This is a genomic window from Kushneria sinocarnis, assembly GCF_003633775.1.
Taxonomy (GTDB): domain Bacteria; phylum Pseudomonadota; class Gammaproteobacteria; order Pseudomonadales; family Halomonadaceae; genus Kushneria; species Kushneria sinocarnis.
Map to the genome: position 1 here is coordinate 222,751 of NZ_RBIN01000007.1, position 55,771 is coordinate 278,521.

Genomic DNA, 55,771 nt, shown 5'->3' on the forward strand with positions numbered 1-55,771 from the left:
CACGGCACCGAGATCGTGCTGCATCTGAAGGAGGATGCCCTCGAGTTTGCCGACGAGAGCCGGCTGAAGCATCTGGTCCGCAAGTACTCCGATCACATTGATGTGCCGGTGCGCATGCCGACCGTACAGCAGGGTGAGGACGAGACCGAAACGACCGTGACCTGGGAGACGGTCAACGAGGCCCAGGCGCTCTGGACCCGGCCGAAGTCGGAGATCAGTGACGACGAGTACAAGGCCTTCTACAAGCACATCGCGCATGACTTCAGCGATCCGCTGACCTGGAGTCACAACAAGGTCGAGGGCAAGCTGGAGTACACCAGTCTGCTTTACGTGCCCGAGCGTGCGCCCTTCGATCTCTATCAGCGTGAAGGGGCTCGCGGCCTCAAGCTCTATGTGCAGCGTGTCTTCATCCTGGACGATGCCGAGCAGTTCCTGCCGCTCTATCTGCGTTTCGTCAAGGGCGTGCTGGACTCCAACGATCTGTCGCTGAACGTGTCCCGCGAGCTGCTGCAGCAGGACCCGCAGGTCGAGAAGATGAAGAATGCGCTGACCAAGCGCTCGCTCGACATGCTGGGCAAGCTGGCGAAGGATCCGGAAAGCTATCAGGGCTTCTGGAACCAGTTCGGTACGGTGCTCAAGGAAGGGCCGGCCGAGGATCATGCCAACAGCGAGAAGATCGCCGGGCTGCTGCGCTTCTCCACCACGCATACCGACAGCACCACCCAGGATCAGTCGCTCCAGGACTACATCGGCCGCATGCAGGAGCAGCAGCAGTCGATCTACTATATCGTGGCCGACAGCTTCAATGCTGCCTGCCACAGCCCGCATCTGGAGATCTTCCGCAAGAAGGGCATCGAGGTACTGCTGCTGTCCGATCGGATCGACGAGTGGCTGATGACCCATCTGACCGAGTTCGATGGCAAGTCTTTCGTGGACGTGGCCAAGGGCAACCTCGATCTGGGCGAAATCGACAGCGAAGAGGAGAAGAAGGCCCAGGAAGAGACGGCGAAGGCCAAGGAGTCGCTGGTGGCTCGTCTCCAGGAAGTGCTGGGCGAGGACGTGCAGGAAGTGCGCGTGACGCACCGCCTGACCGACTCGCCGGCCTGCGTGGTGCTGCCCGAGCACGAGATGGGCTATCAGATGCGTCGTCTGATGGAAGCCGCCGGCCAGCCGCTGCCCGAGGTCAAGCCGATCCTCGAGCTCAATCCCGAGCATGCGCTGGTTTCCCGGCTGGAAGGGACCGAAGGGGATGCCTTCAGTGATCTGGCGCACGTGCTGCTGGATCAGGCGATCATTGCCGAAGGCGGGCAGCTTGATGATCCGGCTGCCTACATCAAGCGACTCAATACCATGCTGGCCGGCTGATCCCGTCGGCAGTGCTCCAATGGCGGCCCGCTTCTGCGGGCCGCTTTTTTTGTGACCGCGGATGCCACAGGGTCAGCGTCGGTCATGAAAATTAGCCGACACTGGCCGATTTTCGCGAAAAATGAGCTGTCTTTTCTGCAGGCGGCTGGTAGCCTTGTCCGGTCCAGTTGATACGAGTCCGACCCGATGAGCAAAGCGTCGTGTGTCAGGGCACTCGTGTTGGCGCTGATCGCCACTGCCATTTGCCTGTCCGCGGGAGTCGGGCAGAGCCGGGCGAGCGACGCCGACATGCAGATGCCCGACCTGCGTGAGCACCAGGCGGGGCCTGCACGCAAGATCGCGTTTTTCAGTCTGATGATCCCGCTGATCGAGCAGCAGAATGCCGAGATCGAACAAAATCGTCAGTGGCTGCAGACCATGCGCCGGCAGGGGCGCTGGTCGGCTGGTGAAAGGCGTCGCCTTGCCGCCCTCTGCAGCCGTTACCGGATGGGAGGTGCAGTGCCTGCGGCCATCGACTGGCCGCAGCTGCTCGAACGCGTGGATACCATTCCCATCCAGCTGGTACTGATTCAGGCCGTCGAGGAATCCGGCTGGGGCACATCGCGCTTTGCCCGTGAGGGCAACAACCTGTTCGGGCTGCGCTGTTTCGGTACGGCCTGCGGCATGGCCCAGCGGGGGTCGGACCGCCGTTATCAGAGCTTCGATTCGGTGGGAGAGGCCGTACGCGCCTATCTCGATAATCTCAACACCCATCGCAGCTATGCCCGGCTTCGCCACAAGCGTGCCGAGCTGCGACGCCAGCACCGCAGTGTGACGGCGCTGGCACTGATCCCCGAACTGAAGGGGTATTCGATTCGTGGCGAGGCCTATCTGGCGGCGCTGGAATCGCTGCTGCACAGCAATGCATCACTGATCGAGCGGCTGCGCAGCGACGCCGTGGCATCGCTCTCCTGAAGGGCCTTACGCCGCTACCGGCCAGACAATGCTGACCTCCAGACCGTGCGGCACCCGATTGCGCAGCTGCATCGACGCATGCTGACGCTGCACCAGTTCCTTGACGATCGATAGCCCCAGGCCGCTGCCGGAGGTGCGCTGGTCATTGTTGCGATGAAAGCGCTCGGTGACCTTTGCCAGAGCCTCGGGGGCAATGCCCGGGCCATCATCGAGCACTCGGATGACCGGCCGCTGCTGACTGTCCTGCTCCAGACTCAGGATGACGCTGCCGCCTTCGGGCGTATAGCGCAGGGCGTTGTCGATCAGATTGCGCAGCAGTACCCCGAGTTCGGTCGGGTCGGCCCTGACCGGCAGCGTATCCAGTCCATCGATGGCCAGTTGCTGACCCCGGTCACTGGCCAGCGGCCAGAGCTCACTGGAAAGCTGGGCCGCGATGGGATAAAGATCGATGATCTCGGGGGGGCGCTGGGGCGTGCGTTCGAGCCGGGCCAGGGTCAGCAGCTGATCGACCACCCGCTGGAGCCGCTCGATACCGCAACGTGCCTTGTGCAGGGAGTTCAGCTGCAGCACCTGCTGGCCCTGCTCACCACCATCGGTTCGGCTGAGCCGTGCGGCTTCTTCATCGGCCTGGGCGTTATCGAGATGAATGCGGACTCCGGCCAGTGGAGTGCGCAGCTCATGAGCGGCATCGGCGGTAAAGCGACGCTCCCGGTCCAGCGCCAGCCGCAGCCGGTCGATGAAGGCATTGATGGCTTCGATCAGGCCCTCGAGTTCGCGAGGCGTGGCATGCTCGATGGTGGTCAGGTCCTGGTGATGACGCTGGGCCACCTGACGGGTCAGGGCGTCGATCGGTTTCAGGCCGCGGCGGATGATCCACCAGATGGCCAGGCCGATGAGCGGCAGGATCAGCAGATAGGGCAGGGTGTTGCCATAGACGATCTTGCGGGCCAGCTCCTGCTGGAAGTCCTCGCGCAGCCCGATCGAGATCCAGATACCGCTGTCGCGATCATCGAGACTGAACACCCGCCAACGCTCATCGTCATAGGTCACCCAGCGGTAACCGGCTTCATGCGGCGCCGGGAAACGCCCGGCATCGTTCCAGTAGGCACTGAGCAGCAGTGGTGAGCCATCGTCATGCCAGAAGCCCATGGAGAGCAGCCGCTCCTCGTGCATGAATCGCCTGGGCGGGCCATTCTCGCTCCGGGTGGCAGGGGGCCGCTGGCTGTCCGAGTCGCCATAGTACTGTGCCAGGTGACCGGGCTGATTGAGGTGGTCGAGCAGATCGCGATAGTCGCGCGTATTCATGTCACTACCCAGCATGCCGGCGACCACCCGGGTCATCTGGGCGAGCTGGGCGTCGAAGATCTCGTCCATCTCGTGATCGGTGGTGAACCACGCCGACAGTGCTGACAGGCCGGCGCCGGCGAAGACCACGATCATCAGGGTGCGGGTCAGGTAGCGGCGGATCGATTTCATGACAGCCGATCGTCGAGGCGATAGCCGATGCCGCGCAGGGTCACGATCAGACGGTTGTCGAGCTTCTTGCGCAGATGGTGGATATGCACCTCGAGGGCGTTGGATTCCACTTCATCCTGCCAGCCGTAGAGCAGCTGTTCGAGATGGGGCCGGGTCATGACCTGGCCGGGATGGCTGGCCATTTCCAGCAGCAGGGCATATTCGCGGCGACTGAGCGTGACCGGATTGCCACGCCAGGTGACCTCGCGACGGGAGTCGTCGATGGTCAGCTCGCCCACCTCGATGCACTGGTTGGCCCGCCCGGCGGCACGCCGGCAGATGGCGCGCATGCGCGCAACCAGTTCTTCCAGCTCGAAGGGCTTGAGAACATAGTCATCGGCACCGGCATCCAGCCCGGCGACCCGATCCTCGACCCCGTCGCGCGCGGTCAGGATCAGCACCGGGACACTGTGCTGGCGGCGCAGTCGACGCAGGACTTCCATGCCGTCCATGCTGGGCAGGCCGAGATCCAGAATCACCACGGAGAAATCATCCGTTTCCAGCGCCGTCAGAGCCTGTTGGCCATCGGTCAGCCACTCCACGGTATAACCTTCACGCCGGAGTGCCGTTTCCACACCATCGCCGAGCAATGGGTCGTCTTCAATGAATAGCACTCGCATGGTGCGACTCCACTCTGCTCATGAGTAAGGATCCGTTCGCTGTGGGACGGCAATGTTAGGCGTGCGTTCCCGGCCCTTGCTAGAGTATGAGTCATGGCCATGCCGACGGATACGGAATACTGATGACGCTGGAACGACTCGAGTTCGATAACGCCTATGCGCGGCTGCCGGAGTATTTCTATACCCGCGTGCAGCCGACACCGCGGCGCGGTACGCGCGTGCTGGACACCAGTCCGGACTGCGCCGAACTGCTGGGCCTGGAGGCGGCAGGACTCGACGATGAGCCGCTGCGGGCCCTGATGGCCGGAGAACAACTGCTGCCGGGGATGGATCCGCTGGCGCAGAAGTATACCGGTCACCAGTTCGGCGTCTACAACCCGGCGCTGGGTGATGGTCGGGGGCTGCTGCTCGGCGAGGTACGTACCCCGCACGGGCCGCTGGATCTGCATCTCAAGGGCTCGGGACAGACACCTTACTCGCGCTTCGCCGACGGACAGGCGGTACTGCGCAGCTCGATCCGGGAGTACCTGGTCAGCGAGCACCTGGCGGCGCTGGGTATCCCCACGACCCGGGCACTGGCGGTGGCCGTCAATGATGAGCGGGTGCAGCGCGAAACCGTGGAGCCCGGTGCGACCCTCTTGCGCGTGGCGGAGAGTCATGTGCGTTTCGGTCACTTCGAATGGCTGGCCTACAAGGGCGACGAGGATGGTCTGCAACGGCTGGCCGACCATGTCATCGAACGCCACCGGCCCTGGCTGCGCGAACATGAAACCCCTTATGCAGCGCTGTTCGAGGACGTGGTGGCGCGTACCGCGGAGCTGATCGCCCGCTGGCAGGCCTACGGCTTCGTGCACGCCGTGATGAATACCGACAACATGTCGATTCTGGGGCTGACCATCGATTACGGGCCCTACGCCTTCCTGGATACCTACATTCCCGATCGGGTGCCCAACCATACCGATACCGAAGGGCGCTACGCCTTCGATCAGCAGGCCGGAGTGGCGCTGTGGAACCTCAATCGGCTGGGCAATGCGCTGATGCCGCTGGTCGAGCGCGAGGCGCTGGTCAGCGCGCTGGAAAGCTTCAGTGGTCAGCTGCAGCAGGCATTCGGCGCGGTCATGCGCCAGCGGCTCGGGCTAACAACACCGCAGGACGATGATGCCGAGCTCTGCCGGGAGTGGCTGACCCTGCTCTATCAGAGCGGTGCGGACTATCATCGCGCTTTCCGGATGCTGTCGTATTACGATGGCAGCGAGATGCAGCGTGCCCGGCTGGCGCGTGAGGTGCCGGATCCCTCGGCACTGGCGCAGTGGCTCGAGCGCTACGACGCTCGGCTGGCCACCGAGCAGCGCACCACCGAGGAACGCCTCGAGGCCATGCAGGCGGTCAATCCCGTCTATGTACTGCGTACTCATATTGCCCAGCGGGCCATCGAGGCCGCCGAACGGGGCGATCGAGACGAACTGGGGCTGATCCGTGAGTGCCTGTGCCGGCCCTTTACGCCACGCCCGGGGTGCGAGGCCTATGAGCAGGCGCCGCCGGCGGATGAAGCGGCCGTCTGTCTGTCGTGTTCATCATGAGCCGGCCATTGACCCGCCGTCGGCCTTTCGCCAGGTTGGGCGCCCTGCGCCGTGTGACTTCTACAGGATGATTCAATGACTGTGCATTCGGCCTTTGCCGATCACTCCACCGCCTCCCGTCCGTCGGGTGAGCGCTCGCTGCAGGTGGCTGTACTGGGCGGCGGCAGCTTCGGCACCGCACTGGCGAGCATCGCGGCCACCCGGGGGGCGCACGTACGCCAGTGGCTGCGTGACGAGCAGCTGGTGGCCCACATCAATGAGCAGCACGTCAACGTCCGTTATCTGCCGAACTTCGCCATCGATCCCTCGGTACACGCCTCCAGTGACATGGCGTTTGTGCTCGAGCAGGCCGAGCTGGTGCTGGTGGCCATTCCCTCGGGTGCCTTTCGGGCCGTGGTGCGTCAGGCAGCGCCACTGATCGGTACCGAGACCCTGCTGGTCAGTACCACCAAGGGCATCGAGGCAGGCGACGATTTCCATCTGATGAGCCAGATCCTCGAGGAGGAAACCGTCAGTCGGCATATCGGGGTGCTCTCCGGCCCCAATCTGGCGGCCGAGATTGCCGAGGGCCATCTCAGCGCCAGCGTCATCGCCAGCGATGATGACATGACCCGGGCCCGTATCCAGCAGGCCCTGAGCTGCGATCATTTCCGGGTCTATGCCAGCAATGACCGCTTCGGCGTGGAGCTGGGCGGTGCGCTCAAGAACATCTATGCCATTGCCGTGGGGATGGCAGCGGCGCTGGGCATGGGGGAAAACACCCGCAGCATGCTGATGACCCGAGCCCTGGCCGAAATGAGCCGGTTTGCCGTGGCGCGGGGCGCCAGTCCGATGACCTTTCTCGGGCTGGCCGGCATCGGTGATCTGATCGTGACCTGTTCCTCGCCGCTGTCGCGCAACTATCGGGTGGGCTATGCCATCGGAGAGGGGCGTTCGCTCGAGGAGGCGGTTGAAGCGCTCGGGCAGGTGGCCGAAGGGGTCAATACGGTGCATCTGATCGTGGATCGGGCACAGCGCGACGGTGTTTACATGCCGCTGGCCCAGGCCCTGTACCAGGTGCTGTTCGAAGGGGTTGATCCGCGTGACATGGCGCTGTCGCTGATGCGCAGCGAACAGGGCAGCGATGTCGAATTCACCCTCCCGCGGGAAGCCGCACTCGACGCCCAGCGGCGGGCGGCCCGCACCCATCCAAACGACTCACGGGATACGCTGACATGAAACTCTACATCATGCGCCATGGCGAGGCCGTCTCGGGTACGCCGGACGTCAGTCGGGCACTCGATGTCACCGGCCAGCAGGAAGTGGCCCGCATGGCCGAATGGCTGTTCTCGGCCATGGATGATGAGACGCGGCCACGGCTGCATATCGTCGCCAGCCCCTATGACCGCGCCCAGCAGACGGCGCGGATCATGTCACGTCAGCTGCAGGTCGACGATGTCATGGCGCTGCCGCTGATCACGCCCGATGCGCCGGTCGAGTCGGTTATCGAGTGGCTGGCGGACAATGTCGGGGTCGGCGCCGATGATGCGCCCTGGATGCTGGTCAGTCACATGCCGCTGGTGGCCGAGCTGACGGGGCGACTCGTCGATGGCGGCCCTCAGGCCCGCCTGCCGATGGGGACCGCGGATATCGTGGAGCTTGAAGCCGAGGTCTGGGCGGATGGCTGTGCCCGCCTGGTGCGGCATGTCACGCCGGACAGTGCCACCATCAGCTGAAGCCGGGAATCGCTCATGAGCTACATCGTGAACAATCGGGTCTTCGTGACCGAGGACTACCGGGAGATGTTCGAGACCCGCTTTCGCCAGCGCGCCGGCGAGATCGAACAGCAGCCCGGCTTCGTTGCCATGCGCATCCTGCGCCCGCAGGGCAGCCAGGCTCCCTATGTGGTCGAGACCGAATGGGAGAGCCAGCAGGCCTTTCGTGACTGGGTCAACAGTGACGATTTCCAGCAGGCCCATGCCAACCCGATGCCGAAGGAAGCCTTTCTCGAAGGAGGTGGCCTCGAGCAGTTCGAGGTCATCATCGAAGCCCGGCGCTAGGGCTTTTCCGACGCTTTGGCCGCCGTGGCAGGCATGGTCTCGGCGGTACGCTGCGATGGCGCCCGGCCTGCCACCATGGTCGAACTTGTTCGCTGCGCCGCAAGCCAGCAGAATCCTGCCTGTATGATGTATGACATCCTTTGCTGCAGGAATATGCCATGCTTCCGACCGTTACCCGCATGACCGTCGTTCCGGTGGCCGGTTACGACAGCTTTCTGCTCAATCTCAGTGGCGGCCATGCGCCCTGGTTCATCCGCTGTGTGGTGATTCTCGAGGATAGCGCCGGCCACCGCGGGGTTGGCGAAATTCCCTGCAGTGACGGCATCCTGCAGGGGCTTGATCAGTGCGAAGCCCTGGTGGTGGGGAGCTCGGTAGCTGCGCTGAAGGGCACCCTCGAACGCGTACGCCGGCGCCTGGCCGCCAACGGCCGCGAGGAGCGGGGGCGCCAGACCTTCGATCTGCGCGTGGCCGTCCATGTCATCACCGCGATCGAATCGGCGCTGTTTGATCTGATGGGGCAGGCCGTGGCGCTGCCGGTGGCCGATCTGCTGGGGCGCTATGGCCGCCAGCGTGATGAGGTCGAGGCGCTCGGCTATCTGTTCCTGCTCGGCGATCCGGCCCGGACCGATCTGCCCTATCCGCAGCCGGAGGCGCCGCGGGATCGCTGGGATGAGGTGCGCCGCCGGGAGGCCCTGACGCCGGAGGCCGTGGTCGAACTGGCCCGGGCAGCGCATGAGCGCTACGGCTTTCGCGACTTCAAGCTCAAGGGCGGCGTGCTCGAACCCGAGCGGGAGGCCGACTGTATCCGGGCGCTCCACGAGGCCTTTCCCGAGGCGCGGCTGACCCTGGATCCCAATGGGGCCTGGTCACTGGAAGAGGCCGTGCGGGTGCTGACGCCGATCCGGCACATGCTCAGCTATGCCGAGGACCCCTGCGGTCAGGAGCAGAGCTGGTCGGGCCGTGAAACGATGGCGGAATTCCGCCGTCGCACCGGCCTGCCCACCGCCACCAACATGATTGCCACCGACTTCAAGCAGCTGCAGTACGCCCTGCAGGTTGGCGCAGTGGATATCCCGCTGGCGGACTGTCACTTCTGGACCATGCAGGGGGCCGTCACCGTGGGCGAATTGTGCCATGAGTGGGGGCTGACCTGGGGGTCGCACAGCAATAATCATTTCGATATCTCGCTGGCGATGATGACCCATGTAGCGGCTGCCTGTCCCGGCGAGATTACCGCCATTGATACGCACTGGATCTGGCAGGATGGTCAGCGCATCACCCGCGAGCCGCTGCCGATCCGCGACGGTCGGCTCCGGGTACCGGAGGTGCCGGGCCTGGGGGTTGAGCTCGATGACAGCAAACTCGAGCAGGCCCATCGGCTCTATCGCTCGCTTGATGTGCGCCAGCGCGATGACGCCCTGGCGATGCAGTATCTGATCGAAGGCTGGCAGTTCGATCCCAAGCGTCCGGCGCTGGTGCGCTGAAGCCGGCGAGGGCGCGCCGGCGGCCGGCGGTCAGATCAGCCCGGTCAGCTGCATCGCAAAGATGCCCAGCGTAATGGTGAGCCCGGTACCCAGCGTGGTAATGGCAATGATGTTGGCGGCCAGCTCGGCATTGCCGCCCATGGCCTTGGCCATCACGAAGCTGGTCGCGGCCGAGGGGCTGCCCAGATAGAGCATGATCAGCGCCAGCTGACGCCCCTCGAAGCCGAAGGGCAGGGCGAGCAGCACCCCGGCCAGCGGCAGCCAGACCATCTTGATCAGGCTGGCGCCGATGGCCGTGCGACTGGCGTTGCGAATGGCGGTGACCGACATGGTGCCGCCGATGCTGATCAGGGCCAGCGGCAGGGTGAGATTGGCAAAGTACTCTCCCGAGGTGTGCAGCCACGCGGGCAGGTGCAGTCCGCTGACGGCGAACAGCAGCCCGGCCACCACCCCCAGGATCAGCGGATTCTTCACGATCTTGAGCGCGATGGAAGACCAGTCGGTGCGCCCCCGGGCTGATAGGCGGCCAGTACGATCACTGACAGTACGTTGTAGAGCGGAATGATCACGGCGATCATCAGACTCCCGGCGGAGAGCCCGAAATCCCCGTAGAGACTGGCGGCCAGCGCCAGCCCCACGATCCCGCCATTGCCCCGGAAGGCGGCCTGCACGTAGGCCCCGCGATCGCTGACGGTGACGCGCTGTCGCGCCCACAGCCAGATGATCACGAAGCTGGCCAGGGTAATCACCGCCATGTAGGCCAGCAGTCCCGGCATCACGGCCTGGGACATGTCGGCGTCGATCAGCGACAGGAAGATCAGCGTCGGCATGGCACCGCGAAACACCAGCCGCGAGGCGGTGTCGATGAAGGCGTGATCGATCCATTTCAGCTGCTTGAGCGCGATGCCCAGCAGTACCATGGCAAAGACGGGCGCGGTGACATTGAAGGTTTCGGCGAACAGACCGAGAGGATTCATGCGCTGTACTATCCGGGCAGGGTTGCGAAGGCGTAGAGCAGGGCAAGGCCTGCTGTCACGAAGAAGACGGCATTGCGCGTTCCGGTAGAGCGTTCGCGGCGTGGACGTGACATGCGGTTCCCCCCTGATCGACCATGGTGGCAGAGATGATAACCGTGATGCAGTAACACGCCCAGCATTCAACGGGGTATCGCCCATGCATATGCCTGACGGTCGGCGTATGCTTGTTGCATTTTCTGCATATTCGGAGAGATGGCATGGCGCACTCGCCATTCGAGACTCGTCTGGCCGATAATCGTCTCGGCGCACTGATCTGGGGGCGCGAAGACGCCCCGCAAACCTGGCTTGCACTGCACGGCTGGCTGGATAACGCGGCGAGCTTCAGCTGGCTGGCACCCCGGCTGGCAGAGGCGCTGGATATCAGGATCGTGGCCATCGACTTTGCCGGCCACGGCCACTCCGAGTGGCTGCCGCAGGGCACCGATTATCCGCTCTGGGGCTATGTCCATGATGTACTGGACGCCCTGGATGCCCTGTCGATCGAGCGCGCCACGCTGCTGGCGCATTCGCTGGGCGCCTGTGTGACCTGTCTGCTGGCGGCTGCCATGCCCGAACGGCTGGAGCGGGCCTATCTGATCGATGGTATCGGCATGCTGACGACGCCGGTGGCGAACACGGCGCACCAGTTGCGCCACGGTATTCTGGGCGTCCGGCGTGCGGGGTCGATGCCGCCGAGCTATGCAACCCTCGAGGCCGCGGCCCGGGCCCGCGTTGCCGGGGCCGTGACACCGCTGTCGCTCGAGGGCGCCGAGGTGCTGGTTCGTCGCAACCTGCATGATGAGGGAGGAAGCTACAGCTTTCGTACCGATCCCCGCCTGCTGAGGCCGTCGCAGGTCCGGCTGACCCCCGAACAGGACGCCGCGCTGCTGGAGTCGATCGAGACACCGCTGGAGCTGTTTCAGGCCGAGGAGGGCATCATCGGCGGTCAGCTCGACCCCAAGAATGTGCGCGCCCGCATGCCGACGCTGCGCACCCATCCGGTGCCCGGCGGACACCATCTCCATCTCGAGAAGGCGTATGTCGACGGGCTGGCGCAGTCGATCATTGCGGTGGCCGGTGATCCGCAGCGCGCACCGGGCCGCGGCTGAGCCTCATGCCCGGTCGCGCTGGCGCCTGAGCAGCACATAGACGGCGCCGGTGCCGCCATCGGCATCCCGTGCCGAACAGAAGGCCAGCACCTCGGGCAGCTCGCGCAGCCAGGCATTGAGATGGCTCTTGATGACCGGGTAGCGCGAGACGCCCGACCAGGCCTTGCCATGCACGATCAGTACGCAGCGCGCCTGCTCGTGGCGCATGTCCTGCATGAAGTGCTCGAACTCCAGCCGGGCCTGATCCAGATCGTAACCGTGCAGATCAAGTCCGGCCTGCCAGGCAATTTCACCGCGCCGGAGTCTGGCAAGCGTGCGCTCGGGCAGATCGGCCAGCGCAAAGCTCAAGGACTGGGAGGGCGCGACCGGTTCGACCCGGCCATCCGAGGTACGACTGGTCAGGGACGCGCTGTCGGACTGGGTGGCCGCTTCCCGGCGTGCCCTGACCGTGCTGCGATCGGGGCCGCTGCGGCGGCCGGTGTCGGCGCGATCATGCTGCATCCGCTGAACCCGGCTGTTGCGCAGGGCTTCGCGGAACTGGGCAAGTTCCTCCCGGTCGATCGAGCGACGTGTCATGGGTCTCTCCGTGGGTGGTCGCCAGGGAATGGTGCCTGCACCTGCATGGGTGATGAACCGCTGGACGGCGCAGCAGGCCGGACGGCCGCTCGGATGCCGTGATCGACACCGGCCGGGGCATGCGGGGTATCACTGAAGGTGCATTATAATGATCACGATACCGTCATGCAGGCCCCGATTGGCAGCGTGACTGTCATCACCGCGCACGGGCGGGTACACTGCCGCCACCAACCCTGACCTGCCATCGTCCGATCGGAGCCTTCGTGTCTGACTCTGCCCGTTCAACGCCGGATATTCTCGAACTGCCCGACGCTACCCTGACCGGGGAGCTGATCACGCTGCGCGACTGGCTGCGCTGGTGCCAGAGCACCTTCCTGGCGCACCGGCTGCATTTCGGCCACGGCACCGACAGTGCCTGGGATGAGGCGGTAGCGCTGGTGCTGGGCGCGCTGGGGCTGCCGCGGGATGTTGATCCGGTCGTGCTGGACGCTCGCCTCCTGAGCGTCGAGCGTCAGCGCATCATCGAGCTGACCCGCGAGCGGATCAACACTCGGCGCCCGCTGCCCTATCTGCTGGGCGAGGCCTTCTTTGCCGGCATCCCCTTCGATGTTGATGACAGTGTACTGATTCCGCGCTCACCGCTGGCCGAACTGGTCGAAACCGGCTTCGCCCAGTGGTTCCCCGAGCGCGATCCCGCGCATGTGCTCGATCTGTGTGCCGGTTCGGGCTGTATCGGTATCGCGGCGGCGCTGATGATGCCGAGCAGTGAAGTGCTGCTCGGGGAAGTGAGCCCCGAAGCGCTGAAGGTCGCCAAGCGCAACATTGCCCGTCACGAGGTCGGCGCCCGGGTGCGTGCGGTGCACTCCGACCTGTTCGAGGGAGTCAGCGGGCAGCGGTTCGACCTGATCGTTTCCAATCCGCCCTACGTCGATCGGCGTGATCTGGCCGGCATGCCGGCGGAGTTTCAGCACGAGCCGACCCTGGCGCTGGAAGCGGGCGAAGACGGTCTGGCCATTGTGCGGCGGATACTGCGCGAGGCGCGCAGCTGTCTGACCGACGACGGTGTGCTGATCGTCGAGGTAGGCAATTCCGAGCGTCATGTCATCGAGGCCTGGCCGGAGGTGCCGTTTGTCTGGCTCGAGTTCGAGCGCGGCGGTCATGGCGTGTTTGCCCTGACCGCGGCCGATCTGCAAGCCTTCGCCGAGCACTTTGCGGCGGCCTGAGCATCCGTTCGTTTACATCATGATCCATCGTTCCGGGCAGGTAATCGGCTGCCCGGACGCTGTTTGCAGGAAGCGCCCTCATGTCCGGAAATACCTTCGGCAAACTGTTCACGGTGACCACCTTCGGCGAGAGCCATGGTCCGGCGCTGGGTGCCATCATCGATGGCTGCCCGCCCGGTCTGGCACTCGACGAGACGGATCTGCAGCATGATCTCGACCGGCGTCGTCCCGGCAGTTCGCGCCATACCACCCAGCGGCGTGAAGCCGACGAGGTACGCATTCTCTCCGGGGTGTTCGAGGGCGTGACCACCGGAACGCCGATCGGGCTGATGATCGAGAATACCGATCAGCGTTCGAAGGACTATTCGAAGATCAAGGACCAGTTCCGTCCGGCCCATGCCGATTACACCTACCATCACAAGTATGGGCGTCGGGATTACCGCGGCGGGGGCCGTTCCAGTGCGCGGGAAACCGCCATGCGGGTGGCGGCCGGGGCCATCGCCCGCAAGTGGCTGGCAGCACAAGGCGTGACGGTCCGGGGATACATGAGCCAGCTCGGGCCGATCGAGCTGGAGTTTCGCAGCTGGGACGCGGTCGAACAGAATCCCTTCTTCTGCGCCGATCCCGGCCGGGTCCCCGAGCTCGAGACCTTCATGGATCAGCTGCGACGCGATCAGGATAGTGTCGGCGCCCGTATCAGCGTCGTGGCTGAAGGGTTGCCGCCGGGGCTGGGGGAGCCGGTATTCGATCGTCTTGATGCCGAGCTGGCCGGCGCCTTGATGGGGATCAATGCCGTCAAGGGAGTGGAAATCGGCGCCGGCTTCAAGAGCATCGCCCAGCGCGGCAGCGAACATCGCGATGAAATGACCCCGGAAGGCTTTCTCTCCAACAATGCCGGTGGGGTGCTGGGCGGAATCTCCACCGGTCAGCCGCTGGTCGCCCATCTGGCGCTCAAGCCGACATCGAGCATCACCACGCCCGGACAGTCGATCGACATCCACGGCGAGCCGGTGGAGGTGGTGACCCGGGGGCGTCATGACCCCTGCGTGGGCATTCGCGCCACGCCGATCGCCGAGGCGATGATGGCGCTGACGCTGATGGATCACTGGCTGCGCCATCGTGGTCAGAATGGCGATGTCAGCGTGGAGGCTCCGCGGCTGGGCCAGCGCGACGGCGGCTGAGTCAGCGGCAAACCGGGGCGGCCGAAAGTAATGCGCCGGCCCGGCGGCCGGCGGGCAGCTTCGGCTTTCACTGCTCACTCTCCTGATTCTGCTCGGTCAGTGCCGAGTGACTCAGTTCGTGTCGCCGGCGCTGGCGATAGCCGTAGGTAGCGCGCCGGACCGTTTCATCGCTCTCCAGCCCGGCTCCCAGCGCGCCGGCCACGGTGGCCACCGAAGTCACCAGCCAGGCCAGGGTGGCATACTGCATGGGGCCGATCGGATGACCCAGGGTGGTGTGCAGCAGGTCGGTCGGTACGAACAGGGTCACGGCCAGGGCAAACAGCAGCAGCAGCACGGCGTAATAGAGCAGCACGGCAGTGCCCAGCGTGATCACGGTGGTGGCGTTATAGAGCTGTACCAGCAGCGGTCGCGCCTTGTTGCGTGAGCCTTCCCACAGTCCGTGCGCCAGGATGATCCAGACAATCATGGCGATCATGGCGGCCAGCATTACCAGCACATGCCGCCAGATGCCGTAGGCATCGGCCAGTCGCCACATGGTGGGAAATATCAGGCCGTAGGCGCCGGTGGCAAAGGCGACGGCAACGATGTTGCGAAATGCCGGAAAGATGGTCCAGGGGCGATTGGCTCGGACCATCCCGGAGAGCAGGCGCAGATGGCCGAACAGGTTGCGTTTGCTGACGAAGCGCACATCGATCTCGTTGCGTTCATCGGTCGGCCGGGTGCGGTGAATGGGGGAGAGGCATTCGGAGAGGCGCCTGCCCATCAGCTGACGCGCGCCGCTGCCGCGCAGCCGGGACGGGGCGTCGGTTTCCTGCACCTGTTCGTTCTGCTGCTCGCGCTCCCGGTCGGAACTGCCGTGATGCATTTCGCTGACCAGCTGCAGGATCGCTTCACGCAGCCGGCGCAGCATGGGCACACTGCCCAGCGCCGGCAGGGAGATCAGCGCAACACCGTCGGTCACGCTGACATCGGCGACCACCACGTGCCGGCGGGTAACAATGGGCAGATCCGTCAGGCAGATGGCGTAGTCCCACTGCTGACAGCCATGATAGTGGCGCACCTCGCCGAGGATGGCCGAGGTGTCGTCGGCGGAGCCGGTCAGCGGGTCGGTGACCATCTGCAGCTCCCACTGATAGTGATCATCGAGATGGCGGGTGAGCAGATCGGGCAGCTCATGACAGAGCTGTTCGGCGATGACCTGGGGCAGTTCCGGCGCGGCCACCAGTCCTACCACCCGCCTGTCGCGGTCGGTAGCGTCGGTGCTGGCAGGGGAAATCTCCTGCGAATGGTCTGCGGCGGGTTCGTCGCAGCTCGTCATGAGCGGCTCTCCTGTGCTTCGCTGGCTATTGAAGGTGGGACACCTGGCGATGTCCGTCCACGGTGCTCCATGATGGTAGCAGGCGTTCGCCGGGTCAGCTGTTCGTTGCCGCCGGGCGTGCACTGGATGACGGTATCAACCAGACTATCGACAATGATTGCGGACCGGGAACGGTCTGCCGGAATGATGCAGCCCTCACCGGGAGAACAGGGATGACGCAACGCATGGATCATGTCTTCACGCGGCTGCGCAGCGAGGCGCGTACCACCATGAGTGCGGAGCCGCTGCTGAGAGCCTTCATTACCGCGCGAATCAGCGCCCACGAGGATCTGGCCGGCTGCCTGACGGCCATCCTGTCGCGCCGCCTGGCGGATGACGACCTGCCCCGGGAGGCGCTGGAGAGCCTGTTTGCCCAGTGTTTCGAGCAGGATGAGCGGCTGGCCGATCATGCCGCCAGCGATGTGCTGGCCGTGCTCGAGCGTGACGCTGCCGCCGAGGATGCCCTGAGCGTGGTGCTTTATCAGAAGGGCTTTCAGGCCCTGGAGAGTCACCGGCTGGCGCACCATCTGCATGAGCGGGGCCGAACCGGCATGGCACTGATGCTGCAGAGTCGCAGTGCCGAGGTGTTCGGGGTCGACATCCATCCGGCCTGTCCGATCGGCGAGAGCGTGATGTTCGATCACGCCACCGGCATCGTGATCGGTGAGACGGCCACCATCGGCGATAACGTCTCCATCCTGCAGGGGGTGACCCTGGGCGGGACCGGCAAGGAGAGCGGCCAGCGGCATCCGCAGGTGCGCAGCGGCGTGCTGATCGGCGCCGGGGCCATCGTGCTCGGCAACATCGAGATCGGCTGGGGGGCGCAGATCGGCGCCGGCAGTGTCGTGCTCGATGCCGTGGAGCCGCACACCACCGTGGTTGGCGTGCCGGCGCGGCCGGCGGGCCGCCCCTGCTGCCCGAGTCCCTCGGTCACCATGGAGCACGGCGCCTTCGAGCGCGAGCAGTATGGTGCCACCCCGTCGAATGCGCCGGCGCGTCATACCGGTGACTGACGATGCCGGGCCCCGCGAGCAGGGGCCTGGCCCGCTGGCCGACCGGCCAGCGCTAGAACTGCCAGCCCACGCCGAAATAGTACCCCCAGCCGGTGCTGCGCACGGTAAAGGGGCCCTCGCCGAAGTTCAGTTCGCTGCCGTCATTCCACTGTCCGCCGTTGTGGAAATAGCGCGCCACGGCAAGAAAGCGCAGGTGGGTAAAGGAGTAGACGAAAGCGTTGGTGGCCACGATCTCCTCGTTGGTCCGGGTCGGATCGTCGTCGCCCAGATCCGAGCCGAAGTCGTAGTTGGTAAAGCCGGAATAGAAGAGACTGGCTCCGTTGTCGAAGTCGGCAATCGGATAGCTGTATTCGAGCTGGGCGCGGTAGCCGTCCCAGCTGTGCTCGTTCTCGGCGCCGTAGTTTTCCCACTGGCGCGCGCCGTAGAAGTTGAACGAGACATCCACCGGCGTGCCGGTATCGATATCGGTACCGAGTCCGGCATAGAGCGTATTCTGGCGATTTTCGGTGTTGTGCCCCCAGTCGAAGATCCAGTTGAAGGCGAGATACCACTCGCTGATCGGCCCCAGCCCCAGATCCCGGCCGGTGAGTTTATTGAAGGAGAGACGCGGCTTGATTTCGGCGAATACCGGTGAGCCGTTGTCGAAGATGCCGCTGTCGGCGCGATTGCCGATGTCGAAGAACTTCGGCAGATCGATATAGCCGTAGAGATCCAGCGGCCCCTTGCGGCCGAAGAACTCGTACTCCAGATAGACATCATCGATCTGCTGCGGTCCGAAGCGTATGTTCTTGCTGCCGATGACGGTCAGGTTCTGGTTGTACCAGTCGGACAGATAGGCGCTCTGCGGCTCCTCACTGGTGATTTCATAGCTGGCGGTTTCACCCTGGGCGGCATCATCGGAGGCGCGCTGCTCGGCGGCCTGGGCGCTCACGCTGGTCAGGATCAGCAGGGTGGACAGGAGGTCACGGCAGTGGCCATGACACGGGGAGGACGGGACGCCGGCTTCGCAAAGCGCGGCGTGACGGGATACAGCCATTGAAGGGATTCCTTGCGGTCTCTTGTGCTTGTTGTGTCGGGTCCGTGGTGTTGTTGGATGGACCCAGTCATCAGCTTCCCACTGTCATTTGATGACATCCCCGGCACAGACTTGCAACCCGTGCCAGCCGCCTGCCGCGTTCAGTCGGCCTGTTCGCGACGCGTCTGCTCCAGCACTTCCAGCATGGCGCGGGCAGCATTCGAAAGCGTCCGGCCGCGGTGATAGAGATAGCCCAGCGGACGTTCGATGGGGCGATGCCGAATCGGCAGGCAGTACAGCTCGTCATCGATCAGCGTCTCCGGCAGCACACTCCAGCCCAGCCCGATGCCGACCATCATCTTCAGTGTCTCCAGATAGTTGGTCGAGATGGAGACGTGAACGCGCAGCCCCTCCTGGGCGAAGGTTTCGGTCACGATGCCGCGGGTAAAGGTCAGCTCGCCGGGCAGCACTGCATTGAAATCGGAGAGCGCCGACAGCGGCAGCTCCTCGCAGGCGGCCAGCGGATGCTCACGGCTGCAGACAAAATAAAGCTGATCGACCCAGACCGGCACCGTGACCAGTTCCTGGCTGGGGGAGGGCGCCAGGGTCACCACGGCCAGTTCCAGTCCGCCATCGAGGACCTCCTGATAGGCCTGCTCGGAGTCGAGAAAGCGCAGATCCAGCCGTACCGCCGGATGATCGCGGGTAAAGGCCTTGAGCAGGGGCGGCAGCCGGTGCAGGCCGACATGATGGCTGGTGGCCAGCGACAGGCTACCGCCGATCTCGCCATGAAGGTTGGCCAGCGCCCGCTGGGTATCGTCGAACATCACCAGAATCTGGCGTGCCCGGGGCAGCAGGGTATGCCCGGCCTCGGTCAGGCCGATATGGCGGCCGATGCGGTCAAACAGACGGGCGCCGATCTGGCTCTCCAGGACCGCGACCCGCTTGCTGACGGCCGGCTGGGTGAGATGCAGCTGTTCGGCGGCCAGCGAGAAGGAGCCCTGTTCGGCGACGGCAAGAAAGGCGCGCAGACTCTGGGTGTCCAATCGTATTCCTTTCTGGAATGGAATGAATAAAAAACATGAATTGCTTTTATGCCAGTGCACGACGTAGGGTGCAAGCAAGGAGGCCGGGCCTGACCCCCGGCAGGACCACAGTGCATGCGCGCCGAAATCACTGGCCAAGCGATTGCGGGCGCGCAGAGGAGAGATTTCATGGCAGCCCAGACCCTCTATGACAAGCTCTGGAACGCGCATCTCGTCTCCACGCGGGAGGATGGCACGGCACTGATCTATATCGATCGTCACCTGCTGCACGAGGTGACCTCGCCACAGGCGTTCGAGGGACTGCGGCTGGCCGGTCGGCAGCCGTGGCGGATCGATGCCAACATCGCCACCGTCGATCACAACGTCTCGACCCTGAGCGAGGAGCGCAGTGCCGGCATCTCGGGGATTGCCGATGATGTCTCGCGCATTCAGGTCCAGGCGCTGGATGACAATACCCTTGGGCTGGGGATCGAGACCTTCGGCATCAACGACATCCGTCAGGGCATCGTGCACGTCATCGGTCCCGAGCAGGGCGCGACCCTGCCCGGCATGACGGTGGTCTGCGGCGATTCCCATACCGCGACCCACGGTGCCTTCGGGGCGCTTGCCCACGGCATCGGCACCTCCGAGGTCGAGCACGTGCTGGCGACCCAGTGCCTGATCCAGCGCAAGATGAAGAACATGCAGATTCGGGTGGAAGGTGAGCTCGGCCCGCATGTCACCGCCAAGGACATCATTCTGGCGATTATCGGCCGGATCGGCACCGCCGGCGGTACCGGCTACGCGGTGGAGTTCGCCGGCAGCGCGATCGAATCGCTGTCGATGGAAGGCCGCATGACCATCTGCAACATGGCGATCGAGGGCGGGGCCCGGGTCGGTCTGGTGGCGGTCGATCAGACCACCATCGACTACATCGGCAACCGTCCCTTTGCGCCCACCGGCGAGCAGTGGGAGGCCGCCGTCGAAAGCTGGCGCCAGCTGGTTTCCGACCAGGAGGCCCAATTTGATCAGGTCATTACGCTGGATGCCGCGGCCATCGAGCCGCAGGTGAGCTGGGGCACCAGCCCGGAGATGGTCACCGGAGTAAGCGGCCGGGTGCCCGATCCGCAGTCGTTCACCGATGAGACGGCGCAGCGTGGTGCGGTTCGGGCCCTCGAATACATGGGGCTGAGCGCCGGCCAGCGGATGACCGATATCCGGCTCGATCGGATCTTCATCGGCTCCTGCACCAATGCCCGCATCGAGGATCTGCGGGCGGCCGCGAAGATCGTCGATGGCCGCCGGGTGGCCGCGACTATCAAGCAGGCGATGGTGGTGCCGGGCTCCGGGCTGGTGAAGCGCCAGGCCGAGGAAGAGGGGCTGGATGCGATCTTCAAGCGCGCCGGCTTCGAGTGGCGCGAGGCCGGCTGCTCGATGTGCCTGGCCATGAACGCCGACAAGCTCGGGGCCGGTGAGCACTGCGCCTCGACCTCCAATCGCAACTTCGAGGGGCGCCAGGGGTATGGCGGCCGCACCCATCTGGTCAGCCCGGCGATGGCGGCCGCTGCCGCCGTGGCCGGTCACTTCGTGGATGTGCGGGAATTCGTCGAGACCCCGGTGCAGGCCGCGCAGGCCTGAGGAGAGAGATCATGCAACGCTTCATTCGTCATCAGGGCGTGGCAGCCCCGCTTGATCGGGCCAATGTCGATACCGACCTGATCATTCCCAAGCAGTTTCTCAAGTCGATCAAGCGTACCGGCTTCGGCCCCAACCTGTTCGATGAGCTGCGCTATCAGGATGAAGGCTATCCGGGGCGCGACAATTCGAAACGCCCGATCAATCCGGAGTTCGTGCTCAACCAGCCGCGCTATGAGAACGCCAGCATCCTGCTGGCCCGGCGCAATTTCGGCTGTGGCAGCTCGCGTGAGCATGCGCCCTGGGCGCTGACCGATTTCGGCTTCCGGGTGATCATCGCGCCGAGCTTTGCCGACATCTTCTTCAACAACGCCTTCAAGAACGGTCTGCTGCTGATCACACTGGATGAAGAGACGGTCGAGCAGCTGTTCCGGGAGGTCGAGGCGACCCCGGGCTATCAGCTCGATATCGATCTGACGGCCCAGCAGATTCATCGCCCCGCCGGCGAAAGCATCGGGTTCGAGGTCGATCCGTTTCGCAAGTACTGCCTGGAGAACGGACTCGATGATATCGGCATCACGCTCGACGAGAACAGCGAGGCGATCCGCGACTTCGAAGCACGCCATCGGGCGGCCAACCCCTGGCTGTTCCGGGACGAGGCGGCCAATCAGGTCTGATGGGCCGATGCAGGGCATTTCCGCGCTCGCTGACACCGTCAGCGAGCGTTTTCATGACGGCATCCACGACAGGGCAACGCCATGAGCCGCAATATTCTGATACTGCCGGGTGACGGCATCGGTCCCGAAATCACCCGCGAGGCCCGCCGGGTGCTCGAAGCCTGCCGCGATGAAGGGCTGGACATCACGCTCGACGAGGCGCCGGTGGGCGGGGCCGCGATCGACGCCTCGGGCGTGCCGCTGGCGTCCGAGACACTGGAGAAGGCGAAAGCGGCCGATGCCATCCTGCTCGGTGCCGTCGGCGGGCCGAAATGGGACGCCATGGAAGACATCGGCAAGCGTCCCGAAAAGGGTCTGCTGGCGCTGCGCAAGGAGCTCGGGCTGTTCGGCAACCTGCGCCCGGCACTGCTCTATCCCCAGCTGGTGGAGGCTTCCAGCCTCAAGCCCGAAGTGGTCTCGGGGCTTGATATCATGATCGTGCGCGAGCTGACCGGCGGCATCTACTTCGGACAGCCGCGCGGCCGCGACACCCGCGAGGATGGCACGCGCCACGGCTACAACACCTATGTCTATGACGAGCACGAGATCAGGCGTATCGGCCGGGTCGCCTTCGAGATGGCGCAAAAGCGCAACGGGCGCCTGTGCAGCGTCGACAAGGCCAATGTGCTGGAAGTGACCATGTTGTGGCGCGACATCATGAACGAGCTGGCGCCGGAGTATCCGGATGTCGAGCTCTCCCACATGTATGTCGACAACGCCGCCATGCAGCTGGTGCGCGCACCAAAGCAGTTCGACGTGATCGTGACCGGCAACATGTTCGGCGACATCCTCTCCGATGCTGCCGCCATGCTGACCGGCTCGATCGGCATGCTGCCGTCGGCCTCGCTCAACGAGTCGGGGCAGGGCATGTATGAGCCGTGTCATGGCAGTGCGCCGGATATTGCCGGGCAGGGGCTGGCCAATCCGCTGGCCACCATTCTCTCGGTGGCCATGATGCTGCGCTACTCATTGAACGCCCCGGGCCATGCCGAGCGCATCGAGCAGGCGGTAGGCGAGGTGCTCGATCGCAACCTGCGCACCGCGGACATCGCCTATCCCGGTACCGAACAGGTGACCACCGAGGCCATGGGCGAGGCCGTCGTGGCGGCCTTCCGGCGCAGCGGGTAGACTGTGCGGTAAATCGCGCTCGCCCCCGCCGGGTGCCTCCGGGGCCTGCGCGCCGGGCGGTCTGCACAACAACCCATCATCACTTATCGACTTCAGGGGATGTGACATGCTGAGAACCGGATTTGTTGGCTGGCGCGGCATGGTCGGCTCCGTGCTGATGCAGCGCCTGCAGGACGACAACCTGTTCGGCAGGATCGAACCGGTCTTCTTCACGACTTCCCAGATCGGCCAGCCGGCGCCCGATGTGGGCGTTGAGGCGCCGGCGCTGAAGGACGCCTTCGATCTCGAAGAGCTCAAAAAGCTGGATGTCATCGTGACCTGTCAGGGCGGTGACTACACCGGCGAGGTCTACAGGCCGCTGCGTGAAGCCGGCTGGCAGGGCTACTGGATCGATGCGGCCAGCACGCTGCGCATGGCCGAGGACAGCACCATCGTGCTGGACCCCGTCAATCGCTCGCTGATCGATCGCCAGCTGGCGGCCGGGACGCGCACCTTCGTGGGCGGCAACTGTACCGTCAGCCTGATGCTGATGGGGCTGGGAGGGCTGTTCGAGGCCGACCTGATCGAGTGGATGAGCTCGATGACCTACCAGGCCGCTTCCGGCGCCGGCGCCCAGAACATGCGTGAGCTGCTGGCCCAGATGAGCGCCATCGGCCATGCTGCGCGTGCCGAACTGGATGATCCGGCCTCGGCCATTCTGGATATCGATCGCAAGGTGATCGATGCCATGCGTGATCCGAACTTTCCGATCGAGCAGTTCGGCGCGCCGCTGGGAGGTAGCCTGCTGCCCTGGATCGACCGGAAGATGGACAACGGCCAGAGCAAGGAAGAGTGGAAGGGCGGTGCCGAGAGCAACAAGATCCTCGGCCTGTCATCGAACACCATTCCGGTCGATGGCCTCTGCGTGCGGGTCGGCTCGATGCGCTCGCATGCCCAGGCCTTTACCATCAAGTTGAAGCGTGATGTGCCGATGGATGAAATCGAGGATCGCATCGCGCGGCACAATGACTGGGTCAGCGTGGTCGCCAACGACAAGGCCGCCTCCCTTGAGCGCCTGACGCCGGCCGCGGTGACCGGTACGCTCGATGTGCCGGTGGGGCGCCTGCGCAAGATGGCGATGGGCAACCAGTACCTGTCGGCGTTCACCGTGGGCGATCAGCTGCTGTGGGGGGCCGCCGAGCCGCTCAAGCGCATGCTGGGCATTCTGGTCGAGCGCTGAGCTCGGCCTTCACCGGCGGGGCAGGTATCAGAGGTCCTGCCGGGTCATGCGTCGTGTGCGGTCCTCGCATTCCGATAACGGCCGATTCCGGATCGGCCCGGCGAGGACCCACTCGACATGCGTCAATCGCGCACCCTGGCAATGGTACTGGGCCTTGTAGCCGGTACCCTTGCCGCCGATGCCCAGGCACTGGGAATCGGTCCCCCCGTCATGCACTCCTGGCTGGGTGAGCCGCTTCAGGCCCGGCTGCCGCTGCTGGATACTGCCTCTCTGGATGCGTCTGCCATCCACGTACAGCTGGCCGATGAGACCGCCTTCGATCGGGCGGGGCTCTCGCGCAGTGCCGCCACCGATACCCTGCGCTTCGATGTGTCGGGTGCCCCCGGCAGCCTTTATGTCACCCTGCAGGGCCGCCGTCCGCTGACCTCGCCCTGGCTTGAGCTGGTACTCGCGGTGACCTGGCCGGGAGGAGAGCTGACGCCGGTCGTGACCCTGCTGCCCGCACCCCCGGGCAGTGCCGACGCCGTGGCCCCTGCGGGCGAGCCCGTCGACCGCTCCGCCAGGGAGATGGCCTCCGGACCATTGCCGGCAGTGGCGGCGCAGGCCACTGGCGCGGCGGATGACCGGCAGGCGCTTCAGGCCGGCGAACGCCGGGCCACGAGCGGCGCGGAAGATGAGGCTGCCGCCAGCCATGACAGTAGTGCCGGGTCGGCGGAGGCGCAGCAGCTGGCGAGCCTTGCCGAACGTCTCACCCGGTTCTCCGCCCGGCTCGAGGCCCTCGAACAGCAGTCTGCCGGGCAGGCTGAGCCAGCGGCCTCCGGGCCGCCGCCCTGGCGTCCGGCATTCGAAGGGCTGCGCCGCGAACAGCATCAGCTCGCCGAGCGGCTCGAGACGCTGGAGGCTCAGCGTGAAGCGGCTTCCCGGGCCCGGTCGGGCCCTCCGGTCTCCCTGCCGTCATCAGACAATGAACCTTCGCCGGCTTCGCATGATGACGGTTGGCTGATCTGGCTGGTGCCGGCAGCGGGGCTGCTCCTGCTGGCCACGCTGATGCTGGTGTGGCGACAGCGGGCGTGGTCGCAGCGGGACCGGGAGGCGTCATCGCGGCCATCGCCGGCCGGGACCCGGGCAGCTCGCGAAGAAGAGGCGGTCGCTTCGCAGCCGTACCCGACGCCTGAAGCTGCCACGCTACCGGCCGCCTCCGCTGCGGCCGAGCCCCGCCAGGCCCCGATCATTGCCTCCGAGGAGGACCAGGAAGCAGAAGACAGCGGACAGTGCTACCGGTCCGTGTTCGAAGAGGAGGACGCCGCGGGGGATGAGGACGTGCTCGAGGATGCCCGCATCTTCAGTGACCACGGTCGTCCCCGGCAGGCGCGTGAACTGCTGGAAGCGGCACGCCTGCGCCATCCCCACCATCGCGAGACGCGTCTGCAGCTAATGGCCGTGCTGGCCGATCTCGGCGAGCATGAGCAGTTGATCGAGCAGGCACGCTACTTCGAGGGTCATCCCGATCCGGCGGTGACCCGGCGGGTCAGTCAGCTGCTGGCATCACGCGAGCAGGCAATGACCGACCGGGGCGGCCGCCATGCGGTAAGCTCGAATGAACCGGCTGTTGCGGCGGGTGGCGTCTCCGCCACCGGCCCTGACGAACCCCGTCCCGGCCCCCGGGAGGCGGCGGATGAGCTGGTGATCCTGCCCCTCGGCCATCCGGGCGGTGACACAGCCGGGGCGGAGACGCCTTCGACCGATGCTGCACCGGCGCTGGCGGGCGGGGAGACGCGCGACGGCGTCGGTCACGCCGGGGAAACCCGCGAACGCAGCTCGGCACAGGAGGCTCTGGCCTTTCCGGCCGAGTGGACACTTGAAGAGGTGGCGTTCGACGCCCATGAACGGGATAATGACGCATCCGATATCCATGCCGACCACGACGCCCTGCTGATGCGCGCTCATCTGCTGCTCGAGGCGGGGGATCATTCGGTCGCGACGCCGCTGCTGGAGCGTCTGCTGGCCGAAGGTTCGGAGGAGACGCGAACCGCAACGCGTACACTGATGGCTCGTTTCGATCTGCACGAGAGTTCATGACCCTGTTTCGTACCCTTGATGAGACCTCTCCCGGTGATGGGCGCATAGCGCTCGGCATCGAGTATCACGGCGGCAACTACTTCGGCTGGCAGCGACTGAGCCACGGCCCCTCGGTGCAGGGGCGGCTGGAGCAGGCGCTGTCCCGGGTGGCGGCCGGGCCGGTACGCGTGCTGTGCAGCGGTCGCACCGACAGCGGTGTGCACGCCAGCCGCCAGATCGTGCATTTCGAGGCCCCCGCTGCACGCAGCGAAAAGGCCTGGGTCATGGGCACCAATGCCAACCTGCCCGATGACATCAGCGTGCGCTGGGCGCGGCGGATGCCGGATGACTTTCATGCCCGCTTCTCGGCCCGGGCGCGCCGCTACCGCTATCTGATTGCCAATCAGGCGGTGCCTCCGGCGCTGGACAGCACGCGCGTCTACTGGCATCGCTGGCCGCTGGATGTGGAAAGCATGCACCAGGCCGCTCAGGTGCTGCCGGGGGAGCACGATTTTTCCGGCTACCGGGCGGCCGGCTGTCAGTCGCGCACGCCCTGGCGTCACGTACATTTTGTCGAGGTTCGCCGCTTCGGTCCGGTGGTGGTGGTCGATATTCAGGCCAACGCCTTTCTGCTGCACATGGTGCGCAACATTGTCGGCGTGCTGCTGAGCATCGGTGACGGACGACAGCCGATCGCCTGGGCACGGCAGGTGCTGGAAGAGGGGGACCGTACCCGATCGGCCGCCACGGCGCCGCCACACGGGCTTCATTTCGTGGATGTGCGTTATCCCGATTACGAACTGCCCGAGGAACCACTGGGACCGATGCTGCTGTATCATACCGGAGAGTGGACCGGTGACCGGCCGCTGCCGGAAGACGCCTGGCATCGCCGGAGCACGCCCCCGCTTCAGTCGGCCGAAACCCTGGATGTCGAGTAGTACTGGCAAGCCATGACGGGAGTCCGGATGAGTCGAGTTCGAGTCAAGATCTGTGGCATCACGCGTGAAGAGGATCTCGATACGGCAGTGGCCGCAGGGGCCGATGCGATCGGCTTCGTGATGTGGCCGGAGAGCGCGCGCGCCATCAGCGTGGAGCACATGATGACGCTCTCTGCCAGGGTGCCGCCGTTCGTGACCCGGGTGGGCCTGTTCGTCGATCAAAACGCCGAGCTGATCGCTCGCTGTGCCCCCTGGCTGGATCTGCTGCAGTTTCACGGCGATGAGCCGCCCGAGGCGTGTGAAGCCTACGGCAAGGCCTGGATCAAGGCCGTGCGCATGCGCGAGGAGGTCGATCTCGCCGCTGTCGAACAGCGCTACAGTGCCGCTCAGGGGCTGTTGCTGGATGCCTTTCGCCCCGGCATGCCGGGAGGAACGGGGGAGACCTTCGACTGGTCGCGGATTCCGCGAACGCTTGCAAAACCTGTTATTCTCGCCGGTGGTCTGACCCCGGACAACATCGATGCTGCCATCGCTGCCGTACGCCCGTGGGGCGTTGATGTCTCGGGCGGTGTCGAGCGCGAGCGCGGCATCAAGGATCCTGCACGGCTGCAGGCTTTCATTCGGAATGTATCAAACAGAGGTGTCACCGGTGAGCCGATACAGTGATCTGACCCGACTGCCTGACGCCCGGGGACGCTACGGCGTTCACGGTGGCCGGTTCGTGTCGGAGACCCTCAGCTTTGCGCTCGAGGAGCTCGAGCGCATTTATGCAGGGCTGAAGGACGACGCCGAATTTCAGGCGGCCTTCGATTACGATCTGAGCCATTACGTGGGGCGGCCCTCGCCGCTTTATCACGCCTCGCGCTGGTCGAACGAACTGGGTGGGGCGCAGATCTGGCTCAAGCGCGAGGATCTCAACCACACCGGCGCGCACAAGATCAACAACACCATCGGTCAGGCTCTGCTGGCGAAGAAGTCCGGCAAGCCGCGGGTGATTGCCGAAACCGGTGCCGGTCAGCATGGTGTTGCCACGGCAACCGTCTGTGCCCGGCTGGGGCTGAAGTGCGAGATCTACATGGGCGCCGAGGATGTCGAACGTCAAAAGCTCAATGTCTATCGCATGCGCCTGCTCGGTGCCGAGGTGCACGCTGTCGAATCCGGCTCGCGCACGCTCAAGGATGCCATGAACGAGGCCCTGCGTGACTGGGTGACCAATGTCGATGATACCTTCTACATCATTGGCACGGTGGCCGGGCCTCACCCCTATCCGGCCATGGTGCGCGACTTCACCTCGGTCATCGGACGCGAGGCGCGGCGCCAGTCGCTGGAGCAGATCGGTCACCTGCCCGATGCGCTGGTGGCCTGTGTCGGTGGCGGATCCAATGCCATCGGCCTGTTCTATCCCTTCATCGAGGACGAGGGCGTGGCCATGTACGGCGTCGAGGCCGGAGGCGAAGGCATCGAAAGCGGCCGCCACGCCGCGCCGCTGGCCGGCAATGCGCCGCGTGGCGTGCTTCACGGCAATCGCACCTATATCATGTCCGACGAGGGCGGCCAGGTACTCGATACCCACTCCATCTCGGCAGGCCTGGACTATCCGGGGGTCGGCCCCGAGCATGCGCACTGGAAGGACATTGGCCGGGTCAACTATGTCGTGGCCAATGACGACCAGGTGCTGGAAGCATTCCGTGAGGTGACGCGCATCGAGGGCATCATGCCGGCACTGGAAACGGCGCACGCACTCGCTCATGCGAAGGTGCTGGCCAGGGAGATGACGCCCGATCAGCACATCGTCGTCAATCTTTCCGGGCGTGGCGACAAGGACATTCTGACAGTGGCCAGGATAGATGGTATCGAATTCTGAGAATCGCGGCATGAACCGCATTGACCAATGCTTCGCTCGCCTGCGCGACGAGTCCCGCAAGGCGCTGATTCCCTATATCACGGCCGGCGACCCGGCGCCGCAGTACACCGCCGAGTTCCTGCACGCGCTGGTGGAGGCCGGTGCCGACCTGCTGGAAGTGGGGGTGCCGTTTTCCGACCCCATGGCCGATGGCCCGGTGATTCAGAAGGCCTGCGAGCGGGCCCTGAAACAGGGCACCCGGCTGAGTCACGTGTTCGATATCGTGCGCGAATTCCGGCAAGAGGATACCCGGACACCGATCGTGCTGATGGGCTATCTCAATCCCATCGAGCGAATGGGCTATGACACCTTTGCCCGCGAGTGTCGCGCGGCCGGCGTGGATGGGGTGCTGATCGTCGACATGCCTCCGGAGGAAGCCGATGAGCTCAGCGTGCACCTCAACGAGCACGCGCTGCATGCCGTTTATCTGATCGCTCCGACCACTTCCGATGAGCGCGCAGCGGTCATCGGACGGCATGGCTCCGGCTATCTCTACTACGTATCGCTCAAGGGTGTGACCGGTTCGGCCAGCATCGATGTCGAGGCCGTTTCCCGTCAGCTCGCGCATCTGCGCCAGTTCAGCGATCTGCCGCTGTGCGTGGGCTTCGGCATCCGTGATGCGCAGTCGGCAGCGGCCGTGGCGCAGGTGGCCGATGGCGTGATCGTGGGGAGTGCGCTGGTCGGCTTGATTGCCGACAATGCCGACACCCCCGATGTGATCGCGACCAAGCTGGCGGGTACCCTGGCCGGCATGCGCGAGGCCATGGACCGTACCTGAATCTCCCCGGCAGTCGCCCGCTTGCGGCTGCCGGCGTCAGTATCCGGTTTCGGCCGGATCAACGCATTCGTTCCAATCGCAACTCCGGAAACCTTTTGCCATGAGCTGGCTCGACAAGATTGTTCCCTCGATGGGGCGCACCCAGCGCACCGATCGTCGCAACAGCATCCCCGATGGCCTGTGGCGCAAGTGTCCCAGCTGTGAAGCGGTGCTCTACCGTCCCGAGCTGGAGCGTCACCACAATGTCTGTCCCAAGTGCGATCACCACCTGCGCCTTGGGGCCCGCAAGCGTCTGGGCTGGTTCCTTGATGAAGCGGGCCGCGAAGAGATCGCTCCGAATCTGGAACCGGTCGATCGCCTGCGCTTTCGCGACTCCAAGAAGTACAAGGATCGTCTGGCCAGCGCCCAGAAGAGTACCGAAGAGAACGATGCCCTGGTCGCCATGCGCGGGACCGTCGATGGTCTGCCGGTGGTGGCCGTGGCCTTCGAGTTCTCCTTCATGGGCGGCTCGATGGGCAGTGTGGTGGGCGAGAAGTTTGCCCAGGCGGCTACCATGGCGCGGGAACAGCGCTGCCCGCTGGTCTGTTTTTCCGCCAGTGGCGGTGCGCGCATGCAGGAAGCACTGTTTTCGCTGATGCAGATGGCCAAGACCTCGGCGGCGCTGGAACGGCTGCGCCAGAGCGGCGTGCCCTATGTGTCGGTGCTGACCGATCCGGTCTTCGGCGGTGTTTCGGCTTCGCTGGCGATGCTCGGGGATCTCAACATTGCCGAGCCCGGCGCGCTGATCGGCTTCGCCGGCCCCCGGGTCATCGAGCAGACCGTGCGCGAAAAGCTGCCGGAGGGCTTCCAGCGCAGTGAGTTCCTGCTCGAACATGGCACGGTCGACATGATCCTGCATCGTCAGGACATGCGTGATCGGCTGGGGAGCCTGATGCGCAAGCTTACCCACCAGCCCGAGCCCGAGCCCAGTGAGTCCGAGGGGAGCAGCGCGACTGTCTCGACCTTCGATGGCGGTGAGGCAGACACCAGCGAATGACCGACCCAACCCTGGCGCAATGGCTGAGCGACCTCGAACAGCGCCATCCGGTGAGTATCGAGCTCGGCCTCGAGCGGGTGGGAGCGGTCGCCGAGCGGCTCGGCCTGACCCGTGCGCCGATCGCCGGCCGGGTCATTACCGTCGCCGGCACCAATGGCAAGGGGTCGACGGTGGCCATGATCGAAGGCGTGGCCCGGGCCCACGGGCTGACCACGGCGGCCTATACCTCGCCGCATCTGCAGCGTTTCAACGAGCGTCTGGCGCTGTCCGGCCGGGAACTGGCGGACGAGAGCTGGGTCCGCGCGCTGGAAACCGTGGAGCGGGCCCGCGACGAGACCCGCCTGACCTATTTCGAGATGACCACGCTGGCGGCACTGTGGCTGATTGCCGAGCAGCAGCCGGCGCTGGCCGTGCTGGAAGTGGGACTCGGCGGTCGGCTCGATGCGGTCAATGTCATTGATGCCGATGTCGCGGTGATCACCACGATTGCCCACGACCACGCGGCCTTTCTGGGCGATGATCTGGCCGGAATCGGGCGGGAAAAGGCCGGCATCATGCGCGCCGGTCGTCCGGTGGTACTGGGCAGTCGCGACATGGTGGACTCGGTCGTGCAGCATGCCGAAGGGCTGCCCGTTGCCGGGTGCCACCGGCTGGGTCGTGAGTTCGACTGCAGTATCGACACCCGTATGGCAGGGTGGCGGTGGCAGGGCGATGCCTCGCGACCGGTGCTGGCCGATCTGCCCGACCCCGGCTTGCCGCTGGATAATGCCGCCACCGCACTGCAGGCGCTGCACTGTGCCGGCGTGCCGCTTGTGCAGGCGCAGGTACAGGCGGCCCTGAACGGCATCGAGCTGCCCGGGCGCATGCAGTGGCATGATCGCTGGTGTCTGGATGTCGCCCACAATCCGCATGCTGCGCTACATGTGGCGCAGCGCTTGCAGCAGCGTCCGGCAGTGAAGCGGTTGGCACTGCTGGGGATGCTGGCTGACAAGGATATCGAGGGCGTGGTGAGCGCTCTGGCACCGGTGGTCGACGAATGGCTGATTACCGGGCTCGAAGGCCCCCGCGCCCTGAGCGCCGAACAGCTGGCCGAGCGGGTAACCCGTGCAGGTGGCCGGCTCCGGGAACAAACCGATCAGCCCGCTGCCGGAGTGCAATGGTTGCGCGATCACGCGGATGAATACGATGAAGCGCTGATCTGTGGTTCATTCCTGACCGTGGGGGCAGCGCTGGCGGCCATGGTCGAGGAGAGGGAGAAATCTGCATGAAGTATGGCAAGCGCGAGCGCATTGTCGGAGCAGTCATCATCATTGCGGTGGCCGTGATCGTGCTGCCGATGCTGTTCGGCGACCCCGAGCCGCGTGATCAGGGGCCGTCGCCGACCATGACCATCGAACAGCCGATCGATGTGCAGCGTGACGATGTCCAGAGCCCCGAATCGCCGCTCGACGAGCGTCAGGCCGCGCAGGGCGGCAATCAGTCTCCGGCGCCCCAGCCGGACAGCCGGCCGCAGCAGGGCAATCCGCAGGCCTCGCAGAGCTCGCAGCTGCTGCCTTCCTCGCCCGGCAACGGGCAGTCCGGCTCGCCTGCCGATCGTGAAGGTGCGCCCTCGGGTACGGCGGAGCGTCAGTCGGCAGCGCCGACCGAGCAGCCGGCCGGGCGTGATTCATCTGCCGAGACCGCATCGCAGCAGTCAGGCTCCTCCGAGCCGCAGCAGGAGAGCGACGATCCCATCATGAACGCGGCCAATCGCGGCAGCGGCAGTGGTGGCTGGGCCGTGCAGGCCGGCAGTTTCGGCAAGGCGGATAACGCCGATCGGCTGGTCAGCAGGCTCAAGGACCTGGGCTTCGATGCCTACCAGAAGGCCCGCAACGATCTGCAGACCGTCTATGTGGGACCCTACAACTCTTCCGAAGCCGGTGAGCAGGCGCGCACCCAGCTTCAGCAGCGGGCCAACATCAAGGGCCTCGTTGTGCGCCGAGACGAACAGTAATGAGCTGGACCTGGGTCGATGGCGTTATTGCCGCGATCCTGCTGATGTCCACGCTGTCAGGCGCCATGCGCGGCTTCATTCGCGCCGCGCTGGGCCTGGCCGCGTGGATAGCGGCGCTGATTGCAGCCTCCCGCTATGCCGGTCGGGCCGGCGAGCTGCTGCGCGATCATGTTGCCAACAGCGACATTCGGCTGGCGATCGGCTTCGTACTGGTGGTATTGGTGGTGGTCATCGCGACCGGTATCGTCATTCGGGTGCTGCACGCTCTGATCGAGTGGGTTGGCATGGGCCCCTTCAACCGTCTGCTGGGCGCGCTGTTCGGACTGTTGCGGGGTGGAGCCATCGTGGTGCTGCTGATGGCGGTGGCCGCACTCTCGCCGATGCAGCTGAGCACTGCCTGGCAGCAGTCGGTGCTGCTGCCGGTGGTGCTGGATCTGCGCGATGCGGCACTGGCGCGCTTTGCACCCGATACGGGAGATCGGTATCGTCAGCGCGCGCTCGAACTGCTGAAGCAGGGAGGTGCGCCACTGACCCGGCCGCCCCCGGAACGTGCCATGCCGCCTTCTGCAGAGAGTAACGGGACCCGACTGCAGTAAACGACCTGCGCGATGCCTGATGCAGGTATCGCAGCGCTAGCGAGGTGAAGACCGAATGTGCGGAATCGTGGGCCTGATGGCCAACTCAATGGTGAATCAGGCGGTCTATGATGCCCTGACCGTGATGCAGCACCGCGGTCAGGACGCCGCCGGGATGATGACCTGGGATGAAGGGCGCTTCCTGTTGCGCAAGAGCAACGGGCTGGTACGCGACGTCTTCCATACCCGACACATGAAACGGCTGAGAGGCAACATCGGCATTGGTCATGTCCGCTATCCGACGGCCGGTTCCTCCAGCGAGGCCGAGTCCCAGCCCTTTTATGTCAACTCCCCCTATGGCATGGCGCTGGTACACAACGGCAACCTGACCAACTCCGATCAGCTGGTTCAGGAGCTGTTCAAGACCGATCTGCGCCATATCAACACCAGTTCGGATTCCGAAGTCCTGCTCAATGTCTTCGCCCATGAACTGGGCAAGCAGGGGCATCAGCTCGACGCCGAGGATATCTTCGATGCCATCCGGCGGGTGCATCGTCGCTGCAAGGGTGGCTACGCGGCGGTGGCCATCATCAACGGCCAGGGGCTGGTTGCCTTTCGCGATCCGCACGGCATCCGCCCGGTGGTCTTCGGCAAGCGCGAGACCCCGGACGGGCCGGAATACATGATCGCCTCGGAGTCGGTGGCACTGGATGTGGCCGGTTTCGAGATGATTCGCGATCTGGCGCCGGGTGAAGCCGTCTTCATCGACCTGCAGCGTCAGGTGCATACCCAGCGCTGCGCCGAGAATACCCGGCTGACGCCCTGCATCTTCGAGTATGTCTATCTGGCCCGGCCGGATTCGATTCTCGATGGTGCCAACGTCTACTGGACGCGAATGCGGATGGGCCAGAAGCTGGCGGCCAAGATCGAGCGCGAGTGGGCCGATCATGATATCGATGTAGTCATTCCGATCCCCGATACCAGCCGGACCGCTGCACTCGAGCTGGCGCAGCATCTGGGGGTCACCTACCGCGAAGGGTTCATGAAGAACCGCTATATCGGTCGGACCTTCATCATGCCCGGCCAGACCCTGCGCAAGAAGTCGGTGCGTCAGAAGCTCAACGCCATCGACATCGAGTTCCAGGACAAGAACGTGCTGCTGGTCGATGACTCGATCGTGCGGGGAACGACCTGCAACGAGATCATCCAGATGGCGCGTGAAGCAGGCGCGCGCAATGTCTACTTTGCCTCTGCGGCGCCGGCAGTGCGCTATCCCAATGTCTACGGCATCGACATGCCGGTGGCAATGGAGCTGATCGCACATGATCGCAGTGAAGAGGATGTGGCGCACCTGATCGGTGCCGATCGCCTGATCTATCAGGATCTCGATGATCTCAGGGCCGCCGTGAGCGAGATCAATCCGGAACTGAGCGAATTCGACTGTTCGGTCTTCGATGGCCGCTATGTCACCGGCGATATCGATCCGGACTATCTGGCCCGCCTTGAGATCGCGCGCAGTGATGCGGCCCGTCAGCAGGAGGCCAGCGATCATGCGCTGGTGGATCTGCACAACGACACCGAAGAGATCGAATGACCCACGTCGGGTCGGCAGCCGCCGACCCGCTGACGCTAGCGAACGAGGCCGTTCATGCAAGATGATGAGCCACTCTGGCATCCCGATACCCTGGCCATCCGCGCCGGCCATCAGCGTACCGGTGAGCAGGAGCATTCCGAGCCGATCTTTCCGACGTCGAGCTTTGTCTATGCCAGCGCCGCCGAGGCGGCCCGGAAGTTCACGGGGGAAGAAGCGGGGAATGTCTATTCTCGCTTTACCAACCCCACCGTGCAGACCTTCGAAACCAGGCTGGCGGCCATGGAAGGTGGCGAGCGCTGCGTGGCCACGGCATCCGGCATGGCGGCCATCATGTCGCTGGTACTGGGGCTGCTGGAAGCAGGCGACGAGATCGTGGCCTCGCGTTCGCTGTTCGGCTCGACCGTCAGTCTGTTCGACAAGTATTTCGGCAAGTTCGGTGTGGTGACCCGCTTTGTCGAGCTTTCCGATCTTCAGGCCTGGCAGGAGGCCATTACCCCGCGCACCCGGCTGCTGTTCGCGGAGACGCCTTCCAATCCGCTCTCCGAGCTGGTGGATATTGAGGCACTGGCTAACATCGCCCATCAGGCCGATGCCTGGCTTGCAATCGACAACTGCTTCTGTACCCCGGCCCTGCAGCGCCCCTTCGAACTGGGGGCGGACCTGGTGGTGCACTCGGCGACCAAGTATCTCGACGGGCAGGGGCGTGCCGTGGGCGGCGCCGTGGTGGGTCCCGAAGCCCTGCTCAAGGAGGTGCACGGCGTGGTACGCACCTGCGGCCCCTGCATGAGTCCGTTCAACGCCTGGATCTTTACCAAGGGGCTGGAGACGCTGGGCCTTCGCATGCGGGCCCACTGCGATAACGCCCTGCATCTGGCGCGCTGGCTGGAAGCCCATCCGAAGGTGGCACGGGTTTACTACAGTGGGCTGGAGAATCACCCCCAGCATGCGCTGGCCCGGCGTCAGCAGCAGGGCTTCGGCGCGGTACTGGGCTTCGAGGTCGAGGGCGGCCGCGCGGCTGCCTGGTCGGTAATTGATGCCTGTCGGCTGCTGTCGATTACCGGCAACCTCGGCGATACCAAGACCACCATCACCCATCCGGCCACCACCACGCATGGCCGGCTCAGCGATGAGCAGAAAGCCGCGGCCGGCATCGGCGAAGGGCTGATCCGGATTGCCGTGGGGCTGGAGCATCAGGAGGATCTGCAGCGCGATCTGGCGAGCGGTCTCGATCGGCTGTAAGCCTCCCGGTGGCTCGCGGCACGGGCAGACGCCGGCCAGGCCTGCCCCTTTCACGGGCCGGGCAGCGGATGACATGCCGGCCCCCGGCATGGCACAAACGCAGACAGAACAGTCACCATGACATGGTCGCAGCGTTCGAGTCGGTCATGTCCCGGATGCGATCGGAGGAGTGGCATGTCACTGAGTGCAGGCGTACGCAGGCGAAGGCGTGTCATGGCGGTGCTGCTGTCAGCCGGCACCGTGGTGGCAGGCGTCACGGGATGCACTACCCCGGTCGACTCGTCGACGGCTGATGACGGCGATGCTGCAGCGGACAGGCACGCCTTTGAAGTACATGACCGGGATGGCGATGACCGACTCTCGCCGCTGGAGCTCGAGCAGGCCGGGCTGGGCGAGCAGTGGCATGTGTTCGATCGTGATGGCAGCGGTGCCGTTTCCTTCCCCGAGTTTCGTCGTGGTCTTGCCGATCCGGAAGTGCGCCAGCGGGGCGATGAAGTGCGGCGATGAGGTGCGGCGCCAGGTCCGATCCACGTTCCGGCATGGCAGCCGGCGCCGAAAGAGGCGATCCTTGAGCGATCGGTAACTCTGGAGCGCACATGCCATGAACGTGAAGTCGGGAGTCCTGCTATTGACCGGTCTGCTGCTGCTGGAGGGCTGTGCCGGCAGTGCCCCCTCATCCCGGGCGCGCGTCGGGGACCCGGGCGCCACCTTCGGTCAGGTCGATCTCAATGGCAATGGGCTGATCTCGCAGCAGGAGTTCGATGCCTCGGGACTGCCCCAGAGCTGGCGCCAGGTGGATCTGGACAGCAACGGCTACATCGATCAGGATGAATACCGCCGGGTGTATGGTCCCAGTGCACTCGATCTGCACCACGATTAGCAGATTGCCGGCCGGCCGCCGGAAACCGACGGCCGGAGCGGTTCAGTCGACGACGCTGGCGATGGCGCGCGCCACGTAGTCCAGTCTGTCGGCCGAGAGCCCAGCCACGTTGGCGCGCCCGGAGCGGACCATGTAGATGGCAAATTCGTCGCGCAGCCGATCGACCTGCTGCGGAGAGAGGCCGGTATAGGAAAACATGCCGCGCTGCTCGCGGATGAAGGCAAAGCGGTCGCTCAGGCCGTGGGGCGCGAGTGCTTCGACGAAATCGTGACGCAGGCTGTTGATGCGATCCCGCATGCCCGTGACTTCCTCCTCCCACTCGGCACGCAGGGTGGCATCGCTCAGGATCTCCCTGACCACGGCCGCACCATGGGCAGGCGGGTTGGAGTAGTTCTCGCGGGCCGTGATGGCGATCTGGGAGCGGACATTCTGCATCTGCTCGCTGTCACGGGCGATCATGATCAGTGCGCCGGTGCGTTCGCGATAGAGACCGAAGTTCTTCGAGCAGGAGCTGGTGATGATGGCCTCATCCAGATTGTCGGCCAGCAGCCTGGCGCCATGGGCGTCTGCTTCCAGACCGTCACCGAAGCCCTGGTAGGCAAAGTCGATCAGCGGCAGCAGCCTGCGGCGCTTCACGATGTTCAGCACTTCCTGCCACTGCTCGTGATTCAGGTCGAATCCGGAAGGGTTGTGGCAGCAGGCATGCAACAGCACGACATCGCCTTCGGGAATGCGCTCCAGGCAGTCGCGCATGGCCTCGAAATCGAGTCGGTTGTCATCGCTGACATAGGGGTAGCGTTCCATGCTGATGCCGGCTGCCTCGAAGATGCCGGTATGATTGGGCCAGGTCGGGTTGCTCAGCCAGATCGAGCTATTCGGCAGCTGACTGCGAATGAAATCGGCGGCCAGCCGCAGCGCCCCGGTGCCACCGGGAGACTGGGTGACGCTGGCACGATCGTCGGCCAGCACCGGCGAGTCGGCGCCGAGCACCAGTGACAGGATGGCGCGGCCATATTCAGGGTCACCATGTGAACCGATATAGCTCTTGGTGCGTTCGCTTTCGAGCAGCCGTGCTTCCGCCTTCTTGACCGAGGCAAGAACCGGCGTCTCGCCATGAGCGTCCCGATAGACACCGACACCCAGATCCACCTTCTCGGGATTGGGGTCCTGTTTGAAGGCTTCGATCAGTCCCAGGATGGCATCACCTGGGACGCGCTCGATTCGCTCGAACATCGGGGCTACCTCATCAGCAGTAAACGATCGGTTGGCGACCGCGGAAACGGTCACGCCATCTCACCCGACAGGTGAGCGTGGCATTCATGGCCATCATGATGCCACTGCCATTGCGGTACTTCCACCGCGCACCGGCAGCAGGACATGATTGCCGCTATTTCCGGAGATTTGTAGGATATCGCCATGACCACATACTCCGAGCAGCCCTTCGATCAGTTGTCGCTGGGCATGCGACTGGCACTGCTGCAGCGACGCTGGCGCTGCTGCATCGATACCGGCATGGCTCCGCTGGGGCTGACCCAGTCACGCTGGGCGGTGCTGATTCATCTCGATCGCCTGGGGGAGGGCGTGCGTCAGTCGGCACTCGCCCGTGCGCTCGGCATCGAGCTGCCCTCCCTGATGCGTACACTCGAGCTGCTGGAGCAGGAGGGGCTGGTGCAGCGCACACGCTGCAGCGAGGACCGGCGTGCGCGCAGTGTCACCTTTACCGACGCCGGGCGGGAGATGCTGGAAACGGTCAGGGCGCGGGCCGCGGAACTCGAACGCAGCCTGCTGGCTGCGTTGAGCGAGGAGGAGCAGGCGAGTTTCGAGGATATGCTCAACCGCCTGGCCGGGCACGCGCATCAGGTGATGGCAACGCTTGATGATGTGCCGGCGTCGAGGTAGACGCCGGTCACGCCTCAGCGCGGGGCGTCATAGCGCCCGGGCCGCCCGTGCGAGAACACCACCTGCCAGAGCTGGATGTCACGGGCCCGGAACGCCGCGGCACAGACGTTCAGGTAGTACTGGAACATGCGGTGTGCGGTTTCGCTGTAGCTTCCGGCCAGTTCCGGCCATGCCTTTTCGAAGTTCTCGTACCAGGCCATGAGGGTGCGATCATAGTCGGCACCGAAGTTCTGCCAGTCCTCCATGACCAGCTGGTTCTCGGTGGGCGCGATGATCTGGGCAACCGAAGGCAGTACCCCGTTGGGGAAGATGTACTTGTTGATCCAGGGGTCGGCGCTGACCCGGGACTCGTTGGAGCCGATGGTGTGCAGCACGAACAGGCCGTCGGGCGCCAGCAGCCGTTTCACGGTGTCGAAATAGGTCTGGTAGTTCTTCTGGCCGACGTGCTCGAACATGCCGATCGACACGATCCGGTCGAACTGCCCGGTCAGGTCACGGTAATCCTCCAGCAGGATCTCCACCGGCAGGCCCTCGCAGCGCTGGCGTGCCAGTTCGGCCTGCTCCTTCGAGATGGTGATGCCCGTGACCTCGACGCCGTAGTGGCGTGCGGCATGCTCGGCGAAACTGCCCCAGCCACAGCCGATGTCCAGCACTTTCATGCCGGGGCTCAGATCAAGCTTGCGGGCGGCCAGATCGAGCTTGGCCACCTGCGCCTCGTGCAGGGTGGTCGCTTCCTTCCAGTAGCCGCAGGAGTAGCACATGGTGTCATCGAGCATGCGCTCGAAGAGATCATTGCCGAAATCGTAGTGTTGCTCGCCGACCATGTAGGCGCGCGTTTTGCTCTGCAGGTTGGTGAAGGTTGACTGCAGCTGGTACATGAAGCGTTCGAGCGGGGTATGCGCCTGGTCGCCGAGTCCGGCCTGAAGCAGGCGGGTCATCATCTCGTCGATGCGCTCACACTCCCACCAGCCTTCCATGTAGGACTCACCCAGTCCCAGCGAGCCATTCTTCAATACGCGCGAGAAGAAGCGCGGGTTACGTACCCGAATATCCCACGGATTACTACCATTGAGGGCGATGCCGGTGCCTTCGAGCATGCGCTCGATGACGTGACGCGATCTGGTATCCGGTAGCGTGGTGGATTCATTGACGGTTGGACTCGTCATGCTGCCTCCCTGTGTAAGTCCCTGAATGTCAGTGGGCACCGACACCCGTCCGGCGTGTCCTGTGGACTATTATAAGCAACCGCGAGGCGCACAAGCATGAACCTTGCGGATACAATGATCATAAACCGATCATGGCGATTAAGCGAGTCTTAACCCATTGAATGAAATGATGCGGCTCATTCAGAAGTTTCCCGGGGCAGTATGGCCTGGCTGTTATCACGATAATGCATGCGGAGGCGAACAATGCAGGTCATGATCGATCTATGTGTGGTGCCACTGGGCGTAGGGGTTTCGGTTTCGGCGCATGTGGCGGCCTGTCAGGAAGAGATCGAGGCAGCCGGGCTGTCCTATCGGACACATGCCTATGGCACCAATATCGAAGGGGAGTGGGATGATGTCCTTGCAGTGGTCAAGCGGTGTCACGAACGGGTGCACGAGATGGGCGCGCCGCGGATAACCACGTCGATGCGCGTGGGCACCCGCACCGATCGTGAGCAGGGGCTGGATGACAAGGTCGAAAGTGTCCGGCGTCAGCGTTGCTGACACCCTCCCGAACAGGGCGGCGATGGCCTGCCTACAGGCACTGATAGCCCAGTTCGACCCGCCAGGCCTCACCCTCCTGGCTGCCGGCCGCGATCTCACCCAGGGTCGGGGGCAGGGTCTCGATTGTCGCCAGATCCTGCCGGGCCCGGTGGCCCGGCGGGGCCACGTCCGTGGTACGGACCTGCAGTCGGCGCTGCTGCTGGCTGCACTGCCGACCGGCGCTGTCGGTCGCTGCGTCGAGCGCATTGATGCGATCCTGGCCCCGGGCCGTGATGTGATGCACGGGAGCCTCATGCGGGGTAGCGGCGCCGATGCAGCCGGTCAGCAGCAGGGCAAGGGCCGCGGCCAGCGGGTACAGGATGTGACGGAATGCGGAAGTCGTCATTGGCAGTGTCCTCCGAGCGTCGTCAACAGGGCGGTATCGATCCCTCCTTCCTCCGATATCGCCACCCGCGAGGCTCAGGTCGGTGGCACGGGTTCGTGCCGTTCCGACTCGGAGAGATCGGTCAGCCAGTGCCGGGCAACCCGGGTCAGATGCTCGCTGAGCGCTTCCAGCACCTGCCCGCCCTGGCGCCAGTAGTGCCAGTATAACGGCACCACGATCTTGGTATCGTGCTCGAGCAGGGAAAGCTCGCCGCGTTCGAGGGCGTCGTGACACTGCAGTTCGGGCACCAGGCCATAGCCGAGTCCGGCCCGGATCATGCGGTGAAAGCCTTCCGAGGAGGGGCAGAGGTGATGGGGAAAGGGCGCGGTAACGCCGTGATGGGCAATGTAGCGCTGATGCAGCCGGTCATCGGAGCCGAACACCACACCCGGTGCTTCGGTCAGTGCGTCAGGCGTGATACCTCCGGGGAAATGGCGCTCGAGGAAGCCGGGCGTGGCGACCGGCAGGTAGCGCATGCCGCCGAGCGGTCGGGCACGCGCGCCCTGTACCGAGCGGGGAGTCGCGCACAGGCAGGCCGCTACCTCGCCATCGCGCATGCGGGTCAGTGCCGTTTCCTGATCCTCGACCACCAGATCGAACAGCAGGGGCTGGCCGGTATCGAAATCGGCAACCGCCTCGCACCACCAGGTGTCGAGACTGTCGGCGTTGAGGGCAATGCGCAGGCGGTGCTCGCGCTCTCCCAGTGCCGGCACGTAGTCGAGCAGGTCATGCTCGAGCAGTCGGACCTGCTGGATGTGATTGAGCAGTCGCCGGCCCAGCTCGGTGGGGGCGATGCGCGGTGCGCGTACCAGCACCGGCTGGCCCAGCCGGGACTCCAGCAGCTTGATGCGCTGGGAGACGGCGGACTGGGTCAGTCCCAGCGCCTGGGCGCCGCGCTCGAATCCGGCCTGATCCACCACGGCCCCCAGGGCTTCCAGAAGTTTATAATCCAGCATAAGAAAGGTTCAAAAAGTTGTGACTGGATAAGCAGTATCGATAAAAGCATAAGTCAAAATGCGGTCGCTGGATAGTACCGGGGCGGGCGCGGCTCTTGCCTGAACCCGCGCCTGAAGCCATCAGCCGATCTGCATGTGCTCGGTGGCAAAACGGGTGCCGGGTACCCTGCGCGAGGCGACCAGATAGCCCAGCGACAGCGGCCCGACGCGACCGAGCAGCATGGTGACAATCAGCAGCAGCTGACCGATCGGGGTCAGCTGGTCGGTGATGCCGCGGCTCAGGCCGACCGTGCCGAACGCCGAAACCGTTTCGAAGGCAAGGTCCATGAAGTCCAGATGCTGCTGGGTGACAGTCAGCAAAAACAGTGCCACGAAGATCAGCAGCATCGAGGCCATCGCGACCGCCACGGCCTTGGTCACGGTCTCGGGGCTCATGCGACGCTGAAAGGCCACCGGTTCGTTGCGCCCCTGCACAAAGGCCCGGGCTGTCAGCAGCAGCACCACGAAGGTGGTGACCTTGATGCCGCTGGCCGTCGAACTCGGCCCGCCGCCGATGAACATCAGCAGCATGGTCAGCAGCGTCCCGGGCATGGTCAGGGCGCCGGTATCGACGGTATGAAATCCGGCCGTACGGGGGGTGACGGCCTGAAACCAGGCGGCCCAGAGACGGTCATCCCAGTGTGGCAGTCCGCCCAGGGTGGCCGGGTTGCGCCATTCGAGCAGCAGCATGCCCAGCAGGGCCAGCAGGGTAAAGCCGATCAGCAGGATTTCCGGCGGTCTCAGGCGAATGATCAGACCGCGTGAGGTGCGCCGGGCCGGTTTGAGCAGCCGACCGTGTCCTGTCATCTTCAGCCGCTCGTCTCAGGCATGGCCGCTCAGCTGTCGCAGCGACTCGAGTCTGCCCAGCATGACCAGGTGATCGCCCTGTTCGAGGGCGGTGTCGTGGCCGGGGGTGCGTGATGATCCCGTCACCCCGGCGGATGGCCAGCAGGGTGGCATCGCCACCGGCGAGCAGGCTGCCGGTATCGGGGTACTGCTCAAGCATCGCCTCGGTGGCCGCCATCTCGATCACGTACTGCTCCTCGCCGAGATGAATGAAATCGATCACGAAGCGATAGCTCAGGCTCTGGGCAATGCGCAGCCCGGTATCGTGATCGGGGTGGACGATGTGAGTGACGCCCAGCCGCTCGAGCAGCCTGCAGTGCTCGTCGGAGAGGGCGCGCACCCAGATTTCGCGGGCCTCGAGTTCCTGAGCGTGAAGGGTGCACATCATGCTGGCCTCGAGGGTGTCGAGGTCGATCAGCACGGCATCGAAGTTCTTCAGCGCGAGCTCCTCGAGCGCGCTGCGATCCACCGGATCGGCAATCACGGCGTGAGTGAGCTGTTCCGAGACACCGTTGACCCGGATTTCGCTGCTGTCCACGCCGAGCACTTCGTGGTGCCGGGCATGGAGTTCCAGCGCTACCGTGCTGCCGAGATAACCCAGTCCGATTACGGCAAACTGACGCATCTGCACTCACCCTGTATCACCGGGGCCATCCGGGTATCAGCGCTGGCGGTCATCCAGTGCCCAGTCAACCACCACGCCGGCTTCAACGCTGATGGTGCCGGGGTTGTAGCTGGCATTGCTGCCGCCGCTCTCGGCGCTGACGGCGCGTGCCATCATCGGCTTGAACATGGGAGAGCGGGTTTCCTCGATGCTCAGAACCCGGCCGGTCTGCGTGCCGAGGGTCCGTGCCATCAGCCGGGCCTTGGCGCGCGCGCGTTCGAGGGCCTGCTGCAGGGCGCGATCCTCCACGCTGTCGCGATCGGCCACGTCATAGCTGATGCCGTCAAGCCGATCCACGCGGGCGGCGAACAGGGCATCCACCACGCCGGGAATGCGGGCGAGATCCTGAACATCGATGGTGATCGGACGTTCGACCGACAGGCGCATGCGCTGCTCGCCGTTGTCATCATCGCCGCTCTGGCGCTCGCCGAGCCGCTCCGTCTGGACCGAGACGCTGCCGGCCCTGAGTCGATCATCGCTCACCCCGGCCTGGCCGAGTGATTCCAGCAGCCTTGAAGTGCGCTGCTCGAGACGCTGGCGGGCCTGCTGCAGGGCCTCGCCCTGATCGCTGTCGCCGGCCGCGCGTGGTGGCGTCTTCTCCCACAGGGTTGCGGTCAGGGTGGCGCGATCCGGTGCCACCTCCACGCTCGCCTGGGCCTGGACCTCGAGATGAGCCCGATGGGTGTCGTCACCGGGGGCGGCCAGTGCCAGCGGAGCGGTCGAAAGGCCGATCATGGCCAGCAGGGTGAGGGGCAGGGCGCGCATGCGAACTCCTTGTATTCGGGACACACGGGATGTCGGGGCCGACAGGCGGCAGCGACACACCAGAGCGTGTTGCGTCGATCAGCAGCATACGACAGCGGCCCTGTCGGCGCCCACCCCCGGCACGCCTGCCGGCCGGTTTCAGTAATCGATGCCGCGTCTTGCCTTCAGGCCCTGGTTGAAGGCGTGGCGCGTTTCCTGCATTTCGGTAATGGTGTCGGCCATCTCCAGCAGCCGGCGATGGGCGTTGCGTCCGGTCACGATCACCGTCTGCTCGTGGGGCCGGTTGGCCAGCGCATGCTCGACCTCCTCGATGGCGAGATAGCCGAACTTGAGCATGTAGGTAATCTCGTCGAGGACCACCAGATACACGTCGGGATCGGCCAGCATGCGTTCGGCCTCGCGCCATACTTCGGCGCAGGCGGCGGTGTCGCTCTCCCGGTTCTGGGTCTCCCAGGTGAAACCGGTGGCCATGATCGCCACTGACAGGTTGGGGTCATCAACCAGGCGTTCGCGTTCGCCGCACTCCCACTGGCCCTTGATGAACTGCACCACGCCGACCCGGTAACCGTAGCCCAGCGCCCGGGTGACCGTGCCCCAGGCCGCGGTGGTCTTGCCCTTGCCGTTGCCGGTCAGTACCAGCAGCTGGCCGCGTTCCTCGTCGGCACGGGCGACCCGCTCGTCAACATGGCTCTTGAGGCGCTCCATGGCGCGCTGGTGGCGTTGCTGGCGCTGATCATCGCTCATGGCAAAAACTCCAAACTGGTGGCGCTGCAGAGCGCGCGGAAAACAGGATCTGGCACGCTATCCTGGCATGAACCCGATCGTTCGTCAGATCCGGGGGCATGGCGTGGCCGGGCATCGGCTGCGACGCCGGTCTGTGCGCCGTGCTAGGCTGGCGCGCTCATTTCGCTACAGAACCGATTTCATGTCCGATACTTCCAGACGGCTGCTGGGGCAGCGCGTCGTTTTTCTGGCGAGCGGCGGATGCCTGGTGCTCTTTGCCGCCGCTGCGCTGATCAACCTGCAATGGGTCAGTCAGGGGGTGGATACCCTCTTCGGCTGGTCGACCCGCTGGTTCGGGGCCTACTGGCAGCTGTGGATGCTGGCCGATCTGGTCATTGCGCTGATCCTCGGCTTTTCCCGCTATGGCGACATCCGGCTGGGGGGCGTGAACAGCGAAAGAACCATGTCGACCTTCAACTGGCACGCCGTCATTCTCTGCTCGCTGCTGGGCGGGGGTGGCGTGTTCTGGTCGATGGCCGAGCCGATCTATCATTATCTCACCACTCCGCCGGCCTTCGAGGGCATTGAGGCAGCCTCGCCCGAGGCGGTGGCACCGGCACTGGCCCAGAGCTTCTTCGACTGGGGCTTCAGCGCCTGGGCCTGTCTGGGCACGCTGTCGGCGATTGTGATGATGTATGCACACTACCATGCCGGTATTCGGCTGCGTCCGCGGACGCTGCTCTATCCGCTGCTCGGGCAGCGGGTGGAGACCCACTGGCTGGGCAGCCTGGCCGATGTGGTGTGCATTCTGGCAGTGGCGGCAGGCACCATCGGGCCGATCGGCTTTCTGGCCACCCAGCTCTCCTACTCCTTTCATGCGCTGCTGGGCTGGCCGGACAGCTATGCCACCCAGCTGGGGGTGCTCGCGGTACTGGTGACGATCTATACGCTGTCGGCCGCCACCGGTCTGTCGCGCGGCATTCAGTGGCTGTCGAAGTTCAACGTCTGGCTGGTGCTGGGGCTGTTTGCCTTCATCCTGATCGTCGGCCCGGGCGGTTTCGTGATCCGCCAGTTCTTCGATGGTTTCAGCAGCTATCTGCAGCACTATATCGGTCTCTCGCTGGTGCGCAGCGACACCGGCTGGCTGGACTGGTGGACACTGTTCTTCTGGGGCTGGTTCATCGGCTTCGTGCCGTCGATGGCCATGTTCGTGGCGCGCATCTCGCGCGGTCGCACCCTGCGGGAACTGGTGATCGCCGTGGCGATCACGGCGCCGATTGCCACCAACATCTGGTTTGCCGCCCTGGGTGGCTCGGGGCTGCACTATGAGCTGCTCGATCCCGGCAGCGTCTCCGGACCGCTCCAGGAAGGCGGGCTGCCGGCTGCGCTGCTGGCGGTGACCACCCAGCTGCCGCTCTCCGTACTCATCGTGCCGCTGGTACTGCTGCTGACCACCATCTTCGTGGCCACCACCGGCGATTCGATGTCCTATGCCATGGCGATGTCGGTCACCGGGCAGGCCTCGCCGGCCACCGGCATTCGCATCTTCTGGTCGCTGTCCTTCGGTGTGGTGGCCGCCGTACTGCTGTGGATGGGCGAAGGCGGGATCGATGCGCTGCAGTCCTTCATCGTGATCACGGCGGTACCGGTGTCGCTGTTGCTGCTGCCGCTGCTGTGGTGGGGCCCGCAGATGGCGCACCGGATGGCGCTGGACCAGGGCCTGCTGCGTACTCCGGTGCAGCCCGCGCGGGAGCAGGAGCCGCCGGATTGATTCAGGGCTGCGGTTGATAGCCTGCGCAGACGCCACCGCCCCGATGCCGGAACGGCATCGGGGCGGTGTCATCAGCGCCGGTATCAGGCCACGCTCGAGCGGGATCAGAGAGCGATGAACAGCCCTGCCAGCGAGGCGCTCATCAGGTTGGAGAGGGTGCCGGCGATGATGGCGCGCATGCCCAGCCGGGCAATGTCATGACGCCGCCCCGGCGCCATGCCGCCCAGACCGCCCATCAGAATGGCAATCGAGGACAGGTTGGCAAAGCCGCACAGGGCGAAGGTGATGATGGCGCGCGTATGCTCGCTCAGGCCGCCCGACTGGTCGGTGAACTGGACGAAGGCGACGAACTCGTTGAGCACGATCTTCTGGCCGATGAAGCTGCCCGCCGTGATGGCATCCTGCCAGGGTACGCCGATCAGAAAGGCCAGCGGTGCGAACAGGTAACCCAGCAGGGCCTGCAGGGTCAGATCGTCGTAGCCGAGCCAGCCACCCACCAGGCCGAAGATCAGATTGACCAGCGCGATCAGACTGATGAAGGCCAGCAGCATGCCTCCCACGTTGAGGGCCAGCCGGACACCGTCACTGGCGCCGGTAGCGGCAGCATCGATGACATTGGCCACCGGCTCGTCGGGGTCGGATTTCAGAATGCGCTCGTGATGCTCGGGGGTGTCGGTCTCCGGCACCATCAGCTTGGCCATCAGCAGCCCGCCGGGCGCCGCCATGAACGAGGCGGCAATGAGATACTTGAGCTCGACGCCGAGGGCGGCATAGCCGGCCAGGGTGGCGCCGGCCACGCTGGCCAGACCACCGACCATCACGGCAAACAGCTCCGAGCGGGTCATGCGCTCGATGAAGGGGCGTACCACCAGCGGTGCCTCGGTCTGTCCGACGAAGATGTTGGCGCTGGCGGACATCGACTCGCTGTAGCTGGTCCCGGCCAGACGGTGCAGGGCACCGCCGATGAACTGGATGATCCAGCGCATGATGCCGAGGTAGTAGAGCACCGAAATCAGGGACGAGAGAAAGACAATGACCGGCAGTACCCGGATCACGAACACGAAGCCGCCGCTGCCGAACAGCTCCTGCATGCGCTCGCTCGCCAGACCACCGAACAGGAACGAAATGCCGGCATTGGCGCTGTCGATCACCGCCTGTACGCCGCGGCTGAGCTCCAGCAGCAGGGTTTGCCCCAGGGGCACATAGAGGACCAGCGCACCCAGCCCGGCCTGCAGGGCAAACGCCACCAGAATGGTACGCCAGCGAATGGCACGACGATTCTCCGACAGGGCCCAGGCGATCCCCATCAGGATGAGCGGGCCGGCAAGACCCATCAGTATCCGCATGAAAGCTCCACGTCCGTTACTTGTTATTGAGTCCAGAGCCCGCTGCGGTTTGTGCATGGGCTCTTTTATCCTGCCAGTACTGGAGCGTGACGTCAGCGCCCGAATGACGTCTTCTCAGGCCGTGTCGACATGCGAATGGCGCCCCGGCGTGGCTGAACCCTGCTGCAGCTCCGGTGAATCCGCGTAGATCAGACTGATCAGACGCTCGCCGGGGCGCAGTGAGAGTGCCGGCCCATCGGCCCGGATCACGCGCAGTCGGCCCTGGGCGGAGAGGATGAACAGCGGCAGCAGGCGATTGTCATGAATGCGCCGATAATCCTCGAGGCCGAAGCTGTCGGTCATGCGGGTCACGCGCAGCTCGCCGCCACGACCGATGGCATCCTCCAGATGGGCATAGGTGGCCTGCTCGTCGAACAGCAGCGGCAGATGCCCAAGTGCCTTGTCCTGACGGCGTTTGGCATGCTTGCCGGGGTCTTCCGCGAGACGATAGACATGGCCGTGACCGAGCACATGCTCGAAGTGCAGGGCGGCCAGGTTATTGAGCTCGCGATAGGGCGACAGCGGCAGCAGCCGACCGATGCCGGTCAGTTCGAGGTGCTGGACGGCATGTTCGGAGAGCGGATTGCCGTAGTAGACCGGCAGCCCCGCCATGCGGGCTTCCTGTACCGCATCCCAGCTGGTATCGGTGAGGCGCACGGTAAAGCCGAGCTCGACCAGTTCGCGCGCCACGCTGCGTGCCAGCGGATTGGCGCCGAGAATCAGGAAGCCGGAAGGTTCGGGCTCGCTGACGCCCAGCAGGGTCACGATCGGCCGTGACAGCAGGCTCTGGATCACGACCGTGCCGATGATAACCAGAAAGGTCACCGGCACCAGCATTTCGGCACCTTCAACCCCGGCCTGTTCGAGCTTGATGGCAAACAGCGAGGCGACCGCAGCGGCCACGATACCGCGTGGCGACAGCCAGGCCAGCAGTGCCTTTTCGCGCCACTTCAGGCCACTGCCCAGGGTGCAGGCCCACACCGAGAGAGGCCGGGCCACGAACATCAGGATGGCCAGATAGATCCAGGCCGGCCAGGAAAGCAGCGCCAGCTGTTCGGGGGTGATGCGCGCGGCCAGCAGGATGAACAGCCCCGACACCAGCAGTACGGTCAGGGTCTCCTTGAACTCGATGATCGGCTCGGTGGGAATGCCGCGCATGTTCGCCATCCAGATGCCCATCACCGTCACCGTCAGCAGCCCGGACTCCTCGAACAGGGCATTGGAGATGGCAAACAGGGTCAGCATGCACATCAGGGTGCCGAAGCTGTGCAGCCGCTGGGGCAGCCAGTGGTGGCGCAGCACCAGCCCCCACAGCCAGCCGCCGGCCGCCCCCAGCCCCAGTCCCAGGCCGATGGTCTGGGCGAACAGCAGCAGGGTGTGCGAGGCCGCGCCGTTCTCCTGACCGATGGCGACGAATTCGTAGATCAGTACCGCCAGCAGGGCGCCGACGGGGTCGACCAGAATCCCCTCCCAGCGCAGGATCTGGGTCAGGTTGCCCTGGGCGCGCAGGGTCTGCAGCAGCGGCGTGACCACGGTCGGACCGGTAACCACCAGCAGACCGCCCAGTACCGCAGAGATCTCCCACGAGATGCCCAGCAGCCAGTGGGCAGCCAGGGTGCCGATGATGCCGGTGATTGCCACCCCCCAGGTGATCAGCCGGCTGACGGTACGGCCGTGGCCGCGCAGGTCACGGAAGTTCAGCGTCAGACTGCCCTCGAACAGGATGACCGCCACCGCCAGCGAGATCAGCGGAAACAGCAGCTCCCCGAGCAGTTCATCCGGGTTGAGCCAGCCGGTCACCGGGCCGGCGACCATGCCGACGATCAGCAGCGGCAGAATGGCCGGCAGGCGCATGCGCCAGGCGCCCCACTGGCAGACCAGTGACAGCAGCCCGATAAGAGCCAGTAGCAGCGCGGGTTCGGACATGGTGGGAGTATCCTGCGAGTTGCAACAGCGCGCAGACTAGACGGACGGCGTGCCGGGTGCAATGGAGCGTAAGGAATTGGCGCTCAGCGGCCGAACAGCCACAGCACCAGCGAGATCACCACGCTGACCAGGATCATGGTGGTAATCGGAAAATAAAGGCTGAAGTGCTCGCGCCGGATCACGATGTCTCCCGGCAGATGCCCCAGCGGCAGCCGGCTCAGCCAGGGCCACAGCAGACCGGCCACGACAGTGAGCACACCGATGATGATCAGGGTCCGGGACATGGGTTCGGTCTCCGTGATTGACGCCCGCGCCGGCCCGCTCAGGCAGGCGCCAGGGTGCGCAGCAGGGCCTGGGCCGGGTGCTGCAGCCGGACTTCGGAGAAGCGATCAACCTGACTGCGGCAGGAGTAGCCGGTGGCCAGCAGGCGGTCGTGATCCTCGCTCTGCTCGACAATCGACTGCCACGACAGCGCGTAGATCGATTGTGAGGTTGCGCGATGATGCGCTTCGTGACCATAGGTGCCGGACATGCCGCAGCAGCCGCTGCCCACCAGTTCGAGTTCGAGACCGAAGGCCTCGAACACCTGCTGCCAGGCGCGACCGCTGCCCGGTGCGTTGGTCCTTTCCGTGCAGTGGGCGAGCAGCCGCCATGGCCCGGTGTCATTACGGGCCGCGATATCGCTGCGCCGGCTCAGTCTCTGGCCGCGTGACAGCAGCCACTCCTGCAGCAGCAGCACCTCGGGCACGGCGTCCTCGCCCAGGGTGTCGGGATACTCCTGGCGATAGATCAGCGTCATGGCCGGGTCGATACCCACCAGCGGCACGCCGAAGCGGGCCAGCGAGCGCAGCCGCTCGGCCTGACGCCGGGCCGTGCGCTCGAAACGGCCCAGCATGCCCAGCACCTCGCCGGGCTTGCCGTTCGGGTGGTAGGGCGCCACGAAAACCCGGATATCCAGCCGCGCCAGCAGATCGACGATATCGCGGACCACGGCGGCGTCGAAATGGGTGGTGAAGGTATCCTGCACCAGCACCACGCTGTCGGTCTTCTGGCGTTCGGTCAGCCGGCCCAGCGCCGTCGGCGTGGCCAGCGGAATGCCCCAGGCCTCGAGCTGACGGTCGAGCCGGTCGACCGAAAGCGTGGGTGCATCGACCAGGCCGATGGTGCGCTCGAGGCTCCGCTGGACCCAGCGCTGTTCCAGCAGGCCGTTGTAGAGCGGCGCGATCCGGGCAAGCCAGGGGGTCATGGCCTCCAGCGAGCTCAGCAGCAGGTGTCGCGCCGGGCGCAGGTAGCGACCGTAGTAGAGCTCGAGAAAGCGGCTGCGAAAATCCGGCACGTTGACCCGCACCGGGCACTGACCGGCGCAGGACTTGCAGGCCAGGCAGCCGTCCATGGCCTCGTGGACTTCATGAGAGAAGTCCTGCTCGTCGCGCAGGGTATTGCGCAGCCGGGCGGGCCAGGCAAGCCACCGGCGCCACGCCGGACGATCGCGCAACCGGCGCGACTCCGCCAGCACATCGATGCCATCGTTGCCCTGGCGGCGCAGCCATTCGCGCATCAGGCTGGCACGCCCCTTGGGGGAGTGAATGCGCTCCCGGGTGGCCTTCCAGGAAGGACACATGGCGTCGTTCGGGTCGTAGTTGTAGCAGGCGCCATTGCCGTTGCAGTAGACGGCGCTGTCATAGCGTTCCCAGACCCGCTCGTCGATCTGGCGATCCTGCTCGCCCCGGGTCGGCACCCCGTCAATGCGCAGCAGTTCGGCGCCGCTCTCCGAGGGCGTGGCGATCTTGCCGGGATTGAGCTGATTGCGCGGATCGAAGGCCGCCTTGAGCTGCTGCAGCACCGGATAAAGATCGCCGAAGAAGGCCGGGGTGTATTCCGAGCGCACGCCCTTGCCGTGTTCGCCCCACAGCAGCCCACCGTAGTGCCGGGTCAACTCGACCACGCGATCGGAGAGGGTCCGCACCAGCGCGGCCTGGTCGGGGTCCTTCATGTCGATGGCCGGGCGCACATGCAGCACGCCGGCATCGACATGGCCGAACATGCCGTACTCGAGGCCATACTCATCGAGCAGGGCACGAAAGGCCTCGATATAGTCGGCAAGATGCTCCGGCGGCACGGCGGTATCCTCGACAAAGGGAATCGGCCGGCGCTCGCCCTGCGTATTGCCGAGCAGCCCCACGGCGCGCTTGCGCATGCCGTAGATCGGCGTCATTTGTTCGCGACCGCGGGCGATGGTGTGGCCCAGCCGGGTAACGCCGGTGTCGTCTTCCAGCTGGCGCACGAAGGCTTCGATGCGCGCTTCCAGCCGCTGCTCGTCCTCGTCGTTGAATTCGACCAGGTTGATGCCGCGCACGGCCGGTGAGCCTTCGTCGCCGGCCGGAAAATACGCCGCCACACTGTCCCAGACGATATCCTCCATCGCCAGCATCAGCACCCGGTCATCGACCGTCTCGATCGAGGTGGGGGCATCCGCCGCGCCATCCTCGCCCATCAGCGTGCGGGCGTCGCGCAGGGCGTCCATGAAGGCGCCATAGCGCACGTTGATCAGGGCGGAGTGCTGCGGCAGCGGCAAGACGTTGAGCGTGGCTTCGCTGATGAAGCCCAGCGATCCTTCCGAACCGCACAGCAGGCTGTTGAGGTCGAGCCGGCCCCGGTCATCGCGCAGATGCGCCAGGTCGTAGCCGGTCAGGCAGCGGTTGAGCGGCGGAAAGCGCGCCGCAATGGCTTCGCCGTGGCGGTCGATGACCTCGCGTGCGGTGCGGTGTACCTCGGCGATGCGGCCCTCGCCGGCACAGAGCTCGTCGAGCTCGTGCTCCTCCAGCGGGCGACTGGTAAAGTGCTCCCCGCCGATCAGCACGGTGTCGAGTTCGAGCACGTGATTGCGGGTCTTGCCGTAGGCACGCGACCCCTGACCGCTGGCATCGGTGCTGATCATGCCGGCGAGGGTGGCGCGGTTGGAGGTCGACAGCTCCGGGGCGAAGAAGAGCCCGTGCGGGCGCAGGGCCGCATTGAGCTGATCCTTGACCACGCCGGCCTGGACCCGGACCCGACGATTGTCGGCATCGATGTCGAGGATGTGATGCATGTAACGGGTCACATCCACCACGATCGCATCGGTCAGCGACTGGCCGTTGGTGCCGGTGCCGCCACCGCGGGGGGCGACCACGATATCCTGAAAGGGGGGCTGCGCCATCAGCCGGGCGATCAGCACCAGGTCGTCGCCATCGCCGGGGTAGAGCACGGCCTGCGGCAGGCGCTGATAGATGGAGTTGTCGGTGGCCAGCACCGTGCGATTGGCATGATCGGCGGCGATATCGCCCCGGAAGCCGCGCTCGCGCAGGGTATCGAGAAAGTGCTGGTAGTGCTGCTCCAGAGCGGGGGCGTCGAGCGTTTCGATCATCGGTATCGTCAGTCGGCCGGGAGAAGCGCGCCCTGGCGACGGTCATGTCCGGGGCGGACATGCCGCAGCTGGCGGCGCCCTGATCAATCCTGTGGGTGATCGGCATATCCTGGCGTCAGCCGGGCTCGGGTGCAATGCCCGGCGCCGGCCGTGAGCGGGTATGGTTGCGGCGCATGGAATTTTCTACAATGATCGCTTTCCTGCCGCTCGGCCGCTGCTGCTGCCGGCGGTGCTCCGGCCGGCAACGCCGTCGCCGGAATCGGCGCTTTACCCCATTTCGTACTCAATCGGACCGAATTTGCCATGCTCGACCCCAAGCTGCTGCGCAGTGACCTTGCCAATGTCGCTGCCCGACTCGCCCGCCGCGGTTATGCGCTGGATGTCGATCGGATGAAGACGCTGGAAGCGCGTCGCCGTGAACTGCAGACGCGTACCGAGGAGCTGCAGGCCGAGCGCAACGCCCGCTCGAAGGCCATCGGTCAGGCCAAGGGCCGCGGCGAGGATATCGAGCCGCTGCTGGCCGAGGTCAGCGATCTGGGGGAGCGGCTGGAAGCTTCCAGCAGCGAGCTGGCGGAGATTCAGGCGCAGTTCGATGCCATCGTTACCGGGATTCCCAATCTGCCGCACGAGAGCGTGCCCAGTGGTCAGGACGAGGAGGACAACGTCGAACAGCACCGCTGGGGCACGCCGCGCGAGTTCGATTTCACGGTGCGCGATCATACCGACCTGGGGGCGCTGTACGGCTATCTCGATTTCGAGCTGGCGACCCGGCTGACCGGCTCGCGCTTTGCCGTGATGCGTGGCCCGATCGCGCGGCTGCACCGGGCGCTGGCGCAGTTCATGCTGGACATGCAGACCCGTCAGCACGGTTATGAAGAGTTTCAGGTGCCCTATATCGTCAATGACGATTCGCTGTTCGGTACCGGCCAGCTGCCCAAGTTCGGCGATGACCTGTTCCGGCTGGAAGGCGATCAGAACTACTACCTGATCCCCACCGCCGAGGTGCCGCTGACCAACATCGTGCGTGATGCGATCCTCAAGGCCGATCAGCTGCCGCTGCGCATGACGGCGCACACCCCCTGTTTTCGCAGCGAGGCGGGGGCCTACGGTCGCGATACCCGCGGCATGATCCGCCAGCACCAGTTCGACAAGGTGGAGATGGTGCAGGTGGTACATCCCGAGCACTCCTACGAGGCGCTCGAGGAGATGCGCGGTCACGCCGAAGCGATCCTGCAGGCGCTGGAGCTGCCCTATCGGACGGTGCTGCTGTGCACCGGTGACATGGGGGCTGCGGCGGCCAAGACCTATGATCTGGAAGTGTGGCTGCCGAGCCAGAACAGCTACCGCGAGATCTCCTCGATCTCCAACGCCGAGGATTTCCAGGCGCGGCGCATGCATGCCCGTTTCCGTGAGCAGGGGCAGAAGAAGCCGTCGCTGCTGCACACGCTCAACGGCTCCGGGCTGGCCATCGGCCGCTGCCTGCTGGCGGTCATGGAGAACAATCAGCAGGCGGATGGCTCGATCGTGATCCCCGAGGCGCTGCGTCCGTGGATGGATGGCATCGAGGTGATCAACGCGCCCGACTAGGCCCGCAGCGGGCGGGCGCTGGGCGGATCGCCCTGCGCCACGTATCATGGCGGCTTTCGTCAATGCTCAACCGACCTGATCGCTCATGGAAATGCTGACCCTGCAGTTGGACCCCGGAGTGCTCGATGTGCGCCTGATCGGTGGTGGTCAGGCGGCGCTGGCACTGGCGCGCCAGCTGACCGGGCTGGTCGAGCGCCTGTGTGTACATGATGAAGCGCCGATGCCGGCCCTGCAGCAGCTGCTGCAGCAGTACGAGTGGTCACGGAACGCTGACGCCCCCGAGGCCGGTGCCGGTCAGCTGTGGCTGATCGCAACCGGCAGTACTCACGAGGATGAGCGCTGGGCTGCCGTGGCGCATCGCGAAGGCGTGCCGGTATTCGTGCCGAGCCTGCCGGCGGTGTCCACCGCGCGCCTGCCGTTACGGGTCGGGACCCGCCCCGATGAGCAGGTGCGGGCCGGCATGCAGCGCGGTCATGTCAGTCTGGTCGGTGCCGGCCCGGGCGACCCCGAGCTTTTGACAATGCGCGCGGTGCGTGTGCTGGAGCAGGCCGACGTGGTCATTCATGATCGCCTGGTCAGTCCGGAGATTCTGGCGCTGCTGCCCGCCGAGGCCCGGCGGCTCTATGTCGGCAAGGCGCGCTCGCAGCACAGCGTCCCCCAGGAGGGCATCAACCAGGCCCTGGTGGACTGGGCGCGCGCCGGTTTCCGGGTGGTGCGGCTCAAGGGGGGCGATCCCTTCATCTTCGGCCGGGGTGGCGAGGAGCTCGAAACGCTCGCTGAAGCCGGACTCTCCTTCGAGGTGGTGCCGGGCATCACCGCGGCGGCGGGCATTTCCGCCTATGCCGGCATTCCGCTGACCCACCGCGATCATGCCCAGTCGGTCCGTTTCGTGACCGGCCATCTGCGCAAC

At 65.1% G+C, this 55,771-nt stretch carries 53 protein-coding genes (2 of these 53 running past the window's edge); 33 read left to right on the forward strand and 20 right to left on the reverse strand.

Annotation, left to right across the window (positions count from 1 at the left end; all coding sequences use genetic code 11):
• Together htpG and C7446_RS13000 are read left to right on the forward strand one after the other, a co-directional pair.
• On the forward strand, window positions 1-1,365 hold the 3' portion of the coding sequence (htpG, locus tag C7446_RS12995; protein WP_121173539.1) for a molecular chaperone HtpG. Its footprint begins 519 nt before the window's first position; only the last 1,365 of its 1,884 coding nucleotides appear in the window; its start codon lies beyond the left edge, outside the window; it ends in the stop codon at window positions 1,363-1,365.
• A gap of 186 nt (window positions 1,366-1,551) precedes the next feature.
• Complete coding sequence (locus C7446_RS13000; protein WP_121173540.1) at window positions 1,552-2,319, forward strand: protein bax; 768 nt, start codon at window positions 1,552-1,554, stop codon at window positions 2,317-2,319.
• 6 nt (window positions 2,320-2,325) lie between these two features.
• On the opposite strand, the gene C7446_RS13005 is transcribed toward C7446_RS13000, so the two are convergent.
• Window positions 2,326-3,795 carry an ATP-binding protein gene (locus tag C7446_RS13005; protein WP_121173541.1) on the reverse strand — a complete coding sequence of 490 codons (1,470 nt, stop codon included), beginning with the start codon at window positions 3,793-3,795 and terminating at the stop codon, window positions 2,326-2,328.
• The gene (locus tag C7446_RS13010; protein WP_121173542.1) at window positions 3,792-4,454 is read right to left on the reverse strand and encodes a response regulator; all 663 of its coding nucleotides are present in this window, start codon (window positions 4,452-4,454) and stop codon (window positions 3,792-3,794) included. The genes C7446_RS13005 and C7446_RS13010 overlap by 4 nt, the downstream gene beginning before the upstream one ends.
• Window positions 4,455-4,576: 122 nt before the next feature.
• Here C7446_RS13010 and C7446_RS13015 point away from each other — a divergent pair, with 122 nt between their 5' ends.
• From C7446_RS13015 to C7446_RS13035, 5 genes are all read left to right on the forward strand, one after another.
• Entirely contained in the window at window positions 4,577-6,034 is a 1,458-nt protein-coding gene (locus tag C7446_RS13015; protein WP_121173543.1) for a protein adenylyltransferase SelO, read from the forward strand.
• 75 nt (window positions 6,035-6,109) lie between these two features.
• Window positions 6,110-7,252, forward strand: a complete 1,143-nt coding sequence (locus C7446_RS13020) for an NAD(P)H-dependent glycerol-3-phosphate dehydrogenase (protein WP_121173544.1) — start codon at window positions 6,110-6,112, stop codon at window positions 7,250-7,252.
• Complete coding sequence (sixA, locus tag C7446_RS13025) at window positions 7,249-7,749, forward strand: phosphohistidine phosphatase SixA (protein ID WP_121173545.1); 501 nt, start codon at window positions 7,249-7,251, stop codon at window positions 7,747-7,749. The genes C7446_RS13020 and sixA overlap by 4 nt, the downstream gene beginning before the upstream one ends.
• A 15-nt stretch (window positions 7,750-7,764) precedes the next feature.
• Window positions 7,765-8,073 (forward strand): antibiotic biosynthesis monooxygenase family protein, encoded by a 309-nt coding sequence (locus tag C7446_RS13030; protein WP_121173546.1) that lies wholly within the window; start codon window positions 7,765-7,767, stop codon window positions 8,071-8,073.
• A gap of 158 nt (window positions 8,074-8,231) precedes the next feature.
• The gene (locus C7446_RS13035; protein ID WP_121173547.1) at window positions 8,232-9,557 is read left to right on the forward strand and encodes an enolase C-terminal domain-like protein; all 1,326 of its coding nucleotides are present in this window, start codon (window positions 8,232-8,234) and stop codon (window positions 9,555-9,557) included.
• 30 nt (window positions 9,558-9,587) lie between these two features.
• Here the strand turns inward: C7446_RS13035 and C7446_RS16835 are convergent, their stop codons facing one another.
• Entirely contained in the window at window positions 9,588-10,031 is a 444-nt protein-coding gene (locus tag C7446_RS16835) for an AEC family transporter (protein WP_342768378.1), read from the reverse strand.
• Window positions 10,028-10,534, reverse strand: a complete 507-nt coding sequence (locus C7446_RS16840; RefSeq protein WP_342768379.1) for an AEC family transporter — start codon at window positions 10,532-10,534, stop codon at window positions 10,028-10,030. Before C7446_RS16840 ends, C7446_RS16835 begins: the two co-directional genes overlap by 4 nt.
• 257 nt (window positions 10,535-10,791) lie before the next feature.
• On the opposite strand from C7446_RS16840, the gene C7446_RS13045 reads away from it, so the two are divergent.
• Window positions 10,792-11,682: an alpha/beta fold hydrolase gene (locus C7446_RS13045; protein ID WP_121173548.1), complete on the forward strand. Its 891-nt coding sequence runs from the start codon at window positions 10,792-10,794 to the stop codon at window positions 11,680-11,682.
• Between the two features lie 3 nt (window positions 11,683-11,685).
• Here C7446_RS13045 and C7446_RS13050 read toward each other — a convergent pair whose 3' ends face one another.
• Complete coding sequence (locus C7446_RS13050; protein ID WP_121173549.1) at window positions 11,686-12,258, reverse strand: Smr/MutS family protein; 573 nt, start codon at window positions 12,256-12,258, stop codon at window positions 11,686-11,688.
• Between the two features lie 263 nt (window positions 12,259-12,521).
• Between C7446_RS13050 and prmB the strand changes: the two genes are divergently transcribed.
• Window positions 12,522-13,481 carry a 50S ribosomal protein L3 N(5)-glutamine methyltransferase gene (gene prmB, locus C7446_RS13055; protein WP_121173550.1) on the forward strand — a complete coding sequence of 320 codons (960 nt, stop codon included), beginning with the start codon at window positions 12,522-12,524 and terminating at the stop codon, window positions 13,479-13,481.
• Between the two features lie 80 nt (window positions 13,482-13,561).
• Window positions 13,562-14,662, forward strand: a complete 1,101-nt coding sequence (gene aroC, locus C7446_RS13060) for a chorismate synthase (protein WP_121173551.1) — start codon at window positions 13,562-13,564, stop codon at window positions 14,660-14,662.
• 67 nt (window positions 14,663-14,729) lie between these two features.
• Here aroC and C7446_RS13065 read toward each other — a convergent pair whose 3' ends face one another.
• Window positions 14,730-15,980 carry a hypothetical protein gene (locus tag C7446_RS13065; RefSeq protein WP_121173552.1) on the reverse strand — a complete coding sequence of 417 codons (1,251 nt, stop codon included), beginning with the start codon at window positions 15,978-15,980 and terminating at the stop codon, window positions 14,730-14,732.
• 212 nt (window positions 15,981-16,192) lie between these two features.
• Here C7446_RS13065 and cysE point away from each other — a divergent pair, with 212 nt between their 5' ends.
• Window positions 16,193-17,032: a serine O-acetyltransferase gene (gene cysE / locus C7446_RS13070; RefSeq protein ID WP_121173553.1), complete on the forward strand. Its 840-nt coding sequence runs from the start codon at window positions 16,193-16,195 to the stop codon at window positions 17,030-17,032.
• Between the two features lie 52 nt (window positions 17,033-17,084).
• On the opposite strand, the gene C7446_RS13075 is transcribed toward cysE, so the two are convergent.
• A complete protein-coding gene (locus tag C7446_RS13075; protein WP_121173554.1) occupies window positions 17,085-18,068 on the reverse strand; it encodes a nucleoside-specific channel-forming protein Tsx in 984 nt (327 codons plus the stop codon).
• Window positions 18,069-18,208: 140 nt separating this feature from the next.
• Window positions 18,209-19,093 carry a LysR family transcriptional regulator gene (locus C7446_RS13080; protein ID WP_121173555.1) on the reverse strand — a complete coding sequence of 295 codons (885 nt, stop codon included), beginning with the start codon at window positions 19,091-19,093 and terminating at the stop codon, window positions 18,209-18,211.
• A 168-nt stretch (window positions 19,094-19,261) separates the two neighbouring features.
• On the opposite strand from C7446_RS13080, the gene leuC reads away from it, so the two are divergent.
• The 17 genes from leuC (at window position 19,262) to C7446_RS13165 (ending at window position 36,764) form a co-directional block, all read left to right on the forward strand.
• Window positions 19,262-20,710 (forward strand): 3-isopropylmalate dehydratase large subunit, encoded by a 1,449-nt coding sequence (gene leuC / locus C7446_RS13085; RefSeq protein ID WP_121173556.1) that lies wholly within the window; start codon window positions 19,262-19,264, stop codon window positions 20,708-20,710.
• An 11-nt stretch (window positions 20,711-20,721) separates the two neighbouring features.
• Complete coding sequence (gene leuD, locus C7446_RS13090) at window positions 20,722-21,384, forward strand: 3-isopropylmalate dehydratase small subunit (RefSeq protein WP_121173557.1); 663 nt, start codon at window positions 20,722-20,724, stop codon at window positions 21,382-21,384.
• Between the two features lie 81 nt (window positions 21,385-21,465).
• Complete coding sequence (gene leuB / locus C7446_RS13095; protein ID WP_121173558.1) at window positions 21,466-22,551, forward strand: 3-isopropylmalate dehydrogenase; 1,086 nt, start codon at window positions 21,466-21,468, stop codon at window positions 22,549-22,551.
• 106 nt (window positions 22,552-22,657) lie between these two features.
• A complete protein-coding gene (gene asd / locus C7446_RS13100; protein ID WP_121173559.1) occupies window positions 22,658-23,770 on the forward strand; it encodes an aspartate-semialdehyde dehydrogenase in 1,113 nt (370 codons plus the stop codon).
• Window positions 23,771-23,887: 117 nt separating this feature from the next.
• Window positions 23,888-25,849 carry a type IV pilus assembly protein FimV gene (locus C7446_RS13105; protein ID WP_121173560.1) on the forward strand — a complete coding sequence of 654 codons (1,962 nt, stop codon included), beginning with the start codon at window positions 23,888-23,890 and terminating at the stop codon, window positions 25,847-25,849.
• A complete protein-coding gene (gene truA, locus C7446_RS13110) occupies window positions 25,846-26,766 on the forward strand; it encodes a tRNA pseudouridine(38-40) synthase TruA (RefSeq protein WP_121173561.1) in 921 nt (306 codons plus the stop codon). The genes C7446_RS13105 and truA overlap by 4 nt, the downstream gene beginning before the upstream one ends.
• 27 nt (window positions 26,767-26,793) lie before the next feature.
• Window positions 26,794-27,432: a phosphoribosylanthranilate isomerase gene (locus tag C7446_RS13115; protein ID WP_245977847.1), complete on the forward strand. Its 639-nt coding sequence runs from the start codon at window positions 26,794-26,796 to the stop codon at window positions 27,430-27,432.
• On the forward strand, window positions 27,392-28,630 hold the full coding sequence (trpB, locus tag C7446_RS13120; protein ID WP_121173563.1) for a tryptophan synthase subunit beta: 1,239 nt from the start codon (window positions 27,392-27,394) through the stop codon (window positions 28,628-28,630). Before C7446_RS13115 ends, trpB begins: the two co-directional genes overlap by 41 nt.
• 10 nt (window positions 28,631-28,640) lie before the next feature.
• Window positions 28,641-29,447: a tryptophan synthase subunit alpha gene (gene trpA, locus C7446_RS13125; protein WP_121173564.1), complete on the forward strand. Its 807-nt coding sequence runs from the start codon at window positions 28,641-28,643 to the stop codon at window positions 29,445-29,447.
• Between the two features lie 100 nt (window positions 29,448-29,547).
• On the forward strand, window positions 29,548-30,483 hold the full coding sequence (gene accD / locus C7446_RS13130; protein ID WP_121173565.1) for an acetyl-CoA carboxylase, carboxyltransferase subunit beta: 936 nt from the start codon (window positions 29,548-29,550) through the stop codon (window positions 30,481-30,483).
• Window positions 30,480-31,751, forward strand: a complete 1,272-nt coding sequence (gene folC, locus C7446_RS13135) for a bifunctional tetrahydrofolate synthase/dihydrofolate synthase (protein ID WP_121173566.1) — start codon at window positions 30,480-30,482, stop codon at window positions 31,749-31,751. Before accD ends, folC begins: the two co-directional genes overlap by 4 nt.
• Window positions 31,748-32,476 (forward strand): SPOR domain-containing protein, encoded by a 729-nt coding sequence (locus tag C7446_RS13140; RefSeq protein WP_121173567.1) that lies wholly within the window; start codon window positions 31,748-31,750, stop codon window positions 32,474-32,476. The genes folC and C7446_RS13140 overlap by 4 nt, the downstream gene beginning before the upstream one ends.
• On the forward strand, window positions 32,476-33,072 hold the full coding sequence (locus C7446_RS13145; protein ID WP_121173568.1) for a CvpA family protein: 597 nt from the start codon (window positions 32,476-32,478) through the stop codon (window positions 33,070-33,072). Before C7446_RS13140 ends, C7446_RS13145 begins: the two co-directional genes overlap by 1 nt.
• A 55-nt stretch (window positions 33,073-33,127) precedes the next feature.
• Window positions 33,128-34,645: an amidophosphoribosyltransferase gene (gene purF / locus C7446_RS13150; RefSeq protein WP_121173569.1), complete on the forward strand. Its 1,518-nt coding sequence runs from the start codon at window positions 33,128-33,130 to the stop codon at window positions 34,643-34,645.
• 54 nt (window positions 34,646-34,699) lie between these two features.
• Window positions 34,700-35,884 carry an O-succinylhomoserine sulfhydrylase gene (locus C7446_RS13155; RefSeq protein ID WP_121173570.1) on the forward strand — a complete coding sequence of 395 codons (1,185 nt, stop codon included), beginning with the start codon at window positions 34,700-34,702 and terminating at the stop codon, window positions 35,882-35,884.
• Window positions 35,885-36,058: 174 nt separating this feature from the next.
• Complete coding sequence (locus C7446_RS13160) at window positions 36,059-36,391, forward strand: EF-hand domain-containing protein (RefSeq protein ID WP_147408777.1); 333 nt, start codon at window positions 36,059-36,061, stop codon at window positions 36,389-36,391.
• Between the two features lie 94 nt (window positions 36,392-36,485).
• The gene (locus C7446_RS13165) at window positions 36,486-36,764 is read left to right on the forward strand and encodes an EF-hand domain-containing protein (RefSeq protein ID WP_121173572.1); all 279 of its coding nucleotides are present in this window, start codon (window positions 36,486-36,488) and stop codon (window positions 36,762-36,764) included.
• 42 nt (window positions 36,765-36,806) lie between these two features.
• Here the strand turns inward: C7446_RS13165 and C7446_RS13170 are convergent, their stop codons facing one another.
• Window positions 36,807-37,997 carry an amino acid aminotransferase gene (locus C7446_RS13170; protein ID WP_121173573.1) on the reverse strand — a complete coding sequence of 397 codons (1,191 nt, stop codon included), beginning with the start codon at window positions 37,995-37,997 and terminating at the stop codon, window positions 36,807-36,809.
• 183 nt (window positions 37,998-38,180) lie between these two features.
• On the opposite strand from C7446_RS13170, the gene C7446_RS13175 reads away from it, so the two are divergent.
• Complete coding sequence (locus C7446_RS13175; protein WP_121173574.1) at window positions 38,181-38,663, forward strand: MarR family transcriptional regulator; 483 nt, start codon at window positions 38,181-38,183, stop codon at window positions 38,661-38,663.
• Between the two features lie 14 nt (window positions 38,664-38,677).
• On the opposite strand, the gene cfa is transcribed toward C7446_RS13175, so the two are convergent.
• On the reverse strand, window positions 38,678-39,829 hold the full coding sequence (cfa, locus tag C7446_RS13180; protein ID WP_121173575.1) for a cyclopropane fatty acyl phospholipid synthase: 1,152 nt from the start codon (window positions 39,827-39,829) through the stop codon (window positions 38,678-38,680).
• 243 nt (window positions 39,830-40,072) lie between these two features.
• Between cfa and C7446_RS13185 the strand changes: the two genes are divergently transcribed.
• Entirely contained in the window at window positions 40,073-40,372 is a 300-nt protein-coding gene (locus C7446_RS13185) for an MTH1187 family thiamine-binding protein (RefSeq protein WP_121173576.1), read from the forward strand.
• Between the two features lie 31 nt (window positions 40,373-40,403).
• On the opposite strand, the gene C7446_RS13190 is transcribed toward C7446_RS13185, so the two are convergent.
• The 6 genes from C7446_RS13190 to cobO form a co-directional block, all read right to left on the reverse strand.
• The gene (locus C7446_RS13190) at window positions 40,404-40,757 is read right to left on the reverse strand and encodes a hypothetical protein (protein ID WP_121173577.1); all 354 of its coding nucleotides are present in this window, start codon (window positions 40,755-40,757) and stop codon (window positions 40,404-40,406) included.
• 74 nt (window positions 40,758-40,831) lie between these two features.
• Complete coding sequence (locus tag C7446_RS13195) at window positions 40,832-41,752, reverse strand: LysR family transcriptional regulator ArgP (protein WP_121173578.1); 921 nt, start codon at window positions 41,750-41,752, stop codon at window positions 40,832-40,834.
• 120 nt (window positions 41,753-41,872) lie between these two features.
• Window positions 41,873-42,481, reverse strand: a complete 609-nt coding sequence (locus C7446_RS13200) for a potassium transporter TrkG (protein WP_245977848.1) — start codon at window positions 42,479-42,481, stop codon at window positions 41,873-41,875.
• Window positions 42,423-43,262 (reverse strand): potassium channel family protein, encoded by an 840-nt coding sequence (locus C7446_RS16700; RefSeq protein WP_121173580.1) that lies wholly within the window; start codon window positions 43,260-43,262, stop codon window positions 42,423-42,425. The genes C7446_RS13200 and C7446_RS16700 overlap by 59 nt, the downstream gene beginning before the upstream one ends.
• Window positions 43,263-43,298: 36 nt before the next feature.
• Complete coding sequence (locus C7446_RS13210) at window positions 43,299-44,066, reverse strand: SIMPL domain-containing protein (RefSeq protein ID WP_121173581.1); 768 nt, start codon at window positions 44,064-44,066, stop codon at window positions 43,299-43,301.
• A gap of 138 nt (window positions 44,067-44,204) precedes the next feature.
• Window positions 44,205-44,810, reverse strand: a complete 606-nt coding sequence (gene cobO / locus C7446_RS13215) for a cob(I)yrinic acid a,c-diamide adenosyltransferase (RefSeq protein ID WP_121173582.1) — start codon at window positions 44,808-44,810, stop codon at window positions 44,205-44,207.
• A gap of 181 nt (window positions 44,811-44,991) precedes the next feature.
• On the opposite strand from cobO, the gene C7446_RS13220 reads away from it, so the two are divergent.
• Complete coding sequence (locus C7446_RS13220; protein ID WP_121173611.1) at window positions 44,992-46,560, forward strand: BCCT family transporter; 1,569 nt, start codon at window positions 44,992-44,994, stop codon at window positions 46,558-46,560.
• Between the two features lie 104 nt (window positions 46,561-46,664).
• On the opposite strand, the gene C7446_RS13225 is transcribed toward C7446_RS13220, so the two are convergent.
• The 4 genes from C7446_RS13225 to ydiJ all read right to left on the reverse strand — a co-directional run bounded on the left by C7446_RS13225 (window position 46,665) and on the right by ydiJ (window position 53,274).
• Window positions 46,665-47,906: a NupC/NupG family nucleoside CNT transporter gene (locus C7446_RS13225; RefSeq protein ID WP_121173583.1), complete on the reverse strand. Its 1,242-nt coding sequence runs from the start codon at window positions 47,904-47,906 to the stop codon at window positions 46,665-46,667.
• Window positions 47,907-48,020: 114 nt separating this feature from the next.
• Window positions 48,021-49,871, reverse strand: coding sequence for a cation:proton antiporter (locus tag C7446_RS13230; RefSeq protein ID WP_121173584.1), 1,851 nt, complete (start codon window positions 49,869-49,871; stop codon window positions 48,021-48,023).
• Between the two features lie 83 nt (window positions 49,872-49,954).
• Window positions 49,955-50,155, reverse strand: coding sequence for a DUF2905 domain-containing protein (locus tag C7446_RS13235; RefSeq protein ID WP_121173585.1), 201 nt, complete (start codon window positions 50,153-50,155; stop codon window positions 49,955-49,957).
• Between the two features lie 38 nt (window positions 50,156-50,193).
• Window positions 50,194-53,274 (reverse strand): D-2-hydroxyglutarate dehydrogenase YdiJ, encoded by a 3,081-nt coding sequence (gene ydiJ / locus C7446_RS13240; RefSeq protein WP_121173586.1) that lies wholly within the window; start codon window positions 53,272-53,274, stop codon window positions 50,194-50,196.
• Window positions 53,275-53,577: 303 nt separating this feature from the next.
• Between ydiJ and serS the strand changes: the two genes are divergently transcribed.
• A complete protein-coding gene (gene serS / locus C7446_RS13245; protein WP_121173587.1) occupies window positions 53,578-54,861 on the forward strand; it encodes a serine--tRNA ligase in 1,284 nt (427 codons plus the stop codon).
• Window positions 54,862-54,946: 85 nt separating this feature from the next.
• A protein-coding gene (gene cobA / locus C7446_RS13250) for a uroporphyrinogen-III C-methyltransferase (RefSeq protein ID WP_342768380.1) crosses the window boundary here: on the forward strand, window positions 54,947-55,771 show its 5' portion. The gene runs 363 nt beyond the window's last position; the window shows 825 of its 1,188 coding nt (coding positions 1-825); the start codon lies at window positions 54,947-54,949; its stop codon lies off the right edge, out of view.

What these genes read in the sequence shown, in the direction of transcription:
- C7446_RS13000 (WP_121173540.1), top strand. Translation starts at nt 1,552, where the DNA reads ATGAGCAAAGCGTCGTGTGTCAGGGCACTCGTGTTGGCGCTGATCGCC.
- C7446_RS13005 (WP_121173541.1), bottom strand. Translation starts at nt 3,795, where the DNA reads ATGAAATCGATCCGCCGCTACCTGACCCGCACCCTGATGATCGTGGTC.
- C7446_RS13010 (WP_121173542.1), bottom strand. Translation starts at nt 4,454, where the DNA reads ATGCGAGTGCTATTCATTGAAGACGACCCATTGCTCGGCGATGGTGTG.
- C7446_RS13015 (WP_121173543.1), top strand. Translation starts at nt 4,577, where the DNA reads ATGACGCTGGAACGACTCGAGTTCGATAACGCCTATGCGCGGCTGCCG.
- C7446_RS13020 (WP_121173544.1), top strand. Translation starts at nt 6,110, where the DNA reads ATGACTGTGCATTCGGCCTTTGCCGATCACTCCACCGCCTCCCGTCCG.
- sixA (WP_121173545.1), top strand. Translation starts at nt 7,249, where the DNA reads ATGAAACTCTACATCATGCGCCATGGCGAGGCCGTCTCGGGTACGCCG.
- C7446_RS13030 (WP_121173546.1), top strand. Translation starts at nt 7,765, where the DNA reads ATGAGCTACATCGTGAACAATCGGGTCTTCGTGACCGAGGACTACCGG.
- C7446_RS13035 (WP_121173547.1), top strand. Translation starts at nt 8,232, where the DNA reads ATGCTTCCGACCGTTACCCGCATGACCGTCGTTCCGGTGGCCGGTTAC.
- C7446_RS16840 (WP_342768379.1), bottom strand. Translation starts at nt 10,534, where the DNA reads ATGAATCCTCTCGGTCTGTTCGCCGAAACCTTCAATGTCACCGCGCCC.
- C7446_RS13045 (WP_121173548.1), top strand. Translation starts at nt 10,792, where the DNA reads ATGGCGCACTCGCCATTCGAGACTCGTCTGGCCGATAATCGTCTCGGC.
- C7446_RS13050 (WP_121173549.1), bottom strand. Translation starts at nt 12,258, where the DNA reads ATGACACGTCGCTCGATCGACCGGGAGGAACTTGCCCAGTTCCGCGAA.
- aroC (WP_121173551.1), top strand. Translation starts at nt 13,562, where the DNA reads ATGTCCGGAAATACCTTCGGCAAACTGTTCACGGTGACCACCTTCGGC.
- C7446_RS13065 (WP_121173552.1), bottom strand. Translation starts at nt 15,980, where the DNA reads ATGACGAGCTGCGACGAACCCGCCGCAGACCATTCGCAGGAGATTTCC.
- cysE (WP_121173553.1), top strand. Translation starts at nt 16,193, where the DNA reads ATGACGCAACGCATGGATCATGTCTTCACGCGGCTGCGCAGCGAGGCG.
- C7446_RS13075 (WP_121173554.1), bottom strand. Translation starts at nt 18,068, where the DNA reads ATGGCTGTATCCCGTCACGCCGCGCTTTGCGAAGCCGGCGTCCCGTCC.
- leuC (WP_121173556.1), top strand. Translation starts at nt 19,262, where the DNA reads ATGGCAGCCCAGACCCTCTATGACAAGCTCTGGAACGCGCATCTCGTC.
- leuD (WP_121173557.1), top strand. Translation starts at nt 20,722, where the DNA reads ATGCAACGCTTCATTCGTCATCAGGGCGTGGCAGCCCCGCTTGATCGG.
- leuB (WP_121173558.1), top strand. Translation starts at nt 21,466, where the DNA reads ATGAGCCGCAATATTCTGATACTGCCGGGTGACGGCATCGGTCCCGAA.
- asd (WP_121173559.1), top strand. Translation starts at nt 22,658, where the DNA reads ATGCTGAGAACCGGATTTGTTGGCTGGCGCGGCATGGTCGGCTCCGTG.
- C7446_RS13105 (WP_121173560.1), top strand. Translation starts at nt 23,888, where the DNA reads ATGCGTCAATCGCGCACCCTGGCAATGGTACTGGGCCTTGTAGCCGGT.
- truA (WP_121173561.1), top strand. Translation starts at nt 25,846, where the DNA reads ATGACCCTGTTTCGTACCCTTGATGAGACCTCTCCCGGTGATGGGCGC.
- C7446_RS13115 (WP_245977847.1), top strand. Translation starts at nt 26,794, where the DNA reads ATGAGTCGAGTTCGAGTCAAGATCTGTGGCATCACGCGTGAAGAGGAT.
- trpB (WP_121173563.1), top strand. Translation starts at nt 27,392, where the DNA reads ATGTATCAAACAGAGGTGTCACCGGTGAGCCGATACAGTGATCTGACC.
- trpA (WP_121173564.1), top strand. Translation starts at nt 28,641, where the DNA reads ATGAACCGCATTGACCAATGCTTCGCTCGCCTGCGCGACGAGTCCCGC.
- accD (WP_121173565.1), top strand. Translation starts at nt 29,548, where the DNA reads ATGAGCTGGCTCGACAAGATTGTTCCCTCGATGGGGCGCACCCAGCGC.
- folC (WP_121173566.1), top strand. Translation starts at nt 30,480, where the DNA reads ATGACCGACCCAACCCTGGCGCAATGGCTGAGCGACCTCGAACAGCGC.
- C7446_RS13140 (WP_121173567.1), top strand. Translation starts at nt 31,748, where the DNA reads ATGAAGTATGGCAAGCGCGAGCGCATTGTCGGAGCAGTCATCATCATT.
- C7446_RS13145 (WP_121173568.1), top strand. Translation starts at nt 32,476, where the DNA reads ATGAGCTGGACCTGGGTCGATGGCGTTATTGCCGCGATCCTGCTGATG.
- purF (WP_121173569.1), top strand. Translation starts at nt 33,128, where the DNA reads ATGTGCGGAATCGTGGGCCTGATGGCCAACTCAATGGTGAATCAGGCG.
- C7446_RS13155 (WP_121173570.1), top strand. Translation starts at nt 34,700, where the DNA reads ATGCAAGATGATGAGCCACTCTGGCATCCCGATACCCTGGCCATCCGC.
- C7446_RS13160 (WP_147408777.1), top strand. Translation starts at nt 36,059, where the DNA reads ATGTCACTGAGTGCAGGCGTACGCAGGCGAAGGCGTGTCATGGCGGTG.
- C7446_RS13165 (WP_121173572.1), top strand. Translation starts at nt 36,486, where the DNA reads ATGAACGTGAAGTCGGGAGTCCTGCTATTGACCGGTCTGCTGCTGCTG.
- C7446_RS13170 (WP_121173573.1), bottom strand. Translation starts at nt 37,997, where the DNA reads ATGTTCGAGCGAATCGAGCGCGTCCCAGGTGATGCCATCCTGGGACTG.
- C7446_RS13175 (WP_121173574.1), top strand. Translation starts at nt 38,181, where the DNA reads ATGACCACATACTCCGAGCAGCCCTTCGATCAGTTGTCGCTGGGCATG.
- cfa (WP_121173575.1), bottom strand. Translation starts at nt 39,829, where the DNA reads ATGACGAGTCCAACCGTCAATGAATCCACCACGCTACCGGATACCAGA.
- C7446_RS13185 (WP_121173576.1), top strand. Translation starts at nt 40,073, where the DNA reads ATGCAGGTCATGATCGATCTATGTGTGGTGCCACTGGGCGTAGGGGTT.
- C7446_RS13190 (WP_121173577.1), bottom strand. Translation starts at nt 40,757, where the DNA reads ATGACGACTTCCGCATTCCGTCACATCCTGTACCCGCTGGCCGCGGCC.
- C7446_RS13195 (WP_121173578.1), bottom strand. Translation starts at nt 41,752, where the DNA reads ATGCTGGATTATAAACTTCTGGAAGCCCTGGGGGCCGTGGTGGATCAG.
- C7446_RS13200 (WP_245977848.1), bottom strand. Translation starts at nt 42,481, where the DNA reads ATGCTGCTGCTCGAATGGCGCAACCCGGCCACCCTGGGCGGACTGCCA.
- C7446_RS16700 (WP_121173580.1), bottom strand. Translation starts at nt 43,262, where the DNA reads ATGCGTCAGTTTGCCGTAATCGGACTGGGTTATCTCGGCAGCACGGTA.
- C7446_RS13210 (WP_121173581.1), bottom strand. Translation starts at nt 44,066, where the DNA reads ATGCGCGCCCTGCCCCTCACCCTGCTGGCCATGATCGGCCTTTCGACC.
- cobO (WP_121173582.1), bottom strand. Translation starts at nt 44,810, where the DNA reads ATGAGCGATGATCAGCGCCAGCAACGCCACCAGCGCGCCATGGAGCGC.
- C7446_RS13220 (WP_121173611.1), top strand. Translation starts at nt 44,992, where the DNA reads ATGTCCGATACTTCCAGACGGCTGCTGGGGCAGCGCGTCGTTTTTCTG.
- C7446_RS13225 (WP_121173583.1), bottom strand. Translation starts at nt 47,906, where the DNA reads ATGCGGATACTGATGGGTCTTGCCGGCCCGCTCATCCTGATGGGGATC.
- C7446_RS13230 (WP_121173584.1), bottom strand. Translation starts at nt 49,871, where the DNA reads ATGTCCGAACCCGCGCTGCTACTGGCTCTTATCGGGCTGCTGTCACTG.
- C7446_RS13235 (WP_121173585.1), bottom strand. Translation starts at nt 50,155, where the DNA reads ATGTCCCGGACCCTGATCATCATCGGTGTGCTCACTGTCGTGGCCGGT.
- ydiJ (WP_121173586.1), bottom strand. Translation starts at nt 53,274, where the DNA reads ATGATCGAAACGCTCGACGCCCCCGCTCTGGAGCAGCACTACCAGCAC.
- serS (WP_121173587.1), top strand. Translation starts at nt 53,578, where the DNA reads ATGCTCGACCCCAAGCTGCTGCGCAGTGACCTTGCCAATGTCGCTGCC.